Annotated in this window: 51 protein-coding genes and 7 pseudogenes (1 of these 58 running past the window's edge); 30 read left to right on the top strand and 28 right to left on the bottom strand. The window is 69.3% G+C overall.

All coding sequences use genetic code 11. From position 1 onward, the window contains the following. Positions 1-807 precede the first annotated feature (807 nt). Positions 808-1,422: a GNAT family N-acetyltransferase gene (locus ACFYX3_RS11770; RefSeq protein ID WP_389011315.1), complete on the top strand. Its 615-nt coding sequence runs from the start codon at positions 808-810 to the stop codon at positions 1,420-1,422. 164 nt (positions 1,423-1,586) lie between these two features. Next, positions 1,587-2,429 (top strand): MOSC domain-containing protein, encoded by an 843-nt coding sequence (locus ACFYX3_RS11765; RefSeq protein WP_389011312.1) that lies wholly within the window; start codon positions 1,587-1,589, stop codon positions 2,427-2,429. Positions 2,430-2,474: 45 nt separating this feature from the next. Here ACFYX3_RS11765 and ACFYX3_RS11760 read toward each other — a convergent pair. Beyond that, a pseudogene (locus ACFYX3_RS11760) lies at positions 2,475-3,709 on the bottom strand (IS701 family transposase). 166 nt (positions 3,710-3,875) lie between these two features. Between ACFYX3_RS11760 and ACFYX3_RS11755 the strand changes: the two are divergent. Both ACFYX3_RS11755 and ACFYX3_RS11750 read left to right on the top strand, forming a co-directional pair. Next, the gene (locus ACFYX3_RS11755) at positions 3,876-4,280 is read left to right on the top strand and encodes a type II toxin-antitoxin system PemK/MazF family toxin (protein ID WP_389011309.1); all 405 of its coding nucleotides are present in this window, start codon (positions 3,876-3,878) and stop codon (positions 4,278-4,280) included. A gap of 1,339 nt (positions 4,281-5,619) precedes the next feature. Continuing rightward, positions 5,620-6,596 (top strand): annotated as a pseudogene (locus tag ACFYX3_RS11750) (IS5 family transposase). A 67-nt stretch (positions 6,597-6,663) separates the two neighbouring features. Here the strand turns inward: ACFYX3_RS11750 and ACFYX3_RS11745 are convergent. Next, on the bottom strand, positions 6,664-8,934 hold the full coding sequence (locus tag ACFYX3_RS11745) for an MMPL family transporter (protein ID WP_389011306.1): 2,271 nt from the start codon (positions 8,932-8,934) through the stop codon (positions 6,664-6,666). Positions 8,935-9,109: 175 nt separating this feature from the next. Here ACFYX3_RS11745 and ACFYX3_RS11740 point away from each other — a divergent pair, with 175 nt between their 5' ends. After that, positions 9,110-10,282, top strand: a complete 1,173-nt coding sequence (locus ACFYX3_RS11740; protein WP_389011303.1) for a sensor histidine kinase — start codon at positions 9,110-9,112, stop codon at positions 10,280-10,282. Beyond that, a complete protein-coding gene (locus tag ACFYX3_RS11735) occupies positions 10,257-10,919 on the top strand; it encodes a response regulator (RefSeq protein WP_389011300.1) in 663 nt (220 codons plus the stop codon). The genes ACFYX3_RS11740 and ACFYX3_RS11735 overlap by 26 nt, the downstream gene beginning before the upstream one ends. Before the next feature lie 274 nt (positions 10,920-11,193). Here the strand turns inward: ACFYX3_RS11735 and ACFYX3_RS11730 are convergent, their stop codons facing one another. Further along, positions 11,194-11,994, bottom strand: a complete 801-nt coding sequence (locus ACFYX3_RS11730) for a HEAT repeat domain-containing protein (protein WP_389011297.1) — start codon at positions 11,992-11,994, stop codon at positions 11,194-11,196. A gap of 434 nt (positions 11,995-12,428) precedes the next feature. On the opposite strand from ACFYX3_RS11730, the pseudogene ACFYX3_RS11725 reads away from it, so the two are divergent. The 4 genes and pseudogenes from ACFYX3_RS11725 to ACFYX3_RS11710 form a co-directional block, all read left to right on the top strand. Next, a pseudogene (locus tag ACFYX3_RS11725) lies at positions 12,429-12,880 on the top strand (hydrolase); the annotation flags it as partial. Positions 12,881-13,313: 433 nt separating this feature from the next. Continuing rightward, positions 13,314-14,291 (top strand): peptidoglycan-binding protein, encoded by a 978-nt coding sequence (locus ACFYX3_RS11720; protein ID WP_389011294.1) that lies wholly within the window; start codon positions 13,314-13,316, stop codon positions 14,289-14,291. A 265-nt stretch (positions 14,292-14,556) separates the two neighbouring features. Further along, on the top strand, positions 14,557-14,904 hold the full coding sequence (locus ACFYX3_RS11715) for a hypothetical protein (RefSeq protein WP_389011291.1): 348 nt from the start codon (positions 14,557-14,559) through the stop codon (positions 14,902-14,904). Between the two features lie 119 nt (positions 14,905-15,023). Further along, entirely contained in the window at positions 15,024-15,602 is a 579-nt protein-coding gene (locus ACFYX3_RS11710) for a L,D-transpeptidase family protein (protein ID WP_389011288.1), read from the top strand. 193 nt (positions 15,603-15,795) lie between these two features. Here ACFYX3_RS11710 and ACFYX3_RS11705 read toward each other — a convergent pair whose 3' ends face one another. Continuing rightward, positions 15,796-16,017 carry a hypothetical protein gene (locus ACFYX3_RS11705; protein ID WP_389011285.1) on the bottom strand — a complete coding sequence of 74 codons (222 nt, stop codon included), beginning with the start codon at positions 16,015-16,017 and terminating at the stop codon, positions 15,796-15,798. Between the two features lie 466 nt (positions 16,018-16,483). Here ACFYX3_RS11705 and ACFYX3_RS11700 point away from each other — a divergent pair, with 466 nt between their 5' ends. Continuing rightward, the gene (locus ACFYX3_RS11700) at positions 16,484-17,290 is read left to right on the top strand and encodes a hypothetical protein (protein WP_389011283.1); all 807 of its coding nucleotides are present in this window, start codon (positions 16,484-16,486) and stop codon (positions 17,288-17,290) included. Positions 17,291-17,402: 112 nt separating this feature from the next. Here ACFYX3_RS11700 and ACFYX3_RS11695 read toward each other — a convergent pair whose 3' ends face one another. Then, entirely contained in the window at positions 17,403-18,173 is a 771-nt protein-coding gene (locus tag ACFYX3_RS11695; RefSeq protein WP_389011280.1) for an NUDIX hydrolase, read from the bottom strand. Positions 18,174-19,129: 956 nt separating this feature from the next. Between ACFYX3_RS11695 and ACFYX3_RS11690 the strand changes: the two genes are divergently transcribed. The 4 genes from ACFYX3_RS11690 (at position 19,130) to ACFYX3_RS11675 (ending at position 21,555) form a co-directional block, all read left to right on the top strand. Continuing rightward, positions 19,130-19,669, top strand: coding sequence for a hypothetical protein (locus tag ACFYX3_RS11690; RefSeq protein ID WP_389011277.1), 540 nt, complete (start codon positions 19,130-19,132; stop codon positions 19,667-19,669). Between the two features lie 85 nt (positions 19,670-19,754). Beyond that, positions 19,755-20,633 carry a MerR family transcriptional regulator gene (locus ACFYX3_RS11685; RefSeq protein WP_389011274.1) on the top strand — a complete coding sequence of 293 codons (879 nt, stop codon included), beginning with the start codon at positions 19,755-19,757 and terminating at the stop codon, positions 20,631-20,633. Between the two features lie 98 nt (positions 20,634-20,731). After that, complete coding sequence (locus tag ACFYX3_RS11680) at positions 20,732-21,001, top strand: hypothetical protein (protein WP_389011271.1); 270 nt, start codon at positions 20,732-20,734, stop codon at positions 20,999-21,001. Positions 21,002-21,270: 269 nt separating this feature from the next. After that, on the top strand, positions 21,271-21,555 hold the full coding sequence (locus ACFYX3_RS11675) for a hypothetical protein (protein ID WP_376583741.1): 285 nt from the start codon (positions 21,271-21,273) through the stop codon (positions 21,553-21,555). 264 nt (positions 21,556-21,819) lie between these two features. On the opposite strand, the gene ACFYX3_RS11670 is transcribed toward ACFYX3_RS11675, so the two are convergent. From ACFYX3_RS11670 to ACFYX3_RS11660, 3 genes are all read right to left on the bottom strand, one after another. After that, positions 21,820-22,278 (bottom strand): hypothetical protein, encoded by a 459-nt coding sequence (locus ACFYX3_RS11670; RefSeq protein ID WP_389011268.1) that lies wholly within the window; start codon positions 22,276-22,278, stop codon positions 21,820-21,822. A gap of 546 nt (positions 22,279-22,824) precedes the next feature. Continuing rightward, positions 22,825-23,382, bottom strand: a complete 558-nt coding sequence (locus tag ACFYX3_RS11665) for a TetR/AcrR family transcriptional regulator (protein ID WP_389011553.1) — start codon at positions 23,380-23,382, stop codon at positions 22,825-22,827. Between the two features lie 5 nt (positions 23,383-23,387). Beyond that, on the bottom strand, positions 23,388-23,750 hold the full coding sequence (locus ACFYX3_RS11660) for a DUF1304 domain-containing protein (protein ID WP_376583747.1): 363 nt from the start codon (positions 23,748-23,750) through the stop codon (positions 23,388-23,390). Positions 23,751-24,072: 322 nt separating this feature from the next. Between ACFYX3_RS11660 and ACFYX3_RS11655 the strand changes: the two genes are divergently transcribed. After that, positions 24,073-24,585: a GNAT family N-acetyltransferase gene (locus ACFYX3_RS11655; RefSeq protein ID WP_389011264.1), complete on the top strand. Its 513-nt coding sequence runs from the start codon at positions 24,073-24,075 to the stop codon at positions 24,583-24,585. A 52-nt stretch (positions 24,586-24,637) separates the two neighbouring features. Next, the gene (locus tag ACFYX3_RS11650) at positions 24,638-25,033 is read left to right on the top strand and encodes a hypothetical protein (protein WP_389011261.1); all 396 of its coding nucleotides are present in this window, start codon (positions 24,638-24,640) and stop codon (positions 25,031-25,033) included. 37 nt (positions 25,034-25,070) lie between these two features. Here the strand turns inward: ACFYX3_RS11650 and ACFYX3_RS11645 are convergent, their stop codons facing one another. Further along, positions 25,071-25,934, bottom strand: a complete 864-nt coding sequence (locus ACFYX3_RS11645; RefSeq protein WP_382662750.1) for a LysR family transcriptional regulator — start codon at positions 25,932-25,934, stop codon at positions 25,071-25,073. A 92-nt stretch (positions 25,935-26,026) separates the two neighbouring features. Here ACFYX3_RS11645 and ACFYX3_RS11640 point away from each other — a divergent pair, with 92 nt between their 5' ends. Continuing rightward, positions 26,027-26,764 carry an SDR family oxidoreductase gene (locus tag ACFYX3_RS11640; protein ID WP_389011258.1) on the top strand — a complete coding sequence of 246 codons (738 nt, stop codon included), beginning with the start codon at positions 26,027-26,029 and terminating at the stop codon, positions 26,762-26,764. An 829-nt stretch (positions 26,765-27,593) separates the two neighbouring features. Here ACFYX3_RS11640 and ACFYX3_RS11635 read toward each other — a convergent pair. From ACFYX3_RS11635 to ACFYX3_RS11610, 6 genes are all read right to left on the bottom strand, one after another. Beyond that, positions 27,594-28,106 carry a hypothetical protein gene (locus tag ACFYX3_RS11635; RefSeq protein WP_389011255.1) on the bottom strand — a complete coding sequence of 171 codons (513 nt, stop codon included), beginning with the start codon at positions 28,104-28,106 and terminating at the stop codon, positions 27,594-27,596. A gap of 47 nt (positions 28,107-28,153) precedes the next feature. Beyond that, complete coding sequence (locus ACFYX3_RS11630; protein ID WP_389011252.1) at positions 28,154-28,744, bottom strand: hypothetical protein; 591 nt, start codon at positions 28,742-28,744, stop codon at positions 28,154-28,156. 64 nt (positions 28,745-28,808) lie between these two features. Beyond that, entirely contained in the window at positions 28,809-29,564 is a 756-nt protein-coding gene (locus ACFYX3_RS11625; protein ID WP_389011250.1) for a hypothetical protein, read from the bottom strand. Between the two features lie 130 nt (positions 29,565-29,694). After that, the gene (locus tag ACFYX3_RS11620; RefSeq protein WP_389011247.1) at positions 29,695-30,501 is read right to left on the bottom strand and encodes an IS5 family transposase; all 807 of its coding nucleotides are present in this window, start codon (positions 30,499-30,501) and stop codon (positions 29,695-29,697) included. Between the two features lie 81 nt (positions 30,502-30,582). Further along, a complete protein-coding gene (locus ACFYX3_RS11615; RefSeq protein ID WP_389011244.1) occupies positions 30,583-30,819 on the bottom strand; it encodes a hypothetical protein in 237 nt (78 codons plus the stop codon). 135 nt (positions 30,820-30,954) lie between these two features. Then, complete coding sequence (locus ACFYX3_RS11610; protein ID WP_389011551.1) at positions 30,955-31,521, bottom strand: transposase family protein; 567 nt, start codon at positions 31,519-31,521, stop codon at positions 30,955-30,957. Positions 31,522-31,863: 342 nt separating this feature from the next. On the opposite strand from ACFYX3_RS11610, the pseudogene ACFYX3_RS11605 reads away from it, so the two are divergent. Then, positions 31,864-32,681 (top strand): annotated as a pseudogene (locus ACFYX3_RS11605) (IS5 family transposase). 319 nt (positions 32,682-33,000) lie between these two features. Here ACFYX3_RS11605 and ACFYX3_RS11600 read toward each other — a convergent pair. The 5 genes from ACFYX3_RS11600 to ACFYX3_RS11580 all read right to left on the bottom strand — a co-directional run bounded on the left by ACFYX3_RS11600 (position 33,001) and on the right by ACFYX3_RS11580 (position 35,115). Further along, on the bottom strand, positions 33,001-33,510 hold the full coding sequence (locus ACFYX3_RS11600) for a hypothetical protein (RefSeq protein ID WP_389011242.1): 510 nt from the start codon (positions 33,508-33,510) through the stop codon (positions 33,001-33,003). A gap of 361 nt (positions 33,511-33,871) precedes the next feature. Then, positions 33,872-34,030, bottom strand: a complete 159-nt coding sequence (locus ACFYX3_RS11595) for a transposase (protein WP_389011548.1) — start codon at positions 34,028-34,030, stop codon at positions 33,872-33,874. A 27-nt stretch (positions 34,031-34,057) separates the two neighbouring features. Continuing rightward, entirely contained in the window at positions 34,058-34,402 is a 345-nt protein-coding gene (locus ACFYX3_RS11590) for a hypothetical protein (protein ID WP_389011239.1), read from the bottom strand. Between the two features lie 15 nt (positions 34,403-34,417). Continuing rightward, a complete protein-coding gene (locus ACFYX3_RS11585; RefSeq protein ID WP_389011236.1) occupies positions 34,418-34,636 on the bottom strand; it encodes a hypothetical protein in 219 nt (72 codons plus the stop codon). Beyond that, entirely contained in the window at positions 34,633-35,115 is a 483-nt protein-coding gene (locus tag ACFYX3_RS11580; RefSeq protein WP_389011233.1) for a Na/Pi symporter, read from the bottom strand. The genes ACFYX3_RS11585 and ACFYX3_RS11580 overlap by 4 nt, the downstream gene beginning before the upstream one ends. 308 nt (positions 35,116-35,423) lie before the next feature. Between ACFYX3_RS11580 and ACFYX3_RS11575 the strand changes: the two genes are divergently transcribed. Beyond that, a complete protein-coding gene (locus ACFYX3_RS11575) occupies positions 35,424-36,356 on the top strand; it encodes a hypothetical protein (protein WP_389011230.1) in 933 nt (310 codons plus the stop codon). A gap of 405 nt (positions 36,357-36,761) precedes the next feature. Here the strand turns inward: ACFYX3_RS11575 and ACFYX3_RS11570 are convergent, their stop codons facing one another. The 4 genes and pseudogenes from ACFYX3_RS11570 to ACFYX3_RS11555 all read right to left on the bottom strand — a co-directional run bounded on the left by ACFYX3_RS11570 (position 36,762) and on the right by ACFYX3_RS11555 (position 39,090). Then, positions 36,762-37,181: a hypothetical protein gene (locus ACFYX3_RS11570; protein ID WP_389011227.1), complete on the bottom strand. Its 420-nt coding sequence runs from the start codon at positions 37,179-37,181 to the stop codon at positions 36,762-36,764. 149 nt (positions 37,182-37,330) lie between these two features. Further along, a pseudogene (locus tag ACFYX3_RS11565) lies at positions 37,331-37,938 on the bottom strand (IS110 family transposase); the annotation flags it as partial. A gap of 281 nt (positions 37,939-38,219) precedes the next feature. Continuing rightward, positions 38,220-38,350, bottom strand: a pseudogene (locus ACFYX3_RS11560) (transposase); the annotation flags it as partial. A gap of 425 nt (positions 38,351-38,775) precedes the next feature. Next, positions 38,776-39,090: a hypothetical protein gene (locus ACFYX3_RS11555; RefSeq protein WP_389011224.1), complete on the bottom strand. Its 315-nt coding sequence runs from the start codon at positions 39,088-39,090 to the stop codon at positions 38,776-38,778. A 924-nt stretch (positions 39,091-40,014) separates the two neighbouring features. Here ACFYX3_RS11555 and ACFYX3_RS11550 point away from each other — a divergent pair. Beyond that, positions 40,015-42,438 carry an endonuclease/exonuclease/phosphatase family protein gene (locus ACFYX3_RS11550; RefSeq protein WP_389011221.1) on the top strand — a complete coding sequence of 808 codons (2,424 nt, stop codon included), beginning with the start codon at positions 40,015-40,017 and terminating at the stop codon, positions 42,436-42,438. A gap of 1,135 nt (positions 42,439-43,573) precedes the next feature. Here the strand turns inward: ACFYX3_RS11550 and ACFYX3_RS11545 are convergent. From ACFYX3_RS11545 to ACFYX3_RS11535, 3 genes are read right to left on the bottom strand one after another with little or no spacing between them, the layout of a single operon-like run. Further along, a complete protein-coding gene (locus ACFYX3_RS11545; RefSeq protein ID WP_389011218.1) occupies positions 43,574-45,406 on the bottom strand; it encodes an alpha/beta fold hydrolase in 1,833 nt (610 codons plus the stop codon). Next, positions 45,403-45,996, bottom strand: a complete 594-nt coding sequence (locus ACFYX3_RS11540; RefSeq protein ID WP_376583795.1) for a TetR/AcrR family transcriptional regulator — start codon at positions 45,994-45,996, stop codon at positions 45,403-45,405. The genes ACFYX3_RS11545 and ACFYX3_RS11540 overlap by 4 nt, the downstream gene beginning before the upstream one ends. 59 nt (positions 45,997-46,055) lie before the next feature. Beyond that, entirely contained in the window at positions 46,056-46,280 is a 225-nt protein-coding gene (locus ACFYX3_RS11535) for a hypothetical protein (RefSeq protein WP_389011215.1), read from the bottom strand. Here ACFYX3_RS11535 and ACFYX3_RS11530 point away from each other — a divergent pair. The 3 genes and pseudogenes from ACFYX3_RS11530 to ACFYX3_RS11520 all read left to right on the top strand — a co-directional run. Next, a pseudogene (locus ACFYX3_RS11530) lies at positions 46,265-46,444 on the top strand (ABC transporter ATP-binding protein); the annotation flags it as partial. The gene ACFYX3_RS11535 and the pseudogene ACFYX3_RS11530 sit on opposite strands and share 16 nt — an antisense overlap. A 386-nt stretch (positions 46,445-46,830) precedes the next feature. Further along, positions 46,831-47,904 (top strand): pentapeptide repeat-containing protein, encoded by a 1,074-nt coding sequence (locus ACFYX3_RS11525; protein ID WP_389011212.1) that lies wholly within the window; start codon positions 46,831-46,833, stop codon positions 47,902-47,904. A 1,658-nt stretch (positions 47,905-49,562) separates the two neighbouring features. Then, complete coding sequence (locus ACFYX3_RS11520) at positions 49,563-50,531, top strand: barstar family protein (protein ID WP_389011208.1); 969 nt, start codon at positions 49,563-49,565, stop codon at positions 50,529-50,531. Between the two features lie 69 nt (positions 50,532-50,600). On the opposite strand, the gene ACFYX3_RS11515 is transcribed toward ACFYX3_RS11520, so the two are convergent. Continuing rightward, entirely contained in the window at positions 50,601-52,226 is a 1,626-nt protein-coding gene (locus ACFYX3_RS11515; protein ID WP_389011205.1) for a helix-turn-helix domain-containing protein, read from the bottom strand. 390 nt (positions 52,227-52,616) lie between these two features. On the opposite strand from ACFYX3_RS11515, the gene ACFYX3_RS11510 reads away from it, so the two are divergent. The 6 genes from ACFYX3_RS11510 to ACFYX3_RS11485 all read left to right on the top strand — a co-directional run. Further along, positions 52,617-53,639, top strand: a complete 1,023-nt coding sequence (locus ACFYX3_RS11510; protein WP_389011202.1) for a hypothetical protein — start codon at positions 52,617-52,619, stop codon at positions 53,637-53,639. 180 nt (positions 53,640-53,819) lie between these two features. After that, on the top strand, positions 53,820-54,041 hold the full coding sequence (locus ACFYX3_RS11505; RefSeq protein ID WP_376583815.1) for a hypothetical protein: 222 nt from the start codon (positions 53,820-53,822) through the stop codon (positions 54,039-54,041). A 116-nt stretch (positions 54,042-54,157) separates the two neighbouring features. Continuing rightward, positions 54,158-54,697 carry a hypothetical protein gene (locus ACFYX3_RS11500; RefSeq protein ID WP_389011199.1) on the top strand — a complete coding sequence of 180 codons (540 nt, stop codon included), beginning with the start codon at positions 54,158-54,160 and terminating at the stop codon, positions 54,695-54,697. A 453-nt stretch (positions 54,698-55,150) separates the two neighbouring features. Further along, entirely contained in the window at positions 55,151-56,029 is an 879-nt protein-coding gene (locus ACFYX3_RS11495; protein ID WP_389011196.1) for a hypothetical protein, read from the top strand. Between the two features lie 89 nt (positions 56,030-56,118). Further along, positions 56,119-56,244 (top strand): hypothetical protein, encoded by a 126-nt coding sequence (locus ACFYX3_RS11490; RefSeq protein WP_389011193.1) that lies wholly within the window; start codon positions 56,119-56,121, stop codon positions 56,242-56,244. Positions 56,245-56,331: 87 nt separating this feature from the next. Next, a protein-coding gene (locus tag ACFYX3_RS11485) for an MFS transporter (RefSeq protein ID WP_389011190.1) crosses the window boundary here: on the top strand, positions 56,332-57,237 show its 5' portion. The gene runs 372 nt beyond the window's last position; 906 of the gene's 1,278 nt are visible here — the first part of the coding sequence; the start codon lies at positions 56,332-56,334; the stop codon falls past the right edge of the window.

Genomic DNA, 57,237 nt, shown 5'->3' with positions numbered 1-57,237 from the left:
GGAGAACCGAACCACGAGCCACAGCCGCTCACACCCCAGTCCGAAACCCGCAATGCGTCAGCTCGTACCACCGGACACGGCTCATGCCCTGGAGAGCCCTCCCCATCGGACGCCCCCGTCCGTGCACGGCGCCCCCAAGCGCCCCTGCGCCGTGCTCACCACGAGGCCAGCCGACCTGCCGAACAATGCCTCCCAGATCTAGCCAACAGCCCAGACCCACGGGAGAAACCAGTGCCCCCAGCACCCGGCACGAGCGGGAAACAGATGAGCTCCTGGGTAACCCGCCACTCGAGCTCGGAACCCACCCCCACAGGTACGGGGAGCAGATCCGTTCGAGTCGGTCCCCTGGCCGAGGCGAGTGTCCTGTGACAGGGAACTTCGATCGTGTGCAACCAAACCTTGGTCGGCGGCGTTCCGGACACGCCATCGGGGCTCCGTGCAGAGGGAGCAGAGAAAGAGGCCGACGGAAAATGCCATGGGGTCGGGGCCGTCCCCATACAAGCGGGAAGCAGTCGGCCAACCGCGTTCGAACTCACCTGCGTCGAAGGACCAGTCCCACAGGAGTAGGGAACAACCGTGGTGAGTGTGGTGGTCAGCAGACTTCGCCACGGTAAGTCACGCCCACCGCTCTCTGCACAAGCGGGAGCAGCGACGGCCGAGAATGCAGGGCCCGCCTGGGCGGCGATCCCCGCACGGGCGGGCCCCGGCAGGAAGGGGACCTGCGCAGACAGCGGAACTACAGCTGCCGCGTCAGACCGGGGCAGAATTGAGTTGTTCCTGGCTCGACACCCCGATACCTTCCGGTTCATGCCTGCCCGGACTCCGCTGCCCATCACTCTCACCGGCCGCCAAGTACGCCTGGAGCCGCTCGCGGTGAGGCATCTGGGAGACCTCTTCGAGGCGGGAGGCGGTGACGAGGAGGTGTGGCGGTGGCAGGGCGGGCCGGCGCCACAGACGCAGGCGGAACTGGGTAGCCGTCTTGCCATGCTGCTCAAGGCAGCCGAGCAGGGCGTATACGTTCCCTTTGCGGTCATCCATCGTGTGACCGGGCGGGCCATCGGCTGGACCGCGTACATGGACATCAACGTGGCCGACGAATCGTTGGAGATCGGCTGGACGTGGTACGGGCGCGCGTACTGGCGCACCGCCGTCAATACCGAGTCGAAGCTGCTCTTGCTCACCCACGCCTTCGAAGACCTGGGGATGGGACGCGTGCAGTTGAAGACCGACCATCTCAATCACCGCTCACAGGCCGCGATCACACGTATCGGGGCGCGTCGCGAGGGCGTACTCCGCCGTCACCGCCGACGCCCGGACGGTAGCTGGCGGGACACGGTGTACTTTTCGATCCTCACGGACGAGTGGCCTGCGGCCAAGGAATCCCTCGCTGCTCGCCTGGGAGAACTGGGCCATGCAGGATAGCGTCGGGGCGTCGGCATGACGGAGGCGAGGGCTGCTGAGAGGCAGCTCAGTCGGCCTGGGCTTGTTCCGCTTGAAGTGCCTGCTCCTGAGACACACGTGATGGCGGGCCGGAGGGAACGGTGCAGGCTTTGGTCTGGCCTATGCGGTGGCAGGGAGAGTCATAGATGATCTCCATGGGAACTGTGGCGGCGGTACGCCGATATCCGGTGAAGTCCATGCTCGGCGAGGCTCTGGTATCCGTGATGGTGACGCGCGCAGGGCTGTCCGGGGACCGGTCACACGCCGTTCTCGATGAGACGGGCGCGATCGGGAGTGTCAAACACCCGCGTAAGTGGGGGCCGTTGCTCGGCTGCCGGAGTCGGTTGGCCGAAGGCACCGTCGCGGTCGAGCTACCCGACGGGGTGATCCGTGCGGTCGGCGATCCCGATTTGGATGCCCGATTGTCCAAGCTGTTGGGCCGCCACGTGTTCGTCTCAGCGAGCGCACCGTCTCACAGCACGCTGGAGCGTGCGGTGCCGGAGTACGAGGGTGGTGTCCCGGATGCCCTGCGGCCCACGGCATTCGTGGACGACACCGGAGAGAGGATCACCGCCGGCAAGGTCGCGTCGGGAACCTTCTTCGACTACGGCCGGGTCCACCTCGTCACCACGTCCTCGCTGACAAGGCTCCGATCCATCTACCCTGCTGGCGATTTCGATCCGCGTCGTTTCCGGCCGAACCTGGTCATCGACACCGGCGAGGGGCCCCCTTTCGTAGAGGATGGCTGGCAGGACTGGCAGTTGCGCGTGGGCGAGGCACTGTTTCGCGTGGTGGTGCCCACGCCGCGTTGCGTGGTACCCGCGCTCGGCCACGACGAGCTGGGAGCCGACCCTGGCATCATGCGTGCGATAGCCCGCGAACACCGGATCCACGTCTTCGATTTGGGGCGCCTGGCATGCCTGGGGGTGTACCTGGATGTCATCGAACCCGGCGAGGTCCGGCTTGGCGACTCGATCACAACTGGCTGAAGCGCTGAACGCTGTGGCTAGTACTCCAACCGTAGATCGTGATCTTCATCCTTGAGCGGCTTGTCGTCGGTAGTGGCTGGTCCGGGATCGGGCCTGGTGACGGCGTCGCCAGACGGACCAGCCAAGCCGGTGGACAGGGTCAAAGACGCGTTGGATGACGAGCGTGATGAACAGTCGTTGGATCTCGTTGCAGGTGAGCGGTATCAGTTCGTCGGGTGAGGGATGACGGTCGTGTTCGTTCGCGCGGACGACGGCGAGGAAGGCGTGCGCGAGCATGGCCAGGGTGACCCAGCGGGACCAGGACGAGCAGTGCCGGACCTGGTGCTCGTCCAAGGCCGCCAAGCCCTTGCCGGACTGGAGAAACTCCTCGACCCGCCGCCTTGATCCAGCGACGCGCACCAGGGTGGTCAGCGGCACTGCGGCCGGCGAGTCGCAGCGGCAGTAAGCGAGTTCGCCGGTGCTGCGGTTGCGGCGGATCAGCAACTGCCGGCTCCCGGGCCGGGGGTCGGTGAGGTCGATGACGGCCCAGTCGTAGAAGCGGTGGCCCTTGGCTCCGCTCCCTGCGGACAGCTTCTTCCAGGCCCTCTTGGGCACCTTCCTGGCCAGCGTGTCCGCGCGGAACTTCCCGGCACCTGTGGTGACTTCGTGCGAGCAGGCCACCGCGAGGACGTAGCCGGTGCCGCGTTCCTCCAGCGCGGCGCGCAGCCTCGGGTTGCCGCCGTAGACCTCGTCTCCCGCGACCCATGCGGCCCGGTGGCCGGCGTCCAGGAATCGGGTGACCATGCGGGCGGCCAGCTCTGGCTTGGTCGCGAACTCCGTATTGTCACCGAGTCCGGCGGCCCGGCAGCGGTCGGGGTCGGAGGTCCAGGAACGCGGAACATAGAGTTCCGGTCGATCGCCGCGTGCCCTCGCGGGGTCGAGTAGGCGAGGTAAACGGCTACCTGGCTGTTCTCGACGCGTCCGGCGGTGCCGGTGTACTGGCGCTGGACGCCGACGGTGTCGGTGCCTTTCTTCACGTCGCCGGTCTCGTCGACCACCAGCACCGCCTCGTCGTCGTGCAGATGCTCCACCACGTAGTCACCCACGTCGTCGCGGACCTGGTCGGCGTCCCACTTGGCCCGCCCGAGCAGGTGCTGCATGCCGTCCGGGGTCCTGTCCCCGGCCCACTCGGCGATGGTCCAGCAGTTCTTGCGCGGCAGGTCCGACAGCAGTCCGAGTACCGACTTCCGGGCTCGGCGCCGGGATTCGACCCGCGTGAACCGTCCCGCTATCCGGCTCATCAGGCCCTCGAACGCCTCCTGCCAGCGGGCAGGGTCTACGCTGTGACCTGCGGCCACCGCACGATCTCGAGTCTTCACACACCGATGATCAACGGTGGCCGCACCCGTCTCCACAGCGCGTCAGGGTCGCGCAGCGTCTGTCTGCCGTCATGTGTCTGGAGGACTTGTGCAGCGTGGCGAAGTCTGGTGGGTCCAGTTCGACGAGCGGAGGTTGGTCGTACTGCTGTCGGGAGACGACGCGTCCGGGATCCAGGTGATGCAGGTCGTCGCTCCGGCGGGCGTCGACATCAGCGGTCTGGGCATCGAAGTGGCGGTCGGCGCCGGTGAAGGACTGCCGTTCGAAGGCGTGCTGCGGCTCGCGTTCCCGCGTCCAGGCTTCACCCCTTGCACGTGGCTGACCACTGTGTCACGGGACGACCTGATAGAGCGGGCGGCCGTCCTGTCCTCGGCGAAGCTCAGCGAGATTGACGATGCCCTCCGACTCGCTGAAGAAGCGCAGGAGCAGACCCCGGCGACGACCGCGAAGCTCAGCGAGATAAGGGACGCCCTCCGTCTCGGTGAACTCGGGTAGAGGGAGAAGGAGCCGACGGCGTGGGCGGTCTCGGCCAGATGGTCGACGCGGTCCGACACCCTTCACCCGCCACCGCCATGCCGACGCTACGCGAACACGACGAGCAGGTCGGCATCTCCAACACCACAGACGTGCAGCAAGGAGCATCACCGCCCGAGCGGGGAGCAGTTGTACCTCAGACCTTGAAGGGGCCCTCGGCGGACCATCCCCACGGGCGCGGGGAGCAGTCAAGGCAAGTCATGAACTGCGCGGGGGACTTGGGCATGCCGCAAAAGCGGATCTTGGCCGTGAATGATCGCGACTTGTGCATGGGATGGGGCCTATGACCTGTTCCGGTGCTGGCAGCGGGGCGATTCCCCACAGTTCGAGCCGGTACTGGAAGCGATCCGGGTGCCCCGGCTTGGAGTAGGCAGACCTCGTACGCGCCCGGGCCGGGTCCGGGCCGACAGGGCGTACGACTGCCCGCGGACCGGGTCCGCAACCGGATCAAGCGCAGCACGCTCGGCGGGCGGCCGCCGAAGTTCGACAAGGACGACGACAAGCAGCGGCACACGGTTGAGCGCGGGATCAACCGGCTCAAGCGCCGCCGAACCGTCGCCACGCGATACGGCAAACTCGCCGTCCGCTACGAAGCGACCGTGCTGGTCGCAGCTATCAGTGAACGGCCGTGACGGTGCTTCGTCGGACGGGTGCCCATAAGCAGCGGCTCTCTGGCTACCTTCCGCTGCCGTCCCCGCGCAGCGCAGCACGGACCAGATCGGCGTCCGCAGCGGGAACGGCGAGTTCCCAGTAACGATTCAGCTGCTTGCCGGGACATCAGACGGAACAGCCGCTTGTCGACCGCCTCACTTCCCGGGCCGGCGACCGGGCCTGCCCCGTGGACGTGGAACGGGGCAATCAAAGCAACGCCTTCACCGGAACTGCCGAGCACTCGAAACCGCCGCCACACCACTGTCGACGCTGCGGCGGGATCGAGAATCAAGGACCCCTGCCGGAAGCGATGGCCGTCACGGACGAACGCGGAGACCTCGCGGGCCTCTCCCGCATTGAACGCCATGACGTCCGCTTTGGCGCGATGCCGGGCGTCTCCTGTGAACTGCTCGATGAGACGAGCCGGATGCCGGAGCAGATCCGTGAAGGCCAGCGTCCCTGCTGCCCGTCGCACTCTTCGCCCCACCGTCGCCCCCCCTGCATCGCTGTCGTACTCAGGGTGGCGACGGAGGTGTGCTGAATTGCCTGCTCAACCGCTCTCACAACAGGCGCTAGGGCGCGTATCGAGTCGTGATCAATTTGCGGGATGTGCCTTCGTGGCACGGTCCGGTCCGATAGACGGTCTTACGTGACGCGAGTGCAACTGACAGATCCGGATTGGGAGTTCATCGAGCCGTACCTGCCGGTCGGCGAGTACGGCCCGCACCCCGAGCGACTGCGGCAGCAGTTCGAGGGCGTGATCTGGCGGTTCAAGACGGGCGGGCAGCGGCGGGAGATGCCGACGGAGTTCGGCGCCTGGTCGACCGTCCACAACCGCTTCCGGCAGTGGCGTGACGCCGGCGTCTTCGAGGCCCTGCTGGAGGGCCTGATCACGGAAGCCGCGAAGCGGGGTGAGGTGGACCTGTCCCTGGTCGGCATCGACTCCACCACCGCCCGAGCCCACCACGACGCGGCCGGGATGCACCTCGACGAGGGCGTCGTCACCGCCCTGGAGAAAGCCGCGGCCGAGGAGGAGAAGGCCAGGTCAAAGGGGGCGGCCTCGAAGAGCAAAACGGGCAAGAGGCCGAAAGTGATCCCGCGCTGGAAGAACGACGACGCATCCGGCGTCGGCGGAAACTCCGGCTGAGGGCCGTCCTCCTCGGACGTTCCAGAGGCGGTCAGAGCAGCAAGGTCCGCCTCGCCGCCGACCGCAAGTGCCGCCCGCTGGCGTTCATCCTGACCACAGGCCAGGCAGCGGACAGCCCGCAGTTCATCCCCGTCCTGAAGAAGGTACGGGTACGCGGGCCCGTCGGCCGACCCCGCATCCGGCCGGACGCGGTCGCCGGGGACAAGGCGTACTCGTCCCGCGGAAACCGCGCCCACCTGCGCAAACGCCGTATCAAGGCGGTCATCCCGGAAAAGAAGGGCTCCAGAGGTGGCCGACCCGTCAGCCACGACGCCGGTCTCCACGAGGAGCGGAACACCGTCGAACGCCTGATCAACAAGCTCAAAGCATGGCGAGGCATCGCCACCCGATACGACAAGACTCCCGACAGCTACCTCGCCGGTCTCCACCTGCGCGCCTCGACGATCTGGATCAAGGACTTCGCCAGTACCACCCGATGATCATGACTCGATATGCCCCTGGGTGACGCGCTGAGGTGCCGGACGCCAAGGGCGGGCAGGAGTTGAGTCAACGGTCAACCAGCCGTGGACGCGGGGCCTCACCCGTGGATTCCGCGTCGGTGTCGTCGGTGCCGACCGGGCCGCGGGGAAGCATCCGGTCCAGCCACTTCGGCAGCCACCAGTTGGTCCGGCCGAGGAGTGTCATGGTCGCCGGTACCAGCACCATGCGTACGACCGTGGCGTCGATGAAGATCGCGGTGGCCAGGCCGAGCCCGAACATTTTGGTGGAGGGGTCCTCGGCGACGGCGAAGGACAGGAAGACCGCCACCATGATGAGGGCGGCCGAGGTGATGATCCGGGCGGTGCGCGAGACGCCCTCGACGATCGCCGTGCCGTTGTCGCCGGTGCGCAGGTACTCCTCGCGTACGCGGGAGAGGAGGAACACCTCGTAGTCCATCGACAGGCCGAACAGGATGGCGAAGAGGAACATCGGGATGAACGACACGATCGGAACCGTCGCTTCCAGCCCGATGAGTGCACCTCCCCAGCCCCACTGGAAGACCGCGACCATGATGCCGTAGGCAGCGCCGATGCTCAGCAGATTCAGCAGTACCGCCTTGAGCGGTACGAGTACCGAGCGGAAGACCAGCATCAGCAGCAGGAACGACATCGCCAGCACGGCGGCGACGAACACCGGCAGGCGTTGGCTGGTGCGTTGGCCCACATCGGACAGGCTCGCGGCGGCGCCGCCGACGTGGGCCCTGGCCGGGCCGTGCCCGATCGCCGTGGGCAGCACGTCGGTGCGCAGCCGGGCGATGGTGTCGGCCGTGGCCTTGTCCTGAGGGCTGGTGGTCGGGAACACCACGAGGGTCGCGATGCCGGTGGCCCGATCGATGTGCGTCGGCGCGACGGATGCGATGCCCGGATCCGCCGCGACCGTTGCGACGAGTCGGTCCAGCACTCCCGGATCACCGGCGGGGTCCGCGGCGATGACGAGGGGACCGTTGGTGCCCGGGCCGAACCCCTCGGCGACGAGATCGTAGGCGCGGCGCTCGGTACGGCTCTGGGGCAGTGAGCCGTCGTCGGGCAGGCCGACGCGCAGGCCGAGCACGGGCAGCGTCGCCGTCAGCAGCAGCGCCGCGGCGCCGACCGCGTACGGCACCGGGTGCCGGCTGACGTGCCCGATCCAGCGACGCCACCCGGCGGCGGGGACGGCGCCCGGCGCCGTGTCCCGCCGTCGGCCGAGGCGGCCCGACCACCCGGCCCGAAGTGCCCGGCCGATCCGGCCGGCCCGGCCCAGACGCGGGCCGGCCGCGCCGAGGAAGGCCGGCAGAAGCGTCACCGACGCGAGCACCATGGTCAGGACGACGATCGAGACGGCGAGCCCGCCCACCGTCATGAACGGCACGTTCGCGACCGCCATGCCGAGGATCGACACGACGACGGTGCCGCCGGCGAAGACCACGGGCCGCCCCGCCGTGGCCACCGCTCGTCCGGCCGCCTCGTGCGGATCGAGCCCGCGCGCGAGGTACTCCCGGTGCCTGGCGAGCACGAACAGCGCGTAGTCGATGCCCACTCCGAGCCCGACCATGCTGCCCAGGACCGGTGCGAAGGTGGGGACGTCCGTGACCCCCGCCAGTACCGTCATCGTGGCGACCCCGACGGTCAGTCCGAAGACCGCCATGCCGATCGGCAGCGCGGCGGCGACGAGCGAACCGAACGCCAGGAACAGGATCGTGGCCGCGGCGAGGAGGCCGATCAGCTCGCTCGCGCCGCCGTCGGGGTCGGAGAAGGCGTAGAAGAGGTTCCCGCCCATCTCGATGCGCAGGGGCAGTTCGGCGCGCAGCCGGTCGCCGAGTTCGACGAGGGCGTCGAGGTCTTCGGCCGACAGTCGGCTCTGGTCGGGGTACTGCACCCGGACGACCGCGATCCGCCCGTCGGCCGAGACGAGGCCGCCGCGCACGGCGGTGTCCCCGCCCGCGTCGAGCGCCCCCGCCGGGTCGCTCGTGCCGAGCACATGCGGCAGCCGCTTCACCTCGGTCTGCAGCCGCGTGAGAGCGGTGCGCGCGCTGTCGTGGTCGAAGAACGTCGCACCGTCGTCGAGAGGGGTGACGACCACTTGGGCGGTCATCCCCTCCTGGCCGGTGCCTGCCCGTTCGATCAGTTCCGCGGCCCGCTGGGAGTCCAGTCCCGGAGCGGTCATCGAGTCCGCGGTCCGCCCGCCGAAGGCGACGGCGGCGAGGACGGCGAGCGTGGCGGCGATCAGCCATGCCGCGATCACCCGCCAGGGATGGCGGGCGGCGCTTGCGCCCAGGCGCAACAGGGCTTTCGAGAGCATCGGGTCCTCCAACCACCTCGTCGGCCGTCCTTGTACGGCCGCCGATGCCGAGGCTCGTCGCCACGGCGCTCTGCGGCATCGGCTCGCGGGCCGCGGATCCGTCGGCCCCGGGACGGAGTGACGACCCGTCCTTTCGGCCGATGCGCGGCACGCCACGGCCCCTAGGCTGAGAACCGTGCTCCGAGACGACCTGCGAACCCTGTGGACCGAACCCCGGCCGCCCGACGCGCCCGCCCGGGTGCGGCGGGACTGGGCGCTGCTCGCCGCGGGCCTGGGCGGTGTGGCGCTGGAGGCCACCCTGCGCGAGAACGTCGTGTGGCGGCCGGTGGCGGTGGTGTTCGCCGTATGGCTGTGCCTGCTGCCCCTGTGGCGCCGGACCCGCCCGCTGGCGATGGTGACGCTGGCGTTCGGCTCGGTGATCCTGCTTCAGGCGGCCTCGCTCGTCGCCGCGCCGCGCGATCCCGTCGGCCTGTACACCGGGGCGGTCGTGCTCGTGCTGGTGTACGCGCTGCCCCGGTGGGGATCGGGACGCGAGGTCGTGCTGGGCGCCTCGGTGATCCTCGCGGCCGGCGCGCTGTGTTCCGTCACGGACGAGACCCCGGTCGTCGAAAACCTCGTGGGCATCGCCTTCCTGCTGCTGCCCGGCGTCGTAGGGGCTGCCGTGCGGTTCCGTGTGACCGCTCGCGAGCGGCAGGTGGAGCAGGTGCGCTCCCGCGAGCGCGAGCAGCTCGCCCGGGAACTGCACGACACGGTGGCCCACCACGTGTCGGCCATGGTGATCATCGCCCAGGCGGGCCGGGTGCTCGCGGACACCGACCCGTCCGCCGCCGTCGCGGCGCTGGAGGGGGTCGAGGAGGAAGGGGCGCGCACGCTGGAGGAAATGCGCGCCATGGTCGCCGCGCTGCGCGACCGCGGGGTCGGCGCCGAGCTGGCGCCGCCTGCCGGTGTCGCGGATCTGGAGCGCCTGGTGCGGACCCCGGGTGGCCGCCTCAGGGTCGACCTGGGGCTCGACGGCGAGCTGGACGCGCTGCCCCCGGCCGTGGACGCGGCCGTCTACCGGATCGTGCAGGAGTCGGTGACCAACGCGCTGCGCCATGCTGTCGACGCGACCGAGCTCGTCGTCCGGGTCGCCGCGGAACGGCACACGGTACGGGTGAGCGTGCGCGACAACGGCCGGCGCACCGGCCGGGGGCGCGACGGGTACGGACTCACCGGACTGCGGGAGCGCGCTACCCTGCTCGGCGGCACACTACGAGCCGGCCCGGGTGCCGACCGGGGCTGGCATGTCGAAGCCGAACTGCCGAGAGCGAGGAGCGAGAGCCGTGTCCATTCGCGTCCTCGTCGCTGACGACCAGACGATCATCCGCACCGGGTTGCGGATCATGCTGAACGCCCAGCCCGGCATCGAGGTGGTCGGCGAGGCCGCCGACGGGCGGGAGGCGGTACGCCTGGCCCGCGAACTGCGCCCCGACGTCTGCCTGTTCGACATCCGCATGCCCGCACTCGACGGGCTCGAGGCCACCCGGCTGGTCGCCGGCCCGGGCGTCGCCGACCCGCTGGCCGTGGTCGTCATCACCACGTTCGACCTCGACGAGTACGTCTACGGCGCGCTGCGTGCCGGCGCCCGCGGATTCCTCCTCAAGGACACGGGACCGGACCTTCTGGCCCAGGCCGTACGGTCGGCGTCCGGCGGTGAGGCGCTCATCGCGCCCAGCGTCACCGTCCGTCTGCTCCAGGCATTCGCGGACCTGCCCGCCGGCCGGCCCGTGGCCCAGCCGGTCTCCCCCGTCACCGCCCGCGAGGAGCAGGTGCTCCTCGCCGTCGCTCGCGGGCTGACCAACACCGAGATCGCCGATGCACTGCACATCAGCCTCAGCACGGTGAAGACGCATCTGGCCAGCCTGATGGCCAAACTCGGCGCCCGCAACCGGGTCGAGATCGCGATGTGGGCCTACGAAACGCGCCGTATCCTCCCCGGAACCTGAGCCGGGTGCGGGCCATGTCCCATGAGTCCCCGCCCGGACATCAGTGCACCGGTCGGCTCACGTCGGCTCCACGTGCCTCACCCGCCCGAGAGCGTGACGTACCAGGAGGCCGGAACTGGGACGGTGAGGCACCCGATACGACAAGACTTCCGACAGCTACCTCGCCAGTCTCCACCTGCACGCCTCGATGATCTGGATCAAAGACCTCACCAGGACCACCCGATGATCACGACTCGATACGCGCCCTAGATGCTCTCTTCCAAGGGATCGGTGGTCAGAGCGGCTCGCGGGATGCTTCCACTGCCTCCCGGACGTTCGAGTGCGGGTCGTCGGCAAGGCCGTCCAGCAGTTCGGTGACCCCTGGGGTGGACCAACGGGCGACCGCCCACACCAGATCCTCCCGCACCCCGGGGTCGGGGTGGGTGGCGAGGCGGCTCAACTGGGCGAGAGGGCCGCGCCGACGCATTCCGAACCAGTGCAGTGCCTCCCGAAGCGCGGCCGGGTCCCCGGGGTCATTGGCTGCGACCCGGGCGAGCAGCACCTTGACGGGTGGCGGCGGACCATCCAACGGATGCGGCAACCGCTCGCGCAGGCGCCGCGCCCCGTACCCGCCGCGCACACGGCACCCGAAACAGGTGCAGGGGCGCACACCGTGTGCGTCCGGCAGATACCGCCAGCCCGCCACCTGCGGCGCGGTGCGGACCCGGTGCACTTCACGCGGCCGGATCGCCCGGGGGACGAACACCTCCCACCCGCGCGGGTCCTCCAGCGCCGCGATCCGGCGCACTGCCTCTGACGCGGAGACGGTGGCCTGGGCATTCCGCGCCCGGTCGGCATAGCGCCCGACCAGCACGTCCTGGGCGTCGTCGAGTCGCACGTGGACTGCCACAAGGCCGCCCCGGCTGCCGAAACGGGCCAGCTCGCGCAGCCATTGGTGGGTGAGGGTGTACGACGGCAGGACCGGGAAGCAGTAGACCCCCCGCACACTGCCCTGCCCCTGGCTGGCCGCCCGAACCCCGGACCGCCGGATACGCGGCGCGTTCGCCGCTGAGGTCAAGTGTACGAACATCGCCATGACACGAGATGTTAGGTGACCCATTCCAGGCCATGGTCTGCGCGTACGGCACGAGGGCGTCCAACGTAAGTGTGTGAAGGCAGAGTCGGACACCCTCGCAACCGCATTCCATGTGAAGACCGACGACCTGCTGACCACGTCTCCGCATCTCGATCTCGCGCCATCGTGGCCGACCGCGGGAATCGCCCCGCGGCTCACCGACGGCTAGCTGGAGGAGTACGGAGGCCCGAGCCTGGGATCATCCTCCCGCATGCGGGGAGCACGACGCCGGAAGCCTCCTCCTGCCGCCCAGTCCTCCGTGAGAGGCTCCGCCTGACGGGCTGGGCGAGAGGGGCGAAGGGGCCCGGCAGCGCCATGAACCGGGTAGGGCGACATGCGGTACATCAAGCTGCGTAGCCCGGAGGTCTCCCGGATCGGGCTGGGCGCGACGGGCCTCCGATGCGCCGCTGTCCGGCCCGGACGGCGGCTGCGTCGTCCAGACGTTCTTCACCGTCGACAACCTCAAGGCCCCCATGGTCGACGACTCCGCCGAGTGAGACTTCGCGTATCTGCCCAACGGCGGCTGGGGCGAGCCCGCGAGCGTCCTCTGCACGACCTCGTGGGAGGCCTACGTCCCGAGCCGCGGGAGGCCGTCAACCAGCATCCGAGTCCCGCACGAGCTACGCGGGCCGCCACGACGCCCGCTACCTCCCCGAACGCTCCATGTCCATTAACTTCGGCCAGTGGCTGATCGACCTGGCAGGCCCGACGTCGACGGCCCCGCGCGCCTACGACCAGAAGATCGACTACGTCCTCACGTCAAGGGCCAGGTCCTGCCCCAGCTCAGGTATCCGCCTACCGCTCGACGCGCACGGCCGTCGAAGACACCCTCCCCGCCGCGTCGTGACCCCAGCGGCCGGCCTGCCCCCTCGAAAGCCGAGGCAGGCCTCGGCCGCACCGCACATCACTCCTGTGGGTGAATCTCCGCTCCGTGATGCGCTGCCCGCCTACTCGTCCGGGTGAACCCGGGCCGCCCGCCTCTCCCCTGCCCGAAAAGCGGGGGCGGCTTCGCCGCACGGCCACGGATCACCCGGGCGACACCGGTGCGCCGCAAGCGTCTGCTCCGGGGACCGCGACCGCGTCGTTACGATCAGCCCCGCTGAGGCCGAGGCGTCGGCGCCTGCCGTCATGCACAGACCTGACCTGCTGTTATGTCGCCATGCAGCCGAAGCGGAGGCCGGCTGTTCCGCATGACGACAGGGAGAGACACGTACATGGAACACGTACGGGGCGGCCAGGATCAGGAACAGGACCGGAGCGCGGGACCAGAGCTGGCCCGGTTGTTGCGCCGCTGGTGGGAGGAGGCAGGGAGTAGCACAGGCGGCACCCGGCCGACGCAACAGGCCCTGGCCGCGAGGCTCGGCATCGATCAGACGACGCTCTCGCGCTATCTGAACCCGAAACACCTCTCGACCGCTCCCCCGCGGGTGGTGGAGATCCTGCACACCCAGTTAGGCGCACCGGCGGCGGAACTCGAACAGGCCCGGACGCTGTGCCGGACGGCACTGCGGGAGAACGGCAGGAAGCAGGGGTCCGATTCCACGGCCGACCAGGCCGCCGATCCCGCCGATTCCGCCGATTCCGCCGACGAGCTCGGCACGAACGGCCCCGCTGGCACATCCGGTCGGCAGCGTTCCCGGTGGCTGCGGCGGGTCTTGGTATCGGCGGCCATCATGCTGGCGTTCACCGCCGGAGCGTTTGTCAACGAACGGCTCTCCGCCCCAGACCCGAAGGCCGTGGACACGGGTGCGGCCGGTGCCCTTTCCGCGAGCGAGGCACCGTACGAGTGGCCGTTGCTGCGCATGGGCGAGGAGGACCAGTTCAGCCGCGCTCGCGCCCTGCAGAACCTGCTGAACGCGCACGGGTACAAGGTGCTGGCCGACGGCTTCTTCAGACAGGACACCCGGGACGCCGTGATGGATTTCCAGCAGCGGCACGACCTCGCGGTCGACGGCAAGGTGGGCCCGCTGACCTGGCCGGAGCTGGTGAAGGTGGTCGAGCACGGATCCGGAGCCTTCGAGGTACGGGCCGTGCAGGAGCTCCTGAACAACGTGGGTCAGGGCGGTACCGCGGTCTCGGGAAAGTTCACGGCAGCGACCGTCCAGGACCTGAAGTTCTTCCAGCGCACACACGGCCTCGCCGCGACGGGACGGGTGAACGCGGACACCTGGCTGGCCCTGTTGGTGAAACAGCTCCCTCCCGTCAAGGCACCGGCCTACCAGAGGGGGACAAGCCCGCTCCCCTCCGCTCCTTTGTGAGCTCCCCTCCGAGAGGGCCGGGGCTCCGTCCGGATCGCGCAGTCCTCATGCACGGGGACATAACTCCAGGTCAGAGCCTTGCCTTGCAGGGTGCATCAATGTGCCTCGGCAAACGGCCGGGTTCGTCTTCCCGTATCCGGCCGCCCCGGTGATGCTGGTTCTGCGGCCGGCACCCCCGGGGCAGCCCGCCCCCTCGGTGGGCGAACGTCCGGGTGCTCTCGTTCCGGTCCGCCTCCTGTCAGCACTCCGCCCGAAGGGGTCCTCCATGTCCGCTGTCCGCAAGACCATCACCTCCGTCCTCACGGCCACCGTCCTCTCGGGCGGACTGGCCCTCGGCACCGCCGGCCCGGCGAGCGCGGCCGGCTGCGGGACCTCCGCGTCCCCGGTCATCGACGGGGCCTCGGCCAGCTGGAGCATCCGCTGCTCGGGCGGCCGAATGACGATCGCCGGCTGGGTGCAGGACACCCGCGCCGACGCCAAGTGCGCCCTGATCCGCATCCACGCCGGCGACAACCCTCCCGCGCGGCCCGAGGCATGCGGTTCGGGGGTCCGCAAGAACTTCTCCCACACCTTCAAGGCGAAGAACGTGGACGCACGTCTGGCCATCGCCTGACCGCGCACCCCGGGCGGGCCGCCCGGCCCGCCCCACCCACGTGTCACGAGCACCCACACGCCACACAAGCGCGGCCGGGGCACCCCCACCCAGCCGTGCGGAAAGCACAAGGGAACAACATGAGCAGCAACGGACCTCACCTGCGCGGCACTGTGATCGCCGGAGCCCTGGCGACCGCGCTGGCCCTGGCTCCGGCCGCCGCCGCACAGGGGCCCGCCCAGACGCCGCCGGCCGGAGCGACCAGGCTGGTCTTCGACAAGAACCCGAAGGACCCCACCGACTCCCGGCTCCTGGTCTACAAGGGCGACAGCAACACGCCGTGGGCCGTCTACCGGGCTGGTTCGGGCGTCGGCATCCAGGACGACTGCGCCCGCGCCAGGGGCTGGCTGCCGAACGGCAACTGGAAGATCAAGCTCAAGTCCACCACGTACAACGGCAATCTCATCAAGGGCTACGCCGTCTACCTCGAGGACATGAAGTGCTCCCAGGGCACCCTGAAGCGTACGGAGATGTTCATCCACTCCGAGATGAACCGTGACGGCAGCCAGGGCAGCACCGAATCCCGCCGCTGGGACGGCACCCGCGACTACAAGTCCAACGGCTGCGTGAAGCTGCACCCGGAGGACATCAAGAAGATGTTCCGGCTCTTCGACCGCCCCGAGTTCGGCTGGCCGACCCACCTGCGCGTCGTGTCCTGATGCCCCGCGCCGTGCCCCACCTACGTCGAGATGTACGGAGGTGGGGCACGGCGCATCACCCTCGGCGTCACCAGGAGCGCAGCGCGCTCAGCCCAGGCCGCCGACTTCCTCGGCCGCCTGGGCCGCAAGCTGCGTACCCACCTGCGACCGCACATCCTCGACCGGCTCCTCCACCGCTGCGAGGCCCTCCCGATCAAAGGATCTCTCCAAGGGCCGCGGTGCGCGCCTGCAGCATGTCTCGGTACCGTTCGTCCAAGGGGCCGTTCATGGCTGAGGAGACACAGTCGGCGAGCACCATGTCCATCATCACCATGCATTCACCCTCGGGTTCTCGCTGGTAGAAGCCCGGAGGGAAGCGCAAGGTCCTGAACTCGTCCCACAATCGCGTCAACTGGTCCAGTCTTGCTTCCGTCATGCCCGTGATGATTCCTCACGACCAGGCATCGAGAAAGCGCGTTTCCCACCCACGTGGTCCTCCGCTTCTCGTTCTCGGCGGCATCCTCTGCAGACAGCTCTGCACGTTCACTCGTACTCGCCTCTGCGCTTCAGCCGGTACGCCGACACCGCCGGCCAGGCTTGATGCACCAGCCTTCGAGACCGTGACGGCAAGCATCCGTGTTCCGCGACACGACACCGGAAGGCCGAGAACTCGACCGGAGGCAAAGCCGTTGGGGGGGCGATGGTCATGCGTCAAGGACGGCGTACGGTCCAGCCGGATGAACTGCTGTTCCGGTCGGTGAAGAACGTCGGTCGCTCGGCTTGGTGAAGGCTCATGGGCATCCCGCGTCGCTGCCGACATCCGCATGCATCGCTGCCGTGCGTAGACATGTGGCGGTGTTGTGCCCTTGTTGGCGCTGAGATGGGGGCTGCATGATTCGCCGGTGACTACTGAGGCGTTGATCGGACTCTTAGGGATCTTAGGCGGGGCATCGATCGCAGCGCTCGGAGCCGGCTTCGTGCAGCGTTCCGCTCGAAGGGCCAATGAGCAAAAGACAGCCGCGGACAGGGCCGCGCAGTCGAAAGCCCTCGGTCTTGAAACCGCAGCGTCCGCGCGTGCCGCCACCAGGTCCTGGGAGCTCTACATGGAGCTGGTGGTCCAGGACCTGGCCGCCCGACGCGCGGTAGAACTGGGCACGTACGACGCGGCGATACGAGAACTCCTCGGGCATGTCACGGATGCGCTCTACCGACTCGCTGCCAATGAGTCGATCTACACCACTGACAGAGGTTCCCGCTCCTGGGCGGCACGGGCAGGGCTCACCGAGGCCAGCACACGGATTCGCGGAGTACTCCTCCAGCAGCACGACGGAGCCGTGCCGGCACAGGAGTCTGGCGTCCTCCTGGAGATGGTGAAGGAAGCAGCTTCCAGGATGAACTCCCATCTTGTCGGGGAGAGCGAAGGCCTCCTAGGCAAGTCCATGCCTCCGTACCTCCAGGCTCAGCCAGCCCCACCCATGCCCGAACGTGCTTCCGACGCACCAGCCCCCCTCCCCTTCGAGCCTTTCTGGTTCGGCGTGCCCGCGCCCCGGGCACTCCAGGGGGAGGACGGCAGGCTGATACCACCGACCATCCTTGATCCGGGCATCTGGTATCTCGCCGTGGGGGACGACGGCGACGCGCTGGTCGTGCAGACGCAGGGCGGCGTGAGAGGGCTGCTTCGGAACACCAACGGCATCCAACGTGCCTGACGACCGTGAGTACCCCCACCGCGCTTCCCCGCCCGGCCGACGTCGCAGCGGCAATCAGTCGCGTGTGACGGCGCCGGCGGGCGGGCAGTCCGGGTGCGCGGTGCCACCCAGATCAGGCGGTGAAGTACCGGTCGAGCACCTGGGGCAGGTAGTCCGCCGTCAGACCGAGGCGACCCGCTGCGGCCCGTGACGGTACGAAGGCGATCTCGTCGAGCTCCGGCCCCGAACCGGACCCGGCTTGCACGACGGACAGATCCGCGTGCAGGCGGCGTACCTGCGCCCCGGACCGGGGTGGGCAGAGGAAGTGGAAGCCGAGGCTGCCGAACCGGTTGCCCCGGGTGAGGGCCCATGGCTGCAGCTCCTCGACAGTCACGCGTACACCGGTCTCCTCGACCAGCTCGCGGGCGGTGTGTCTGCGCAGTTCTGCCATGTTCAGGGGCTTGCCGGCCAGGGGAGGTTCGACCGCACCGCCCGGCAGGCTCCACCGGCCGGGCGCCGCTGTGACCGGAGACCCCCGTCCGACCACGAGACCGTCCTCGGTGGGCAGGAGAGCGGTGACGAACACAGACCCGGGGACCTGCTCAGGCGGCCGTAGCCGGCGCAGGGCTCGGTGGCGGTACGTCATGGGCGCCCAGCGGACGACCAGGCTGCCGTCTCCGGGCTGGTCGAGGCCGAGAGCAGCCACCAGCGGTCCGTCGAACGTGGCGGGGTTGAGGGCCGTCGTCTCCTCCCACAGCCGGTCCACTTCACGTCTCTCCCAGGAGGACAGGACGGGCGTCGGCTGCTCGCCGAAGACCAGCCCGCGGGCGTCGAGGAACTCGACCGGGGGGCCGGCGGGCCCGGGAACCTCCTCCGCCCCGGGCAGGTCGGCAGCGGTGTTCACAGGGACCGGCACCGGAGCGTGGGGCCGGGCGGGTTGGAGAAACGGGTGATACTCATCCAGGACATGGAGCTCCCTCCGTAGAAGCGGCCGAGCGGGTCGACGCCACACAGGTCGGTGAGACTTGACCCGATCACCATGATCGTGCCGGATCCATCAGCCGGTGAAACGCGTCGTCCTCGATCACCTCCGGGTCGACTGGCGCCACCGGTTCGAGACAGCGCTCACTCGCCACGCGCTGGACACGCGGACGAACCTCACGATGCGGCAGCTCGCGCCGCTGTTCCGCTGCTCGCCGGCGACGGTCTGCCGGGGCATTCAGCCGCCGCGGCCGCTGCTAGCGATCGGGCTCGGCCTCGCGTCCGGACGCTGCGCTCGAGCGGCTGTGGATCGTGGACGGCGCCCTCGTCCCGGTCCGCGACCGCGACCGCGAGTCCGAACGTCCTCGCGCCATCATCATCGATGCCGACACCAGGTCGGTGATCACCGCAGCACGGCCGATTCCCGCGTATGGGCCTGGCGGAACTCCGGCCTGGCCCAGTGCTGCGAAGGCGTGACCGTGCCGGCCGGGGGCACCCACATCGACTCTGGCCCTGCCGCCCCGCACCGCAAACGCCCCGGACGAGCCCTGCTGCCCCGCGAGGAGGCAGGCGGCACCGAACATCGACAGATCAGGGGCCGCGTCGAGCACGCCTTCGCCCACATGAAGCACTGCAAGATCCTCCACGACCGCCGCGAGTACGGCAACGGCCTCCACCTCGCAGTCCTAACCGGCGCCCGCATACACAACCTCGCCCTAGCCGCATGTCCGGACCGACCACAGAACCGGCTCCGACCTGCCCGGACATCACCTTCCGCAACACGCTTCACAGCCCGTCTCTCTGATGCGCTGGAGGTACGACCGAAGCAGTTCGGCAACTTTGGTTTACGTAAACGGCATCGGAAACTATAGTTGTCACATGGCAGTCTCTGAGATCACCCCAGAAGAGCAGGCAGACCTCGACAAGGCCCTGTACGACGCCTTGAATCCCCTGGCCTTGGCCATCCGCTCCCGGGAGACCGGGTTGCCCGCGGACCGTATGTGGGAAGCGGATCCCGTCGAAGTGGCGCTGTCCGTCCTGGCCGCCTGGAAGGCGGTGGATGTCGAGGTCAGACGGCTGACGGCGCGAGCGGCAGCAACCGCCGGCTCCTACGGCGCGAGTTACGAGCAGTTGGGGGCTGTCTGGGGCATCACCCGGCAGGGTGCCCGTAAGAAGTGGCCGGACGCCGTCAGCCGCCCGGCATCCGTGACCGCGGGCAAGAGCACGCTTGCGCTCTTCGGAGGGACCGCCGAGCTGGTGCAGTCGTCTTCCGGTGGTTGGTGCTGGACAGGCGTGGGCGCTGATGGGGCATCCGGCACGGCCGCCGGTGGGACGCTTCACGCGACCGCGGAAGAAGCGGCGGCCCACGCGGGCGCGTTCCTCAAGGAACACGCCCGCGACATCGGCGACCAGTCCTGAGGCTTCTCTCCAGGCGATGGCGGTGAAGGCCTCATCCGAGGACGGACTTGACTCTCGGGTAACGCGAGACGGCACAGTCAGAGCCGTGGACAGGAGAAACCTGCTGCCGATCGGGCAGTTCTCGCAGGCCAGCGGCCTCTCGGTCACCGCTCTTCGACACTACGACGCCAGTGGCGTGCTGGTGCCGGCGTTCGTCGATCCGGTGAGCGGCTACCGGTACTTCCGGCGTGACCAGGTGCGTACGGCGCAGTCGATCAGGGCACTGCGGCAGCTGGACATCCCGGTCGAGGAGGTGCGCCGGCTGCTCGGCGGCGGCGAGGAGGAGCTCGCCGCCGCCCTGCAGGCGCATCTGCGGGCGGCCGAGCGGCGGTTGGAGGTGCAGCGCTCCGTGGTCCACAGCCTGTTGAGCCGACTGACCGAAGGAGCAGAGATGACCCACCGCGTCACCGTCCGCCAGGGCGCCGCCGAACGGATCCTCGTCCGCGGGGCGACCCTGGACAACTCCGGGCTCGACGCCTTCCTCCGCAACGCGTACCAGGAGATGTACGAGGTCGCCGGCCGCGGCCCGCTCACCTTCACCGGGCCCGCTTTCGTCCGCTTCCACGGAGTGTGCGACGACGAGAACGAGACGCTCGTCGAGGCGTGCCTGCCGTTCTGGGAGGACGGCGCGCAGCCCACGGACCTGCCCGAGGGCATGAGCGTGCGCGAGCTGCCCGAGAGCACCCTCGCCTGCACGCAGGTCGAGGGCGCGGCCGCCGCGTTCCCGCAGATCCTCGGCGCGTACGACGCCGTCGCCGGTTGGATCACCGAGCACGGCTTCACCTTCGCGGGCCCGGCACGGATGGTCTACCGCCGGTGGACAGGGACACCGGACCACCCGGACAACCGACTGGAGATCGCCTGGCCGATCGACGAGCCTGCCGACGACGGACCGCTTCCTTCGAATCGGTTGATCGTCTCTTGACGTGTGTCGTCGAGTGATGCCCAGAGGGCGCCCTCGACGGGCTGCTGTTGCCGGACCGGACGCCTCGGCAGGATGGACGGTGGCGTGATCACCAGCAGGTGACGGACGCGATCGCGTCCGAGTACGGCACCGGAACGCCGTGGATGGCCCTGCCGGCGCACTTCGGATCAGCGAAGGGCGCCGACCGCAGGCAGCGGAAGCGGACCGCCGACGGCACCCGGGTGAAGGACCTCACCGCCTTGCCCGCCCAGGCCGGCGCCGACTGCGAACTCGGCCGGGTCGTCACGGCCGGGTCGACCGTCGTCCACGCCCATCGGCACGCCGCCGCCAAGGCCCGTCGAAGGAGCTCCGGCCGTCGAACCAGATGACCAGTCCTCGGGCGCTCACGCGGTGGCTCGAACACCAGGAGCCACCTCACCTCGGACAGCCGTCGCCGTCCGCCCGCGTACCTCATCACACCCGGCCGGGCCGGCGACACACCCGCATTCACCCAGACCGTGATCCGAATGCAGGTCCCCGGTCCGGATCACCGGTGCGTCTATCCAGGTCGTGTCCGGGCCTCCCCCGAGCGAGTCACGCTCGGTGGGGGTATGTCGTTTCGCGCAAGGTGACCTTGGGATCCATGAGGGGATCAGCTATGTACGCAGTAATCCGGCGCTACGACGGAGTGACCGACTCTGCCGAGGCAGGACGTCGAGTGGACGAGGGGTTCGTGCCTCTTCTTCGCCGAGTCCCCGGTTTCGTGGCTTACTACTGGGTGGACGCCGGGGACGGCGTGATGGTCTCCACCAGCGTCTTCGAAGACCGAACCGGGGCCGAGGAGTCGATCAGGCGGGCGGCGGACTTCGTCAGGGAGAACCTCGCGCCGCTGCTCCCGAACGCTCCTCAGGTCACAGCCGGCCCGGTTGTGGCTGCCGGGTAGCGACTGTCGATGTGGGTCGCTGGATCCCGACCACCTCCGCTCAGACGGCCTGGCCCTTCGCAGAACCCCTGTCAGAGCAGTGAAATCGGCCAGGTCCTCTCGCGTGTGAGGAGCAGTTCACCCTGAACGGCGCCGGCGCGGACAACCAGGGGCCATCCCTGCGGGCGCGGGAAGCAGACGGCCCGTCAGCGTCGTGGCGCAGCCTCGAGGTGCATCGCCTCGTGGGCGATCGCGTTCATCCCCCAGGTCCTGGGCTTGCGAGGGCTAGGCTGCGTCGGGCAGCCCCAGCGCGACCAGGAGGGCCGAGGAAAGCTCTTCCGCGAAGAGGGCCGACCCGGTCAGCGCCTGCCGGACGGCTTCCTCGTCGGGCGTCAGTCCGGCAACGGCCGACCAAGCGATTGCGCCTGCCACGGCGGACCCGACGGGAAAGTGTTCCAGAGGTATCTCGTAGCTCTTCGCCGTCTCCCGGTTCAGCAGACCCTCCCAGCTGCCGCCGTCCGGCGTGAGGGCCTCGACGAACCCCACATCGCTGTCCAGGAAGGACACCATCACGGCCGGTGCCCCCACGCTCTGCACGAGGTTCGCAAGGCTGCGGCGTCCCGCCTCGGCGAAGTCCGTGACCTGCCAGCCTTCTGCCAACACCTTCGACTCGTCGATACCCGTGAAGCCCGCTGCCCGCATCAGCCGGCCCAGCTTCCCCGTGGACGTGGACCGGGTCGTCAAAGACCCACCTGAATTCCCCATGGCCCGCAAGCTAGCCGACGCCTCTGACAAACCCACTCGCACCCCTGAGACGCCGACGGAGGAAGCCGGAACAACGGACTTCTAGGGGGTCCGGCATGTCTTGGGGCCTCAGAGTCGAAGCGTGATCCATCTCAGGTCCGCAGCGAGGCCGGCACGATCGAGGCCCGCGCCAAGCATGGTGTGTGGTCTGGGGGCCGAACCTGGTCGCTCTCGACCAGTCGCCGTCCCGATGCCCGGCCACCTGCTGCTGGTTCCTTGGAGACCGAGACAGCAGATCCACCCCGTCCCAGAGCCCGAAACCCAACTGCGGCCAACGACGCCAGCGCCGTGAAAAACGGACACGCGTTCGCCGTGACGAGCGGCGACAGCACGAGACCTGAAAGCACGAACAGCAGGCACGCCACCCGCACAGAACGGGCGGCTCGGGGGACCGATCCCGCGGCTCCGAGGAGCCGGGAAGGGACGTTGCACGATGACCGCACAGCTGAGGGCCGTACCGCGGAGACGGGGAGCAGGGGGCCTTCGTCAGGACAGGGGGGTGCGGTGCAGGTTGACGAGCAGGCGCCAGACCCACTGTGCGATCTCGGTGGGCGTGGCCTCGATGAGGCCGTGCAGCCAGTCGGCGAGAACCCCGGCGAAGGCTGCCGCCACGGCCGAGGCGACCAGGTCGGGCTCCGGCGCGCCTGCCAGGGTGCGCTCTGTGCGGCTGCGGGCGCGCAGGTCCTGGTGCAGCACGTGACCGAGGGGGCCGCTCCCGCCCGGGCGCAGCAGCTCCCGGTAGAGGCCCGCATGCGGGGCGAGACTCTCGAAGAAGGCGGGCAGGGACGGCGGCGGGCTCGCGGGATCGGGCGAACCACGCCACGCGTGGAGGGCCTCCACGGCTTCGCGGACGACGTCGGCGCAGGCATCGACGGCGAGCGCCTCCAGGTCGGCGTAGTGGAGGTAGAACGTCGCGCGGCCGACTCCCGCCCGCCGCACCAGCGCTGCGACGCTGATCTCTCCCAGGGGGCGGAGGGCGCACTCTTCCAGCAGTGCCTGGCGCAGCTTGGCACGGGTGCGTGCCGTACGGGGATCTGCCTGCATCGCGGTCACCGGGCGAGCAGGACGGCGGCCAATGCCAGTGCCCCGGGCAGCGCCTGGGCGATGAAGATGCGCCGATTGGCGGTGAAGCCGCCGTACAGCCCGGCGATGAGCACGCAGGAGAGGAAGAAGACCTGGACCCGGAACCCCGTCGGATCCCCTGCGATCAGACCCCAGACCAGCCCGGCGGCCAGGAACCCGTTGTAGAGGCCTTGGTTCGCGGCAAGCGGGGCTGTGGCGCGGGCCATGTCCGCATCGAAGCCGGAGAGACCGCGGCCCGGCTTCTTCTCCCACAGGAACATCTCGAGAACCAGGATGTACGCGTGCAGCACGGCCACCAGCGCGACCAGCACATTCGCCGTCACGTTCAAGAGGCACACTCCTTAAGATAGTGGACAGGTGTCCATGATACATGGACACCTGTCCACTATCTTTGCCGGACCGGAGCCCCCCACTCCACAGGCGCCGACGGTGGGCGCCGCCATGCCATGGGCCTGGGCCTATCTGCCTCTTCAGCACACAGGCCCGTGCCCCCTCGGCACCCCCGTGTCGACCGCCAAAGGGGCGAGCCGACCCGTCGACCACGGCATGAGAATCCGGGACGAGGCCGGAACCGGAACCAGAGCGCCTCAAGATGGTCCAGGAGCCCTGGACAGCTGCACGACAGCCGTGTCCTGGGGCAAGCTGGGCATCATGAGCGACTTGTACGGTGCTGATGTCGTCCTACGTCCTTCCGCCCTCGCGGACGTCCCCGCTCTCGCCGCCATCCGGGCCACGCCCGAGGTCCGGGCACGATGGCTCGGCGAGGACGATCTGGCCGGGGAGATCATCTCCGACCTGGAAGACCCCTCCACCCGCTGCCTGACGATCCGATACCGCGGCCGGATCGTCGGCATGATCCAGTGGTACTCCGAAGAAGACCCGGGGTACCGGCACGCCGGCATCGACCTCTTCCTCGATCCGTCGATACACGGCCGGGGCCTGGGCACCGACGCCGTCCGCACGCTCGCCCGGCACCTCGTCGACGACCGCGGCTACCACCGGCTGGTCATCGATCCGGCGGCCGACAACGCGGCCGCAATCCGCTGCTACGAGAAGGCCGGGTTCCGGACCGTCGGCGTGATGCGCCAGTACGAACGGGGCGCGGACGGCACCTGGCACGACGGCCTGCTGATGGACCTGCTGGCGGCGGAACTGGTGCGCTGAGCCCCGCCCTTGCCCATGCCTGACGCTCTCCGACTGGCTGGAGCGGGTTCAGATGGCCGATCTCAGCCGACTGGTCGACGATCCAGCTGCCTGGGCTCCGATCCACAGGCTCGCAGGAACCCTGGACAAGACGCTTCCCGGGATCTTCGCCACCGACCGCCCCGAACGCCTCGAAGCCGCACGCCGCCGCCTCACCAGCGGCAGTCTCGGGGAAGAGCAAGACAGCCGGGTTGCTTCCCCGGCACCCCCGCGCACTTCCGCCATCGCCGTGTTGTTCGAGAACGCGGCCGGCCCGGCTCTCAAACAACATGCCAGGCCACCAGCTCACGCGGCTCTCCGGCGTCATCTGCATGGAGACAGGACAACCCGGTCTGATTCGCTCGCCGTCCCAGATGATCTGGTCCGGCAGGTCCACTTCTTCGGCCCCACAGGCCCTGGTGGCGTCTGAGCCGTCCCGGGTGGTGGCCGATGAGGGCAGGACCTGGTCATAGCCGTGCGGCCGTGCGGACCAGGCCGGCCAGGGCGAGGGAGCGGCTGTGCGCGGGCCAGGCGATGTGGGTCACGACGGGAGGTGCGTCGGTCAAGGGGACGGCCGTGTGCTCGGCCCACAGCCAGGAGCGGGCGGAGTCGGGGGCGACCGCCACGGTGCGTCCGAGGGCGATCAGCTGGGCCAGTTGCGTCTGGTTGTGGATCTCGGGGCCCGGGCCGGGTGCGTAGGTGCCGTGGGTGGGCCAGCGGGCGAGCGGCAGATCGGGGACATCCCTGACATCAGCCAGGGACAAGGTCTCGCGGGCGGCGAGCGGGTGCCCGGCAGGCAGGACGGCGACCTGCCCCTCGGTCGTCAGTGCCTCGCTGTCGAACCCCGCGAGGGAGTTCCACGGCGTGTGCATGAGCGCGACATCAGCACGTCCGTCGCGCAGCAACTCTTCCTGCTCGCACACACCGCACAGCAACACCTCGATCTCGGCGCTGTCGGGCTCGGCCGCGTAGGCGTCGAGAAGCTTCCGCAGCAGTTCGTGCGACGCGGCGGCCTTCACCGCAAGGACCAGCCGACCGCGGGGGCCGCCGGGGCTGTCGGCACCGCCGGCTCGCCGGGTGCGGCGCGCAGCGGCAGCGGTCGCGTCGAGGGCCGCCCGGCCCTCGTGCAGCAGCACCTCTCCGGCATCGGTCAGGCGGACACCACGGCGGTTGCGCTGCAGCAGGCAGACCCCGAGGCGCCGTTCGAGCTGCTGGATCGCCCGCGACAGCGGCGGCTGTGCCATGCCGAGGCGCTCGGCGGCGCGTCCGAAGTGCTGTTCCTCGGCGACGGCCACGAAGTACCTCAACTCGCGGGTCTCCAGGGTGTCCACGGCCGCAGCATACGCGGTGATACCTGGCAGGTATCACAGGGCACCGTACCGGTGTTGGCCGCGCCCCTCGTCCGCGAGCCAACATCGTCAGCATGAGCGAAACGATGATCGCGCTGGTGACCGGCGCGAACAAGGGCATCGGGTACGAGATCGCGGCCGGGCTGGGCAGCCTCGGGTACCGCGTGGGCGTGGGAGCCCGCGACGGGGCCCGACGCGAAACCGCCGTCGGGAAGCTGCGCGCCGTCGGCGTGGACGCGTTCGGGGTACCGCTGGACGTGACCGACGACCAGAGCGTCACCGCTGCCGCGGAACTGATCGAGCGGCTGGCCGGGCGCCTGGACGCCCTGGTCAACAATGCCGGCATCTCTGGCGAGATGGGCCCGGGATGGGTGCAGGACCCGACCGCGCTCGACCTGGAGGTGCTCCGCACGGTCGTGGATACCAACGTCATGGGTGTCGTCCGGGTCACCAACGCGATGCTGCCGCTGCTGCGGCGCTCGGCCTCGCCACGCATCGTCAACGTCTCCAGTAGCGTCGGTTCCCTGGCCCGGCAATCGGACCCGGACATCGAGATCGGCCCGATCATGGCGGCCTACGCGCCGTCGAAGTCGTTCCTCAACGCCCTCACCGTGCAGTACGCCCGGCAGTTCGCCGGTACGAACATCCTGATCAACGCCGCCTGCCCGGGCCTGGTCGCGACCGACTTCACAGGCTTCCAAGGGCCCCGCACTCCTGAACAGGGCGCGACCACAGCGATCCGGCTCGCCACGCTGCCCGGCGGCGGCCCGACCGGTTCGTTCTTCGAGGACGACGGCGTCGTCCCCTGGTGATCACGAACCCGCCGTGGATCCCGCAGAAACCAGATGCACTGAGAATCCCGGGCCGAACGTTCTCATCGAACCTGGTAACCCCGCAGCTCAGCACAAGATCCACAGACAAGCCCAACGGAACAGGACAGGAGCGTTGCTGTCCGGCCGGACCGCGGCGAGCATGGCGCGGCCGACGGCGTCCGTGGTGGTGACGTACCGGGGGGAAGAGGCGCCTCAGCAGCGGGTGGATGACTGCGGTGGCACCGTAGAGCACGCGGTAGAGCGGGGTCCGGGAGACGGCGCCGTCGACCGGCTGCGTTCAGGGGCAGTGCCCGGAGGTCGTTCTCCGTGCGGCCCTTGACGCGGGCCCACACCTGCCGGCTCTTGCCGGCGGGGTCGGTGCCCTCGCCGGAGACGTACACAAGGGTCAGGTTCGGGCTCGCGGCGATCAGGGCGCCTGCGGAAGCCAGCGCGTAGTCATGGGTGACGCGGGTGCACTCGGCTTCGCTGCGGCCGACGGCGGAGACGCCGAGGCAGTAGAAGCAGGCATCCAGGCTGGTGAACTGGTGCTGGATCGCGGTGTAGTCGGTGAAGTCGGCATGGACGATCTGCCGGAGCTTGGGGTGTGCCACGTCCAGGGGGTCGGACGACGGCGAGGACCTCGGTAACCGCGTCGTCCCGCAGGTCCGGCGTGCAGCACATGTGCTCCAGGAACATGCACACGCGCTTGGGATCCCCGCGGGTGCGAGGTGCGAATCCGGGTCCCGGACCACCGGGCCGACCGGATGGGGTCATCGGTACATCCGGCATCTACCGCGGCAGCACCAAAGCCCCAGTGGACGTATGGAGGTCACCAGTCTCGGCTGGATTCCACGCCTTCGATCAGCGCCGCGCGAGCGGCGGACAGATCGCGTCCGGCAGCTGTCTGCGCTTCTTCCACCAAGAAGTCCAGCGCGTCGAACAGCTCCTCGCGCTCCACGGTCTCGATGAAGGACGAGCGGCTGTCCAGCGCGTTGAAGGCAGCTGCGAAGGCGCGTCCGATCTCCGCGATGTCGCCATAGTGCTCGCCGCCGGTGACCTCGGCGAGGAAGGCATCCCGGGTGGCCTCGTACTGGGCGACGGCCTTGCGGTGTCCGGCCCGCGGTATGTGCTCGCGGCCGTCCCAGTCGCGGAGCGGGTTGGCAGCGTTGACAGCGACCCATTCCGGCTTGCGTGCACCATGGACATCGAGCTGTACTCCGTGCCGCACCTGGGGACGCCAGGTCTTGCGCATCGCGGCCGCGTAGCCGGCAGGAATGCCGTACAGCGACACCTCCTCCATCTCCGGGACATGGCGCGGCAGCAGACAGTCCGCTGTGTCCATCCCGAACAGCTCCCGGATCGTGAGCCCCTGCAGCCGCGGCAACCGGTTCAGGGCTGCCGCCGAAGTGAGCGTGCCAGGTTCCCCGAAAGCGACAAACGGGTCAGGTTCGGGAAGACGGCGGCGAGGCGGGCGCAGTCGAACCGGGTGATCCGGCGCACGGTGAGGTGCTTGACGTCCGAACGCACGGCACCTCGCGCGTGTTCGGCGGCAAGTTCCTCGGCCGTGCACGTCAGCGAATGCGGAGCATTCCAGTCCCCGCGGTCGCCGTTGTCCCAGTGCCGCTGCCGGGCCAGTTGTTCACCCCGGCCCCATACCGACGCATAGGCACCGGAGGGTTCTGCCACCAGCGGAAGCAGGGAACCGATCACCGTGAAGCTTCTCGGCAGGACCCACCCGTGGTTCCAGTACGAGAGCGTGCCACCCCAGCTGTGGTGCGTGAGCCGGAGCGGCCGCACGTCGCCCAGGTCGGCCACCGCCGCAGGCTCCGGCCCGGACCAGTCCAACTCGAGGACGGCAGCGCACTCTGCCGCGGCGTCGACACCGGTGACCTGCGAAGCGGCCCAGGCACCGAGCGCATCGGAATGCACCGCGACGACATCGCCCGCAGCAAGTGGCCTCGGCGGCTGATGTCGTCCCATCCCCGGATGCTAACGACCCCCGTCCCACTCGCCGCATGCGAGGGACGGCCTCAGTGCGCTGCGGTCATGGCGTGGGCCAGGTGCCGAGTGCTCGGGCCAGCCGGTCGCTCTGCTCGCGGGTGATTCCTCGGGCGAGGCGGATTCCGCACCGTGGGCTGCCGGTCTCGTCGCAGTACAGGATGCCGGGAAAGTGCTGCTGGGTACCGGAAAGCGGCGAGGGGGAGGGCAGGGCCCACTCAGCCGGCTCCCACAGGGGGTGGTCCCGTAGCAGGGCATCTGCCAGTACAGGCGCCATGTCTTGGTCGATGCCCGCCTGGACGAGCGCGTCGCCGATCAGCGTGGCCGCGCCGGTGGGCAGGTTCCTGTCGCCGAGAGCCGGAAGCAGGAGCAGCAGGCGGGAGTGTGGCGCGTGGATCCCGGGGGCCTCGGGGTCGGGTGTGCCGGCGATGTGTGTCAGCTCCTGCCAGGACAGTCCGGGGCCGGCTTGGTGGCCGTCGATGGTGGCCAGGTAGCCGTGCCGATCCCACTCAGGGTGGGAGACGAAATACTCGGTCCCCAGGTCATCGGTGAAGTTGCGACCCACGATGACCACACTGTGGTTGTCGGCGAACGGGATGCGGAAGACCGGCCAGCGTTCCTCGTCGGTGAGCGCCTCGTACGCCGCGTCGGTGTCGGCCTCGTCAGCACCGAACCACAGTGGATCCGGGTCGTTCTCCTCGGTCTGGCACATCCACAGCAGGTATGCAGCCCAGAACCCCCGCAGAGCCAGCAGCTCCTCCGCTGCGACGAGGGGATCGTTCTCGTATCCATCGATCAGCACGAGCTCAGAGTGCCACCTGACTCTGACAGGCCCTGCAGCACTTGCTCCTTCCCATGAAGGGCGTTCCTCCTTCTCGCCGACATCACGGAAGACAGTGATGAGGAAGGGCTGATCCCTCAGTGAGCCTCTTTCATCCTGAATAGCTGCAGTTCAGCAGGGTGTGGACGGCCTGGACGATGGTGCTGATGCGGCGGGTGGAGCATCTGGCCCGGCGGAGTAGTCGCCAGGACTTCAGCAGGGCGAAGGCGCGTTCGCCGGGCGCTCTGAGGCGGGCGTGATCGCGGTTGAACTGCTGGTAGTGCTTGGGCTGTTCGCGGTGGTGGTAGTACGGGGTGCGGACGGTGGCGCCGGCGCCCTGGTAGGCGCGGTCGGCGAGGACGAGGATCTGCCGGGTGAGGCAGGCCTGGACGATGCCGTGGGCGCGGGCCGCGGTCAGGTCGTGGGTGCGGCCCGGTGTCGCGCGGGAGAACCACAGCGGTGTGCCGTCGGGCCGGGCGATGACCTGCACGTTCATCCCATGCTTGCGGTGCTTCATCGAGTAGTACGGCTCGTCCGCACCGATGCGGTCGATGGGGATCAGGGTGCCGTCGACGATGACGTGGTCGCCTTCACCGAGGCCGGTGAGGGCTTCGTGGAGGCCCGGCGCCCAGCCGGCCAGGACGTCCAGCGTCTCGTCGACGTACCGCCAGGCCGTTGCTGTCGAGACGCCGAACCCGGCCGCGAGCTGGGCGAACGTCTCGTTCTTGCGAAGGTGGACCAGCGCGAGGAGAGCCTGCTTGAAGCAGCCGAGTCGTCTCCACGGCGAGTTCAGTTCACGCCTTCGGGCGTAGATGAGCCAGGAGACATGCTCGACCAGCTCATATGGGACGTCGAGCATGGAAGGATACGGAACCAACAGAGCCCCCGGGCTGTCGGCAGTGTCGAGTGGAATTAACACCGCCAACGACCGAGGGCTCTGCCACGTCACCACCCCAGCTGACCAGGCCTTATAGTCCCTCAGAGGCGGGATGAAACCGGTTCAGTTGGTGCCGCTGGCCCGGGCCAAGCGCACGATCGCGGTGATGGCGGCGGGAGCGACCATCAGGCCGACAGCAAACATGGCGAGGACCGCGGGCGAGGTTCCGGTGTAGTCCGGGCTCTTCTCGTCCTGGTCAGCCAGGACGCCGGCACCGATGACGGCCAGGACCGACACGCTGAGGACAAATGCCCCGAGACCCTTGCGTGCGGACGGTGAGCGCAGCGGGATCAGCGCCACGAGTAGCCACACCACCGCCAGGACGACAACAATGGGTCCAGCTCCCACAACGCCCCCAAATTCAGCAAACTAAATGGCAGTTGACCATGTCATGGCGTCCGGCCGATGTCACCCCCTCTACCCAGTGAGCCGTTTTCATCCTGAACAGCTGCAGGTCAGTAGCGTGTGGACAGCCTGAACGATGGTGCCGATGCGGCGAGTGGAACACCTGGCCCGTCGGAGCAGTCGCCAGGACTTCAGCTGCGCGAAGGCCCGTTCTCCTGGAGCCCTCAGCCGGGCGTGGTCGCGGTTGAACTGCTGGTAGTGCTCGGGCTGTCCGCACTGGTGGTAGTACGGGGTGCGGAGGGTGGCACCGGCGATCACGTGGTCGCCCTCGCCCGGGCCGGTCAGGGCCTCATGCAGGCCAGGCGCCCAGGCCGCGGGGACGTCGAGGATCTCGTCGGCATAGCGCCAGGCAGTGGCTGTCGAGATGCCGAAGCCGGCCGCCAGGGCGGGCAGCGTCTCGTTCTTGCGCAGGTGTACCAGCGCGAGCAGGGCCTGCTGGAAGCAGCTCGGCTTCCGCCACCGCGAACGGCGTTCACGCCGTGGTGGGTAGATGAGCCGGGAAACGTGCTCGACCAGCTCATGCGGGACGTCGACCGCAGCACGGTACGGGACCGGGCGAGGCTCCTCGGACGATGCGTGGTGCGTAGAGAACACCATCGAAACGACCAGGAGCCTCGTCTCGTTGCGCACCCTGTTGACCTGCCCTTTCACCCCACAGAGACAGGATGAAAACGGCTCAGTGACGAATCTGGTGGCCCGTTGATGGGCAGAGCGGATGAGGACGAAGAGCAGGGCGGCCAGGTCTTCCGCCCCGGCGTCATCGTCCGCGTAGCGCGTGGTCTGCAAGGGGCCGACCTGGTCCAATCGAACTCCTTCCAGCTCCAGGACGTAGGCGAGGGTGAGCATGGCGAGGCGGGCGCTGCCGTCCGGAAAGGGTGGAAGAAGGCCACGTCCAGATAAGACCGTGTCCTATGTGGTGAGGCGGGCGTTGGGTTCGTCATGGGGCGGGGTACATGGAGTTGGATTGTTCCGGACGGGTTGTGGGAGATCGCGCGGCCGCTGATCCCGCCGTCGAAGGTGCGGCCGCAGGGCGGCGGAACGCAGGACACGCCTGATGAGACACTGTTCGCCGCGATCATCTACGCGCTGGTCTCCGGCTGCGCCTGGCGGGCCCTGCCACCCTGCTTCGGCATATCGAAGTCCACGGCCCATCGCCGGCTCCTGATCTGGTCCAGGGCCGGAGTGTGGGACCGGCTGCACGAGGAGATCCTGCACCGCCTCGACGACGCCGGCCTGCTCGACCTCTCACGCGCCGTCCTCGACTCCGCCCACGTCCGGGCGAAAAAGGGGGCGAACTCACCGGTCCGAGCCCCGTGGACCGCGGCAAGGCAGGCTCCAAGATGCACGTCCTGTCGGACGCGAACGGACTGCCCCTCCTCGTCGGCGTCTCGGCCGCCAACACCCACGACAGCCAGGCCCTGAAGCCCATGGTGCTCGGTCACCAAACGAAACACGACCCCCACCGCGGCCGTCACCTCAAACCCCAGCGCCTCCACGCCGACAAGGCCTACGACATACCTGAGCTGCGGAAATGGCTCCGCGGCAAACGCATCGGCGTCCGCATCGCCCGCAAGAGCATCGAGTCCTCAGAACGGCTCGGCCGCCGTAGGTGGGTGATCGAGCGGACCATGTCCTGACTGACCGGCTACCGCCGGCTCAACCACCGCTACGAACGACACCCCCGCAACTACCCGGCCTTCCTCGGCCTCGCCGCAGCCATCTGCTGCTACAAACGACTCCTCCGCCTCACCACATAGGACACGGTCTAAGGCCACGATGGCGTCGTGAACCCGGCCCGCCTCCTCTGGCGCCACTCCCTTGTAGTCGTACGGGCCGTGCTCACCTCGACGACGACAAGGAAGACGAACAGGCCGGGCCGCTTGCCAGGCTTCTCCTGGTACGGCTCGCCCGTTGTCACCTTCAGGACACCCTTGCGCGGCCGGCTCTCCCGCAGGGACCCGCATTCGACCCCGGCCAGCCTCTCGCGGACGATCGCAGAGCAGTACGTACGGTCGTCCTTCATCCACACGAGCTTGCCGGCGCCCGGCGCGTCCCTCGGGGGTCGGTCCGTGTGCATCAGCTGGGAATGTCCGCGGGTTCGGTGGGAGCGAGGGGGTGGGCTGCGAGACGGCGGGCTTCGGCCGTCACCTCGGCATCGACCTGGTCCGCGGTTCTGTCGCCGTATTCGAGGATGGCGTACTCGTCATCGAGCTCGGCAAGCCGTTCCGTCAGGGGCAGCTCATGTCCGTAGCGCCGATGAACACGGAAAGTGAGCTCCCAAGGTTTCAGCTCGCCGGCGAGCATGCGTCGTGCGAGCGCTCGCGCGGCGGCTTCGTGGCCGGCCCTGCTGGCGACCGGATGGAAGGTGAGGCCGAGTTCGGCGAGTGCCGGGGGAAGCAAGTCGTGGACGTCGTAGTCCGCCTCGGCGCGAGTGCGGGCGGCGAGGATTCGAAGGCCAGGGGTATCGAGTCCCGCGACGAGTGCATCACAGGCGGCATTGACGACATCACTCGCACTGATTTCCCCCGCACTCCAGAGGGCGGCATGGTCCTGTAGCGCGATTGCTGCTGCTTCGGTCGACGTCACTCGTCCATGATCGCCTTCAGGGCTCGTCCCGGTCGAACAGGTTTCACGGCCGGGGGGTGGAAGGTGGGACGGTGTTCGGAGGCGGCGGGGCTGGGCAGCTTCGTCTGGTTCATGAGCGGACCAGGCACCGGCCGTCGGCGGCAAGGTGAATCTTCATGTCCTGTCCGCAGTGGGACCACTCGATGGTGTGGTCGCCCGGTGCTCCGGTCGGGCCCCTCTTTGCAGGCGCCGGCCGCGTGCTGGTGGGCGCGGACGCTCGTGGTGGTCACCGAGACCGCCACGTACCGTTCCTCTTCGATGTCGGCCTGGGCCAGCACCGCGATGAACCCCGCTGCTCGGGTCCCTTCGACGGCACACGTGCTCAGCCGGTTCGGGGCACCCCGCCAGTGCCGTACTTCTCCGGCAGGTGGACCCACTGCGACCCGGTCTGGAACGTGAAAGCGATCGCGTCGATCACCTCGTAGTGATCACGCCATCGGCCACCGCGTTTCGGCGTCCGGTCCGGCGGCCGCGGCTCGATCCGCGACTCCGCCGTCGAACGCCGTGCTCAGAACACGCCCACCAGCACGATGACCAGGGCGGGCAGCGCGACGCAGACGGTGCCGAGGTAGACGGCGAGGACCCACCGGCGCTCGGAGGCGATGCGGGCGAGATTCCCGGCGCAGAACAGCGGTACGGGGCGCAGGAGCGGAATCACGTAGATCACGACGATCGCGAAGAGGTTGTAGATCAGATGCACGAAGGCTGCCTGCAGGCCGATCTTCGCGTCCTGTCCGACGCCTGCGAACGCCGCGAAGACCACCGTGAACGTCGTGCCGAGGTTGGAGCCGACGACGGCGGGATACACCTGTGCTGGTGTCAGGATGCCTGTTCCGGCGAAGGGCACCAGCACGGACGTGGTGATCGTCTAGGACTGGGTGACGACGGTTACTCCCATGCCTGACGCCATGGCGAGGTAGGCGTTGCGGCCGACGGCCTTGATCAGAATGTCGCGGGCCCTGCCGACCATGAGCAGTTTGAGGAGCTTTCCCAGGTAGCGGACGGCGACCAGGATCAGAGCTGCGCCGATCACGATGGTGAACAGCGGACCGAGCGTGCTGCTGACGTGTGAGGTCGCGTGGATCACTGCGTGTTCCACGGTCTGGTGGCGGCCCGGATGAAGTTCAAGTGGGCCGGGTTCGGCAGCCAGTCCGTGCCGTACAGCGCATTGGTCAACGTCCCGCTGATGTGCTTCAGCGGATGCCAGATCAGTTCGATGAGGAAGAAGATCAGCAGCGCGAGCCAGTTGTAGAAGTCATGGACGGTCGAGGCGCCCAGCGCCCTGCGGAACTCCGTGCGGTCGCCGATGAAGGTCAGTGCGACCAGGCTCGTCGTCACGGTGGTGCCGACGTTCGCGCCCAGAATGATGGGGATCGCGCCCTGGATGGGCAATGCGCCTGACCCTACGGCGGTGACGGCGATGGCCGTCGTCGTGGTCGACGACTGGATCAGGACCGTACCGAGAATGCCGACGCTCAGCCCGACCCATGGGTGCGCGGCGAAGGCGAACATGGTGTGCGCCGCGTCGCTGCCCAGCCCCGCGAAGCCGCGACTGATGATGCTCACGGCACAGATCAGCAGATAGATCAGCCCAGCGACACCGCACCAACCGAGGGCTTTGGTCCATGCGGGGAGCTGGTCGGCTCCGGCGTCGCTCTCAGCCGCGGGGGCCGAGCCGCCAGAAGGGGCTCGCCCGGAGACGTCACCCCCTTTATGGCTGTTGTCCTGCCCGCTGTCGGGTATGGCCTCCGCCGTGAACCAAGGCTACGAGCTCCTGACGAGGGGCGCACGTTGATGAGGATCTCTGCAATCGGCCAGGGCCGCTCGTCCCCTGATTCGGTCCGGAGTCCAACAGCAGCATCTACGCTCTCGGCATGCAGCGCAGCGATGTCACCAGGGACGACGGCACGTGGGTGGGCCTGTCCCTGGACGTGCAGGACCGCCACCAGCCGGGGCTGTGCGTCTTCAGTGCCGGGCCGCGACTGCTGGTCTCCCAGCTGTCGCGGCCCGTGCTGCTCGCTGTTGTCGACGAGCAACTCCAGGGCGCGGACTTCTGGCGCACCGACGAGTACCGCTCCTTCGTCCCGCCGTTGCGTGCCGATGTGGGGCGAGCCCTGGCGGGCAGCCCGGAACGGTGGGCTCATCGCTTTGCGCAGTACCTCATCGACTCTCCGGACAGCCCGTTGCACGAGGGCAGGTGGCTGCTCTCGTGCGAGAGTCCGCTCCGGCGCCGGCGTCACGCCGGCACTTCGCACGCCGAGTACTGGGGCTCGATGCTCGTCGACGGCCATCCGGACGGATACATCGACTGGTTCTTCCATTCTCACTCGTGGGAGGTCCTTCCGCTGCGGCCGATGCCCGATTCCGACGACAGCCGGGTCAAGGCGTACCGCAAGCAGGCTCGTGAAGGGACGCTTCCTCCCGTCTTGTTGTGGTGGGTAAGCGGCCTGGACTGCCATCTGATCCTGGACGGTCACGCGCGGCTCGCCGCGGCGATCGCCGAATCCGTCGAGCCGCCGCTGCTGCAGTTGCACCGCACGGTGCCGCGTGGTGACCTGGCCGCACGCATCGATCAGGCCGTGGGCTTCTACGAGGACGAACTGGCGCGCTTCGCCGAACTCCGCGCCGTCCACGGCCCCACGGTCCCAGACGGCGCTGCCACCGCCGGTCCACAGCTCGTCCGCCTCCTCCACGACCTGAACACCGCGGAACAACCGACCTGGGCCTGGCCCCTGCCCGGCGGAGAGGACCGGTGGCGTCAGATCGTACGAGAGGTGACAGCCGGCCAGGACTGGTCCCGTATCTGAGCCCTGTCGAATTCCTCCCGCTGACCGTTGCGTCCGGATGTACCGCTGTACCGCCAGAAGCGCGCACACCGCAACGAAGGGCTGTCTCCCAGGCACGAGCTCCCACGCGTAGCGGGCTCTGGCGCAAGCCGCCCTCAACAGGCTGTGCGTGGCCGAGTCGGCAACGCACAGACCCTGGAAACGGCTGGCTGCGGGCGGCATGGGGATCTCCGTCTAGCAGGTCCGGGGGCACCCCGCGCAGGGGCGATTTTCAAGGAGCCCCATCAACGTGGCTGAGCGCCGAGCGGGGCCTGTTCCAGGCCCGCCCCAGGCACCGCGCACGCAAGAAGGCGGCAGCATGAGCGAGGACCGGGACAGGCTTCTCCATGCCGCTGTCAGGCCGCGGCAGGTGCCGTCCGGACGAGATCACTCGGCTGGTGCGACGATCGCCTCGACGGACCGTCTCCGAAGGCGAATCGCCAGGATCTCCATCTCGACGAGCGTGCCGGTGAGACCGTTCTCGGCGAGTTTCCCGGTCAGTGCTCGTGCTTCGCCGGGGGATAGTTCCCGTGCATCCCGGAGGGCCTGCAGCACGGGAACTAGGCTCGGCACGTCTCCGGACAGGCGAAGTCGAGCGGGCCCGTGTGCCTGTAGCAGAGCTTGTCGAATGTTCTCGGGCGCAACGGGGCCACTGTCTTGCTCGCACCACGCATTCGGGCAGTCCACGCATTGTCCTTCGGTGCCCCAGCTGAGCATGCCGTGGTCGAAGAACTGGCCGACATCGCAGGTCGTCACGCCTCCGCAGGCATCACACCGGCCTGTGACCTGCACTCCTTGCGTGATCACAGAGGCTCCTCGGCGTCATCGGTCCATACGATGGGATCCTCCTTGAAAAGTCGGCTCTCGTCGATCAGGTTTGCGATCGGCGAAAGCCCTATGGGGCGGTTGCCACCGGTGGCGTGAGTTCGTAGTGCCGCTGATCCCGGAGAAGTGCCCACAACACGTTTCCGGAGCCACTGTTCGAGCCGGCTGGCGCCGAGCCGGCGGATGGCTGACGGTGTCTGGTAGCCGGCAAGGAGAACCGAGGGGCCGTGGTTGCCCAGGTCGAGGGCGCGCTCGAAAGCGGGGAAAATGCCGGTCAGGAGGTTACGTAGGCGGTTGACGGCTCGAGTGCGGTCGCAGACCGGGTCGGCACGGCGGCCGGTGAGCAGACGGAGCTCGATGGTGGCTTTCTCGCCGGGCCTGATCGGCTGCAGATCACGGGCATGTGGGCTTGGTCGGCGATGACGTGTGCGTCGCGGGCATCGGTCTTGTCCTCGCCGCGGTAGTCGGCCATGGCCCGGTTCACGGTCCGGCCAGGGATGCAGAGCACCTGCTGGTCGTGGTCGAGCAGGAGCGCGTTGACGAGAGCGGCCCTGTCGTCGGCGAGGTCGATGGCCCAGACCACCTCGTCGCCCAGGGGGAGAACATCGGTGATCAGCTGCAGGAGGTCGGGCTCGTCGTCGGCTACCCGCCTCGATGACAGCTTGGTGCCGCCTCCCTCGATGACGAAGCAGAGGTGGTGGCCCTTGCCGGCATCGATGCCGGCCCAGATGCGGTCAATCGTGGTCCCGGGTGAGTCGTACGGATTCTCCGCAGACGACCTCGCCGGCGTTGTCCTGCTCTGCGATCTACTCACAATGGCTCTGTTCACGAGAACCGGCTCTGGCACAACTTCTGTGGAGCCACACCACCCGGGCTTGTGTCTCCCTCAGGTCAAGCCGTTGACCTGCCGTTTCCCGGCGCGCTCCGGCCTCGGACGCCGAGTTTCGACTCGGCACCACAGAAGTTGTGCCAGAGCCGAAGTTGCTGAACATCTGCTGTCGATTTTCGTGAGCAGAACCACTCTGGCAAGTCGTGCCAGGAGTGCCGGTCCGCAGCCGCCACAGCACACCGTTGACCACCGGCAGGTGGTCAACGGTGTGGACGGCCAGGCCCGTCCATCTGCGGCAAAGTGGTTCCATCCGCTCCCACATCGCGTCTGTCGACTCACCTCGACCTGCCTCACGATCGATGGTTCAGAGTGCTGGTGGTCAGACTTGGATGCGAGGTCCGCCATGAACCGGCTCAGTCGATAGGTGGTCGGCTGCTCCAAGCGGCCGCACAGCGTGTCGATCCGGATCGTCGACCCGTCGACCCGTTCCTCCCGAAGCCGGCGCAGGTGCGCGCGCAGCTCCGACTTGTCCCGAGTCTCGAAGGTCACTTCCCACCGCCCCACGTCCGGCGCAGTGCGAGCAGCGAACTGCTGCTTCCTCTTCCTCTGTCCTGACACCGGCCCAGAATCGCTGGCCGGTGTCAGGACAGCAAGGCAATCGGACCGAGCACCACGTCGCTCCCGGTAATCGTTTGTCGTACAGGCATTCGGAAGCTCCAGCCCTCGCACGGGACGGCCCGCCCCACCTCAGAGAGGCCGCATCACCTGGGCCAGGCCCTCCGGGGTGTCCTTCACCTCCGGCGGCGGCCCCGGGTCACCCCGATACGTCACGCCATCGATGGTGACCCCGCCCGTCGCCTCGGGCAGGGGCAGATGCTCAGTTCGGCCGTCGGCCGGTCCGCCGACGAAGGTCACCAGGACAGTGATCGAGTTCGGGTCCATCGAAGCTGTCGTCTCCACGCGTTCCACTTCACTCGGGGCTGCCGCACCGTCGCCGGAACCACCGCATCCCGCGAGTGCAACCAGCAGGCCGACGCAGCCCACCATTCTCAGGATCTGCATCCACGCATCCTGCCAGGGCCAGGCCAGGCCACCCACAGCAGAGACGATCTTGTGATCTCGACACAGTCCGACCAGGACACGCCCCGCCGACTGGGGAGCTGAGGTCGTACGCCGACACCTGGGCCGTTGTCGGCTTCCCTGTCGCGCGGCGAATCCGGGGAATGCACAGAGCCAGACGCGTCGAGCAGGGACAGGGCGGGGACGACAGCACTCCCCCGACGGGGCTTGGGCCTGCGGCCGCCCGTCCGCCCGCAGTCGGCGCCAAACACCACCAGCCGGGCTGAGAGCGACAGAAGCACCAGCCACACTGTGCGCATGCGATACGAAGAGAAGGCCAAGCTCGTGGCTGTGAAGGCCCTCGTCCCGGTGACCCTTCTCGTCTGTTCGCCAGTACTGCTGACTGCGGGAGCGCCGATCCACCGCCGGTACCTCCGCTACGTCCACCGGGACGGGGCCCCGCAGATTCTGGACAAGGAGCGGGGCCGGGTCAGCGTCCACTACTTCGTGGTCACCAACCCCCTTCTCAGGTGGCTCTGTAGGCCCACCGAAACGCTCAGCCGCCTCGTCTCGCGCCGAGGCCGGGAGGCGAACCGGGCATCCCAGGGAGTCCGGGCCGTGGTCGACGCCATTGCTCTGTGCATGCCCTTTCGCCCCGGCCAAGGCCGACACGGCGGCCAGGTGGATGGCGGTCCACGGCACGAACCGGGCGGACCTGCGGGAACACCGCCCAGACAGCGTGGGCATGGTTCCGAAAAGTTCATGTCCAGAACCTTGATGCGTCAAGTTCTACGCGCGTATCTTCACCTCTGAATCTGTGTGAGACGCCCGTCGGCGTCCCTCATCAATGCTTTGACGACCTCTCACTGACCTGGCGCGCCAGCGCGGCGGCCGGGCCTTGTCCTGCCATGAAGGAGCTCCGCAACGGTGCCCAGCCCCATAGCCACTCGCCGCTCCCACTCCTTGCTGCTGCGTGCCGCCCTGCCTGCGGCGGTCACCGCGTCCCTGGTGCTCGTCCCGCTGCCCGGCGCCCTCGCCGCCCCGTCCGCGGGTGCGGTCATCGCGGAGGTGTACGGCGGTGGCGGCAACTCCGGCGCGACGCTGAAGAACGACTTCATCGAGCTCGCCAACCCGTCCGCGGCCGCCTTCGGCCTGACCGGCTACAGCGTGCAGTACCTGCCGGGCAGCCCCAGCGCCAGCAGCAAGTGGGGGGTCACCCCGCTGAGCGGCTCGGTCGCCCCCGGCGGCCGCTACCTGGTCGCCGAGGCGCCCGGCGCGGGCGGCACCGTGGACCTGCCGGCCGCCGACGCCGCCGGCAATCTGGCCCTGTCCGCCACGACGGGCACCATCGCGCTCGTCAACGGCACCGACGCGCTGACCTGCAAGACGGCCGCGGACTGCGCCGTCGACCCGCGGATCGTCGACCTGGTGGGCTTCGGCACCGCCGTGGTCCACGAGGGCTCCGCCTCCGCCCCGGGCGCCTCCAACACCGCCTCGGTGGCCCGCGCCGCGTCCCTCGCCGACACCGACGACAACGCCGCCGACCTCCAGGCGGGCGCGCCCACGCCGGTCAACAGCAAGGGCGAGTCCACCCCCGGCGGCGGCTCCGACAACGGGCCGACCGAGCCCGGCACGGTGCGGATCCACGACATCCAGGGCGCCACCCGCCTCTCGCCGCTGGCCGGCAAGACGATCGCGGGCGTCCCCGGCACCGTCACCGGCGTGCGTACGTACGGCTCCAAGGGCTTCTGGATGCAGGACCCGAACGCCGACGCCGACCCGGCCACCAGCGAGGGCGTCTTCGTCTTCACCGGCAGCGCCGTCCCCGCCGTCAAGGTCGGCGACTCGGTCCTCGTCACGGCCAAGGTCAGCGAGTACTACCCGAACAGCTCGGGCGGCTCGCAGTCCGTCACCGAGCTGACCAACCCCAAGGTCACCGTGGTCTCCTCGGGCAACCCGGTGCCCGCACCGGTCGTGCTCGACGGCTCGAACATCCCGGCGGCGTACGCCCCGGACGCGGCGGGCGGCTCGATCGAGTCCCTGCCGCTGCGGCCCGGCACCTACGCGCTCGACCTGTTCGAGTCGCTGGAGGGCATGGACGTCGAGGTCCGCGACGTGCCGGTGACGCAGGCCAGCAACGAGTACCACGAGCTGTGGGTGGACGCCCGGGAGCAGGACCCGCGTTCGTCCCGCGGCGGTGTCGTCTACCTCGGCTACGACCAGCCGAACTCCGGTCGTCTCATGGTCCAGTCGCTGGGCGCGGCCGCCGACTTCCCGGTCGCCGATGTCGGCGACCGGCTCACCGGCGCCACCGGAGGTCCGCTGGACTACACCTCGTTCGGCGGCTACACGGTGGCGGCCACCCGCGTCGGCGCCGTCCAGTCGGGCGGGCTGCAGCGGGAGGTCACCGAGTCCGGCCTGCCGAGCGAGCTGAAGATCGGCACGTACAACGTCGAGAACCTCGACCCGGGCGACCCGGACGAGAAGTTCGCCGAGCTGGCGGCCGGCGTGGTCACCAACCTGCGCTCGCCCGACATCCTGGCACTGGAGGAGATCCAGGACGACAACGGCCCGGTCAACGACGGCACGGTCTCGTCCGACGCCACCGTCGCCAAGTTCGTCGAGGCGATCAAGGCGGCCGGCGGCCCGGCGTACGACTGGCGCTCCATCGACCCGGTGGACGGCAAGGACGGCGGCGAGCCCGGCGGCAACATCCGCCAGGTCTTCCTGTTCAACCCGGCCCGTGTCTCCTTCACCGACATCCCCGGCGGCGACGCCACCACCCCGGTGGACGTGGTCGGCACCGGAAACCACACCTCGCTGACCGCCTCCCCGGGCCGGATCGACCCGCTCAACGAGGCCTGGAACAGCAGCCGCAAGCCGCTGATCGGCCAGTTCAGCTTCCACAACAAGCCGGTCTTCGTGATCGCCAACCACTTCAACAGCAAGGGCGGCGACCAGGGCCTCGACAGCCGCTTCCAGGCCCCGACCCGCAGCTCCGAGGTCCAGCGCGCCAAGCAGGCCGCGGCCGAGCAGGCCTTCGTCGCCAAGCTCCTGGCCGCCGACCCTCGCGCCCGGGTGGTGTCTCTCGGCGACTTCAACGACTACCAGTTCTCACCCGCGCTCCAGACCCTCACCCAGGACGGCGTCCTGCGTGACCTGGTCGACGAACTGCCCGAGTCCGAGCGCTACTCCTACGTCTACCAGGGCAACTCCCAGGTGCTCGACCACATCCTGGTCAGCCCCGCGCTGAAGCCGCAGCACGTCCAGTACGACGTCGTCCACATCAACAGCGAGTTCGCCGACCAGGCGTCCGACCACGACCCGCAGGTGGTCCGGATCAAGCCCTGACACAGTGAATCGCCGCAGCTCCTCCGCCCGGTTCCTCGACCGGGCGGAGGAGCTCGTCCACCAGTCACGCGGATTCCCGCCGCGGGCGGCATCGCCTACGCCGCCTCCCCCCGCCCGTACAGGGCCGCCATCGACAGGCTCGCCGGCACGCCCTCGGCCGCCTGCACGGGGTGAACACCCAGGTGTGGATACCGATACGGACCACCTCACTCACCGGGGCACCGCCCGCACCGATACTGGGGGCCGCATGTCCGGCACCATCGCCCTCCTCCACCGTCCCGACCGCCCGCGCGTGATCACGCCCCGCAACGTCTGGATGTGCAGATCCACCAGGGCGACGCACCGTGCCGTGGCCGTGTAGCACTTCCGATCGCCGTCCCACCGCATGGAAGCGGCGCAGGGACTGTCCACGGCTGCCGACCCTGCCGGTCCAACCGGGACCGTCGCCACGGCGACAGCGCTCGCCTCGTCGCTCGTCACATGAAACGGGAAGCGCGCGATCACGGCCGCGACGCATCGGTTGAAGGAGTCGACGTCACGGTTCACGTGATGGGTCTTCGCCGATTCGATCGTGGGAATCTGCACCACGCGACCACTGGCCACGTCGACTCGATACGTCCGAACAGTCCGTCCGAACAGGCCACTCGTCGCGATGGCGACCAGCCCCCGCTCGCCGATCCCCCGAAGTACACCGGCTCGCTCGACGGCCGGTACTCGTATCCGATCAACCCGCCCGGGATGCCGGCCTCCTCGAGATCGGCAGCGATAGAGGGCTGATCGGTAGGATCTGCGGCTGATGAAGGAGCCTGTGCCAGATCGGCTGATCGAGATGGTCTGGCAGGGCCTTACAGCCTGCGTACCTCCGCAAGGCATGCTGTTCGCACGGGACCGGCAACACGTCTCGTTCCGCTTCTCGCCGGCACCCCGGTCTATGGCCACGAGGCGCGGGCGGCGTACGGCCGGCAACGACGCCCCCTTGTCCGCCCACCCTCTCGGCTACGTCCACACCACACCGGCCGGCACGACCACTGCCCCCACCGGAACACCTCCCCCGCACCATCCACATCCACATCCACCTGACGAGCAGAAAGCACACCGGACGGAGAACACCACAGTCCCCGCCTCTCGGCCTTCGTCACCACGGACGTTCAGGTACCGCCGTGACGCCCCCTTCTCCCTGTGGGTGCGCGAAGGGAGTCTGGTCGCCGATGGCTTGGGCGACGTCTTGGGGGTGTGTCAGCTGGGGATGGTGCCCCGCGCCGGCGATCACGGTCACGGTGGCGTGCGGGAGGGTGTCCAGCAGGGACTGTCCGTCAACGGTGAGTGGATCGTCGGAGCCCGTGACGATGTGGATGTGCCCTGGGTAGCGCTGCAGCTTGGCCCGGAGGTCTGCGCGCCACTGTGAGTTCACGGTGGCTGCCAGGAGCAGGGCGGTGGTGGCCGCGGTGGTGCCGCGCCGAAGATCCGCGACAGCCGATGCGAGCGCGGCCGCGTGGCCCGTGGAACCGGTCAGCCGTGCGGACAGCGCCGTGGGGGTCATCCGGGTCAGGAGCCGACGGGTCGGAGGCGTCCATCGGATGGTGCGGGGCGGGTGGGCCTGGAAGAAGAACGGGGATACGAGTGTGAGTCGTTCCACCGCGTGGGGGTGGGCGGTCGCGGCCTCGACGGCGGCCGCGGCGCCGATGGAGTGGCCCACCAGGTGACGGGCACCGGTTTCGGTCACCAGTGCCGTCAGCCAGGACGGCCAGTCGTCCCGGCACCCGGTGCTCATGCCCAGGCCGGGCAGGTCGACGGCGCGGGCGTGCCCGATCGCTGCGACGACCGGCGCCCAGGTGTCGGCGTTGACGGGCAGGCCGGGCAGCACCACCGTGGGCGCGTCGGCCTCACCCAGTTCGAACGTCCGTATTCCGCCCGGCGTGGTGAAGCGTCTGTCAGCTGCGGGGGCGTCGCCGAAGCGGCGGGCTGCAAGGTGGTCGGCCCAGCGACGGATCGTCGTGGCGGTGTCCGGCATGGTCAGCCCGTGCCGGGCGGCGAAGGCATGGGCCGATGCGGTCGGGTAGCGGTCGGTCGACAGAAACGTCAGGGTCTCCGGATCGGCCTTGGTGAGCCGGCGGGGAAGCCGCTTGAGCAAGGAGACCGGAATCCGTGTCGAGGGCGCCTTGACGCCGTAGTGCTCCGCTATGAGTGTGAGCAGGTCGGGCAGCGCGGGTGTGTCGTCGTCCAGCAGCCAGTACGCGGTGCGCTCGGAGGCCGCGTCCGTCGGCAGCAGGGTCATGAACCGGGCCAGGTGGTCGGCCGCGACCACGGGGACGAACGTCTTCCCGTTGCCCGGTAGCGCTGGGAGTGCGCCATGCCAGAGGTCCTTCATGTTGGAGGCGAGCCCGAGGTACTGGTCGGACTCCCCGGTGGCGCTGTCCCCGATGACGCTGGCCGGGTTGACGATGGACCAGGGAACGCCCAACCGATCCGCCAGGCTCTGGAAGACGGCGTCCGCCTCGACTCGGGACGCCTCGTAGGCACCCAGCGCCCGGTAGGTCTCACGTCGGCGTTCCTCGCTCCACGGGTCGGGGTCCTGCCCGCCCACGCGGTACCCGGAGACCTGAATCAGACGGCGCAGGTTCGGCAGTCCTGCCGCGAACCCGACGACCGCGCGCACGCTGTCGACGTTGGCGTGACGCGCCTCGTCCACCGACATCCCGAACCGGAAGGCGCCGGCGCAGTTGTAGATCTCGGTGATGTCGTCGCACGCGCCGTCGATCAGTGACGCCTTGGTGAAGTCGACCCGGAGGTCGGCCGGGGCCTGGCCGTGCCCGCGCCCGGCAAGCCAACGAGCCAGCCGTTGGTAGGACTCGCGACTCCGACTCGCCGTACTCACTCGAACGCCGGCCCGGCCGAGCGCGAGCACCACGTGGCGCCCGATGAAGCCGCTCGCGCCCAGCACCAGTGCGTGCCGGTCCTCCAGGCTCATGCCGAGGCCTCCTCACCCTGCGCCAACAGCACGTCGAGCGCCTGGGCGGCGCAGTACAGCGGCTCGGTGGACCGCTGGGCGCGCGACACGATCACCGCCCCCTCCACCATGCTGACCACGGCGGTCGCCAGAGCGCGGGCGACGGAACGAGGACGGCCGTGCGCGATGAGCAGCTCGCTCACCGGCTCGATCCACGACTCGAAGGCATCGGCGCAGGCGTCGCGCAGCCGTTCGCTCTGCGCACCCATCTCCAGCGTCACCACCGAGACCGGGCAACCCAGCTGGAAGTCGCTGTCGTCGAGCATTCCGGCCAGTTCGTCGATCACACGGCGCAGCAGCTCACCCGGCGTGGCCGGCTCCACCGCCGAGTCGGCCACGAGAGAACCGAATCGCGCGGCCGCGAGTTCGACGGCCTTCTCTCCGAGGGCCTCCTTCCCCTGAGGGAAGTGGAAGTAGAGCGACCCCTTCGGGGCGCCCGCGTGCTCCACCACCGCGTTGAGTCCCGTACCGCTGTATCCGTGCCGCTGGATCAACTCCAGCATCGACTCCGCCAGCCGCAAGCTGGTCTCGGCTCCCTTGGTTCCAACCATGATTGAAGAATAGACCGGTCTACATATTTTGCAAGGCATCCAGCTGTGGATGCGGCTCCTCAACTTGATCGGCACCTGGTGCTCGCCGCGTGGTCGTACTCGATGGTGTGGAGTCGGCGGCCCTGGACGTCCGTCCGGCCGGTGATCGACGGCCCGAAGGGGCGGGACCTGGTGCCGGTGGCGCCGATGACCGCGCAGGCGTGCCAGGTGTCGGAGTCGGTTTCCCTGCGGAGGAGATGGGCGCGGCCGCCGGGGCGCTCGACCCGCTGCCGGCTTGTTGCCACTCGGACGGATCGCCGTCGCGCTCGCCGCGACGGCCGTCGTCGCCGTACAGACCACGCTCACCCCGCTCCCCCAGGTGATCCTCGACGGCGCCGCCCTCTTCCACACCAGCCTGTACCTGACCGACATGCAGGCCTTCCTCGACGACGCCGAGGCCCCCGCACCCACGACGACGCCACCGTCTGGGACGCCGTCGACACCGTCGGCATGCGCGAGGCCGTCCTCCGCGGGTTCGCCCGAGTGGGGGCGCGGTGAGCGGCGTGGCCGCGTTTTGTGGTGTGCCATGGCTACGTGCAGAGGAAATGGGATCTGGGCCGGCTGAGGACCCTCGCCCGGCGCCGTGCGGCCGCCGGGTCGGCGGGCGCCACTGTCGACGGGCCGGGAGCAGGTGCGGGATCAGGCAGCCGTTCGGGGCGGGAGAGCCCTACGGAGCGAGGTGAGGCCGCGGAGCGGGGCGAGAGAACGAAGCAAGGCACGGGAACCGGCAGGAACCGGTATCAGGGCTGGGGCCTGGCCGCCTCCGCGTTGCCGGGTTTCGCCGCGCTCGCCGCCGTGTTGTTCACCTGGATGCAGGTCGGCCAGGCGAGCAAGGAGCTACGCATCGCCGAGGCCGGACAGATCACCGACCGGTTCAACACCGCGGTCGACAATCTGGGGTCGGCGTCGCTGCACGTCCGGCTCGGTGGCATCTACGCCCTCGGGCGCATCGTGCAGGACTCCCCTCGCGACGACCCCGCCGTCACCTCCGTCCTGTCCGCCTACGTCCGCGACCGGGCGCCGCTCCCTTCGAAAAGGCCCGCGCCTACCGACAAGGCGCCCACCCCGCCCGCCGACGTGGCCGCGGCACTGACCGTCCTGGCCAACCGGCGGGAGCCGGCCCGGCCCCTGACGATCGACCTCAAGCAGGTCGACCTCCGCGGGCTGGAGGGCGACGCCGTTCCGCTCTTCGATGATCCCCTCACGTCCAAGCGGAACTTCCAGTACGCGAATCTGGCGGGCGCCGATCTCACCGACGCCAACATCTCCTGGTACGACTTCCGTCGATCGCTCTTCGAGGAGGCGAACCTGACCGACGCACAGCTCACCGAGTCGGACCTGCGCGAGACCGCGTTCAACCTCGCGAACATGACGCGGGCGATTCTCGTCGGCGCGGACCTCACCCAAGCGCAGCTCACCGGCGCCGACCTGTCGGGAGCCGTTCTCAGTCACGCCGACGAGAGCACCGGCAGCGCGAAGGACGCCGTCCTCGTCGAGGCGGATGTGTCGGACACGAAGCTGGTCGACGCCGATCTGCGGGGCGTGAAACTCGCCAGGGCGTTCCTGGCCGGGTCCGACCTGACCCGTGCCGACTTCGGCGGCGCCGACCTGAGCGGCGCGACGCTCAGCAAGGCCGGCGCCTCTTTCATCGACGCGGACGTGAAGCTGGCGCGGACCTCCTTCAGGTCCGCCGACCTCCGCGGCGCCGACCTCCGCGGCGTCGACTTCACCGGCGCCGATCTGCGGGGCGCGGACCTGCGCGGGGCGCGGCTGTCCGGGGCCCGCCTGGCAGGCGCGAAGGTCGACGCGAAGACGAAGGGGCTTCCCGCTCGCCCTTCGCGGCAGGGGGCTGTACGGCCCACACTCTGACCTCCACACCGACAGTGTGGGTATGGTCGGCGCTGAAGAGATCGAAGCGGCGCTCGTGCTCCCGAAGAAACACCCCCATTCGTAGTCGTCTCCGAACGGCACAGGAACCACGTTGTCGTCGGACTCCTGGAACCCGAACCCGCGGAACGCCACCTCGACGTCCAGGAGTTCTTGCCGCTCAACTGCGCTCCAACCACCGCATCACCCAGGCACTCACCCTCACCGCCACTTACGCCGACCGCTCATCAACCGCCCGCACCCCGCCCTGACCGAGGCCACTTCCGGCCCCGCCCTAGCCACGACCGGTCGCAACCTCCCAGCGGCTCTTGACCCCCAGCGCGCCCGTGTCCCCCTGCAGCCTCGGAATCGTCGGAAGCGCCGCCGCCTACCGGAGGTCGACCTCCCGTGGTTCGGCCTGGTCACGGGCCAGGGTCAGGTCGCACCGGGACGTCAGCCCGTCAGGCGAGAGAGGGACTCGCTTTTGCGCGACATCGGATGAGCGTCGGACCGAACCGGGGCTGACTACCTCGGACGCAGCACTGAGGGCAGCACCGGATCCAATGCTGCCCTCAGCACGTGACGTATCGGTCCAGCCGCGTGCAGACCGAGGGGCGCGGGTCCTTCTTGTGCACCCGTCCCGTGGTGCCTTCGGCCGGGCCGGATCCCGAACGCCGCGAGAGCGTCACCCGAGAGCAGTCGCCGGAGGCCGGTCAGCGTCCACTGTGTCTCCCCGCCGCAGCAGACCGCGGGATGCGTGCGCGCCCCGGCGCCGGACCGCAGGGTCACGCTGTCCGGCGTCACGTTGTATCCGCACGCGTCGAAGCCGCTCGGCACCCGGACCGCTGCTACTTGAGCGGGGGCAGCGAGAGTGGTGGGCGCTGCGGACGCCAGGAGCGCGGCCACGGCGGTGCTGGAGATCAGCATTAGGCACGTGATCACAGCAGCCCTGGCCGGGTCGGGCGTCACGGTCAGACGACCGCGACCACCCTGACGCGGGATGCCAATGGGGTGTCCCGCCATTCCTCGTGCTGGTGGGCCTGCGTGCGAGCCCGGCGGGCCCGTCCGGGTGGGCTGCGGGGATACGAGGTCAATCGCCCCCCTCGGAGAGTCCGAAGCAGACGCCGCCGTAGATCGTGACAGGGCTCCGGCCGGCCGTGCCGTGGTGATGGAGGGACGACCTCGCTGGTCAGCCGTTCCCGGGTGGCGTTCAGGCCCTCTGCCTCGATGTACGCGAGTTCGAGAGCCCAGTCCGGCAGTACTCCCTCAGGTGTGAGCCACCCTCCTCACAGCCCTGCCGCCCCGATGCGTCCGTTTGCGGCGGGCGGCGGAAGGTGCACGGCCGACGATGTGTCCGCCTTTGCGGGCCGTGCGTGCGCCGCTTCCCTGACGTCCGGACGCCTCGACCATGTATCGACTCCGTATCGTGGTCGAACGCAAGGTCGTTGCAGCGCTGGGGTTGGGTGCAGGTTCGAGAGCATGCGGTCTGGGAGCGGAGTCTCCCGGTCGGATACGTCCTCGTACGAGAGGACGCGGACGGCGAAAGGCACTACTGGGCACGGTGCGTAAGCGCCGAGGGGGTCTTCGCCGATCTCGTGCCGCCGCCCCGAGAGGTTCTCACCCTGCGCGGGTGTGCCCCCGCCGGACCGCTGCTGGAGGCCGTGGCATCGGCCCACAACACCCACCGCCTGCTCCCCGAGATCTGCGTCGAGGTCTGGGACGACCGGCAGCCGGTGCAGTGGTGGACTCTCGTGGACGCCGCGATCATCGCGCACCGGCCCAACGCCGCGAACCCGGACCTGACCGACATCACCGTGGGAGCCGGCACGCGTGAAGAGGACTCCTGGTCACAGTCTCTCCCGGCTTCCCCTCGGTTCGAGCTGTTCGCCGGCGGTCTCGTCACCTCCGCCTCTGCGGGCAGCTGCCAGGGCGTCGACGGCCTGTTCACCGTCCGTCGCCCGGCTCCCCCGCTTCCCCTCCAGCTCATCGGATGCGAACCGGCCGAACCCCTGCTCGCCGCGCTCCGCGAGCCCCGCACATGGGAACGGGACTGGGCCCAGCTGTGGGCGCTGGACCGCGACGGCCGGGGCATGATGCGGCTCGACGTCGGCCTCGGCATCGAAGACGCCCGGCCGTCGGTGCTCGGCGGCACTCTGCTCGACATCACCCTCAGCGACGGTGGCGAACGTCCCTCCCTGATGGCCCGCTCGATCTGGGAAACCTGGTACGGAGGCATCCCCGCCACACCGAACCAGTGGGCCGCATACCCCACACAAGGCCGCGAGGAACGGCTGGAGATGACTGCCATCGGCATGAACGACCAGCGGCCCGATCTCGCCTGCGGCGAGCACCACCTCGACGGTCGCTTCGCCACCGACGTCCCCGGCCTGCACCTGGCCATGGCGGAAGCGCTCCTCGGACCCGGCCGCTACTTCGGCCGCGAACTCAACGCATTCAAGGACTGCCTGAGCGGTGGCTTCGGTATCGCCTTACCCTTCACCTTGATCTGGCACGACGCCGACATCGCCCGCCAGGCCCTGGCCGATGACGTCTCCGCGGAGGGACTCACCTACTTCGAGGACATCGTCCGCCTCCTCGAGCGCTTCGGAGCCACTGTCGTCCTCGACTGACCGCTGCTCGTCGAGGGGACATGGGTGGGGCACCCCCGAGGCGATCGCACAGACTCATGTCTGCGCCGCTCACCGACCTCGCCGGTGCTCCTGGAACAGGCGACGTTGTCTCCAGAAGGCGGCAGCGGCGAGGGAGGTCGTCGCCACGAGCAGGGAACCCATGGCCCGTGTCGTACGGCGGGCGCGGAGGGTGCGGCGGTGGGTGGCCAGTCCGGCGGCGAGGAAGTCCGATTCGAGGGCGGTGAGTCCGCTCCCGCCTGCGCGTGAGGCGTGCGCGTCGAGCTGGGCCAGGCGGACCGGCGAGATCCGCACGCCGGGTTCCCGGCCGACCGCGTCCCAGGCGTCGGCGGCTTCGGTCAGCCACCGCTGGAAGCGCAGTTTCTCGCGGTCCCGCTCGATCCAGTCGCCCAGCCGGGGCCAAGCGCTGATCAGGGCCTCGTGTGCCAGTCCGACGGAAGCTCCGTCGGAGGTGATCAGCCGGGCTCGAGTGAGTGATTCCAGGACCTCGTGGATCTCCCGGCTCTCACCGAGGGATTCGAGTTCGGCCCGGGTGACGGAGCGGCGTGTGTCGGGGGCTCCGCCGGCCCCCGGGCTGATCATCCGCAGCAGGATCTGCCGCGTGACGTCCGCCCGTACGGTGTCGAGCCGGGCATAGACGCCCTCGGCGCTCTGGGCGATCGCCCCTTGCAGGCCACCGGCCTGCTCGTAGGAGTCCAAGGTGAGCGTACGGCCCTGTCGACGGCTCCAGGTCTCGAGGAGGGCGTGGGACAGCAGGGGCAGGGCGGACCCGTTGTCGGCGACGTCGGCGGTGAGCCGGGCCGTCAGCGCGCGTTCGACGACCAGTCCGTGCGCCCGCGCCGGCCCGACGATGGCCTCGCGCAGCTCGGCGGAAGTCATGCGGGTCACGGCCAGGCTCGCGTCGCGGACGACCGAGGCGAGGCCAGGGTGATCCAGGCAGCGCGGGGCGAAGTCCGCGCGGATCCCGAGGACGACGCGGAGTCCGTCGGACGGGCCCCGGTCCGCCAGGAGGGCCTTGACGAATCCCTCCCGTTCGACCGGGTCGTGGCACAGCGTGAACAGCTCTTCGAACTGGTCCACGATGAGGAACACGGCGGACGGACGGGCGCCCGGGGACGGCAGAAGCGGGCCGTGGGCGGAGAGCGGGCGCTCTCCGGGGGTGATGATGCGGATCGCGGAGGGGCGCCACGGGCCCTCCTGCCACCCCCGCAGCCGCGGCACGAGTCCGGCCCGGAGGAGGGAGGACTTCCCGCTTCCCGACGGGCCCGTCAACGCGGACACCCGCCGCTCGCAGGTCAGCGCCCAGAGGTCGTCGACGAGGCGGTCGCGGCCGAAGTAGAGGGCCTGGTCGGTGTGATCGAACCGGGCCAGCCCTTTGTACGGGGGGTTCCCGCGGCCCGACTGCTGTGCCGCAAGGGCCTCCGCCGCCTGGCGCCAGCGCGCTTCCCACGCCGCGGTGTCGCCGCCGCACGCCTCGACGTAGGCGAGGAGGACGGCGAGGGTGGGCAGCTGTTTACCGGACGCGGCCCGGGAAAGGGTGGCGACCGAGTAGGAGCAGAGCCGGGCCATCTGGTGGTACGGAGGGCTGCCGGCGGCGCGGCGGAGCCGGCGCAGGGCGTCGGCCAGCTCGGCTACCGGGCCCGCCGAGGCGTCGAGCGGATTCTCGTGTCGACCCATGGCACTCCTGCCTTCCCCCGTGGCGGCCTCCGAATCAACCGTCCAACCCGCGCCGTCCGCAAGGGGAATTCACGCCGTGGGGAGGTGGCGGGGATTGTTTCACCACCGGAGAAGGCCTGTGCAACAACCGTTCCGCTCCGACACTGGGACGCAACGGGGGCCACGGAGCTTCCTCCCGGCGGGCGACGTCCGGCGGGAGGAAGCAGCGGCCGAGCGGATCCGGCGTGCTCGGACGGAGCCAGGCGGATCCGGCGGGTTCGAGCGAGTTCGAGGATCCCGGCGGGGGCCGAGCGGGGTCAGGTCGGCTCAGCGGTCGTAGAGAGCCGGAAAGCCGAAGGGCCCGGAGCCGGAGAGCCGTTGGATTCACTGAACGGGGAATGGAGGACACGGTTGAACGGGGTGGATCTGGCGACGGCCGCGGTGGAGGCGGTGGCACGTGCCGCGGTCACCGCCGCGGGCGGAGCGGCGGGCGACATGGTCGTCGACCTGGTGCGCGGCCGGCTGCGGGACGTGGACCAGGGAGCGGAGGCCGTATCGGAGGTCGAGCGGACACCGGGCGACTTCGACGCGCGGTCCCGGCTGCGGGAGAAGCTGACGGCCGTGCTGGCCGAGGACCCGGCTTTCGCCGCGTACCTGGCGAGCGTCCTGGCCCCGCCCAGGCCGACCGAGCGGCCCGTCAATACGGGCAGCGTCGTCGTCGACCGGGGCGGCCGGGCCCGGGGCACGTTCGTGCTCGGCGACCAGGCCATCACCAGGATCCGAAAGGGCGATCCGACCGCGCTCGTGGCCGTCGTCGCGGTGGTCGTCGTGCTGGTCCTGGCCGTGTACGGGCTGGCCCGGCTCACGGCGGGCGGCGGCGGCTCCTCGTCGCTCGGGCCTGAGGGACGCCGGGTCACCGTGCTCAAGGACCCCGAGACGGTGAAGGCCATCGCCCCCGACCTGCACAGCATGCCGACCGGCTGGACCGTCACGTCCTCGCCGAGCGTCGAATCGGGAGGCGACGCCTGTTCCCGGTCGGTGGAGCGGAACTGCGACGGAGTCCTCTCGACGGCTTGGTCGTCCTTCCACAACCCCTTCGACCAGTCCGCCGCCTTCCTCGTGGCCGCCTGTGCCTCGACCGACGCCGCCCAGCGCTTCTACGAGGGCCTCGCGCAGCAGTCGCCGGAGGAGAGCAACGAAGCCAAGCCGCTCGCCATACCGGCACTCGGCGACCAGGCGTCCGCCCTCGAAATCTCGAAGGGGGAAGGGGAGGCGTACATACGAGTGGGCACGGTGGTCGTCGCCGTACGGGAGAGGGGCTCCAACGACGACTACGAGGTCGCCACGCTGGAGGCGCTGGCGAAAATGATCGCGGAACGCGCCCAGGAGGCCCAGGACGGACAGGCCCCCGCAGCGCGGGCCCAGACGACCTGACGAAGGCTTCGGGCCGGTCCCATCCACCACGTCGTCGACGCGTGTCGGGGGGGTATGCCTCCGGAACCCCGGGTGATGCTCTGTCCTGTCCGGACGACCTCGTAGGCAACGCCAGTATTCGCCATTCGCCGAGCGAAATGCGGATGCGGACGGTCAGCTCGGGTGCCTACTATCCCGGCCATGCCAAGACCCTTCGGATTCGCCTTTGCCCAGCGCCCTGACGGCACCGTGACGATCACCCACCAGGGGCGTCCGGCGGGCACGTTGCGCGGCGCGCGTGCTCAGAAGTTCCTTGCAGAGGTCGAGTCGGGGGATGCCCAGCTGGTGATGGCCCGCTGGACCGGTGCCTACAAGCACGGCAACGAACGCACGGCGCGTAACCACCCACGCAACAAGGCGTAGGACCTGTCCGTCGGAGCTTCGCGGTGCCCGTGTCGCCTACGTCGAGGCGGCCCCTGCCGGCCACCTCGGCCCAGTCGAGGAGAGAGCAGCTGACTCCCCATTCCCTCGCGTTCTACGTGGACGTGGTCATGTCGGGAACGGTGCTCGGCGCCAGGCCGACGGACAGTCCGGACCAGGTCAGCGCGATCATGGGTTCCGACTTCGTCGAGAACTCCCTTGACGACCACAGTACGTGGCGCGACTACGGATTGGTCGAGTTCTTCTGGGGCCGGGAATCGCCCGACCACCCGTGGGAAGGGCACCGCTTCACCCTGCAGGTGCATCGGCTCTCGTACTGGGGCAGCAGCCTCGTCAACAAGTCGATTCGCGAGCGGTACGGCCGCTTTGGCCGGCACCTCCGCTTCGACAAGCTGCAGCGGCTGCTGGCGAACCGCGGCGTACCCCTCGAGGACGTCCCCGACGCCAACGCACCGGCCTTCACCCTGCACTGGCAGCCCGCTTCCCAGGTGTCCGTCATGGCCCTCCGAGAACGCGAGTGGGGGCGGTCCCGGCGGCGCGGCAAGGACCTTGTCGGCGACGTGCACAAGATCTCGTCATCGGTGACCACCGAACACGTGGCATGGAGCAGAGCACGCTACGGCCGCCAGGACGGCTAGGACCTGATCCGCACCCGAATCGTTGGCGTAGGCCCGAGCCGGATCGGTCTGACAGGTGCCGAGCGGGAGCGGCTGCGACCGTTCCCGCCGGTCAGCAACGGTCGTCGTGGCGCTGATCGTCCTGGACGGAGACCCTTTTGGCGGATCTCAGGGCCTTGAGGACGATCAAGACCATGGCTCGCCGCCGGCGTTCCGCCCCGCCACGGCGCCCACGACCCGCCGCCCGTGGACGGTCGCCGACCCGTTCACGCTGCCGGACCGCGGCAGGGCCGCCGCGCCGACATGCCCGCGCCACCCGGCGACAGGCGGGTGGCCGCGACTGGTGACCTCACCCCCGTAGGCCCCTCATGAGATCCACTCCGAGACTCCCGGAATACCCCCAGGGGGTATATGGTTATGGCCGTCGTCCTGAAGGGACAACGCCCGAAGCCGCATCACACCAGGGGAGACGTCATGCAGAACCATGCCGGTCACGACCAGGCCGACCACTCCGGTCACGGCGGACACAGCGACCACTCCGGGCATGGCGGCCACGGCGGGGCCCAGGCCGGTGGGCTGGCGGTCTCGGCGAACGGGTACACCCTCGAACTCGACTCGACGATCCTCACCGCGGGCCTGCAGCAGGCCAGCTTCAAGGTGACCGGTCCCGACGGCCAGGCGGTGACCGAGTTCCTCCCCGAGCACGAGAAGGAACTGCACTTCATCGCCGTACGGCGGGACACCTCCGGGTTCCAGCACGTGCACCCGGTGAGGGACGAGAAGGGCACCTGGAGCACCGAACTGGCCCTGGAGCCCGGGGACTGGAGGTTCTTCACCGACATCCACCCGGCGGGCCACGACGGGACCATGACGCTGGGGATCGACGTCGCGGTCGCCGGACCGTACGACCCGCGTCCGCTTCCCGAGGCCACCCGCGTCGCACGGATCGGCGAGTACGCCGTCACGCTCGACGGCGAACTCGTGCCCGGCGAAGCGAGCGAACTGACCCTCACCGTCAGCCGGAACGACCAGCCCGTCACCGACCTGGAGCCCTACCTGGCCGCGTACGGACACCTCGTGGCGCTGCGGGTCGGCGACCTGGGCTACCTCCACGTCCACCCGGAGGGCCACCCCGGCGACGGTGTCACCGCGCCCGGACCCGGGATCGCCTTCATGGCGGTCGCGCCTTCGGCCGGCACCTACCGCCTGTACCTGGACTTCCAGCACGACGGCGTCGTCCGGACGGCCGAGTTCACGGTACGGACCACCGCTGTCGCACCCCACCCGCACGCGGCGTCCCCGACCGCACCCGAGCACGGGGACCACCACCACGGGCACCACGCACACCACTGACCGTGTACGACCGCTTGGACGGAACCGAGCGCCCGCCATGGCCGAGGGGCGCTCGCCCCGTCGAGAGCCACCATCCCGGAAGGAGCGTCATGCCCCACCTGACCCGACACACGTCCGACACGGCGGTCGGCACCTCGCACGACCCCTTCGCCGCCCAGGCACCGCAGGAATGCGGGCCGTGCCCCGACATCCCGGAGAGCGACACCCATGCCTGAGAACACCCCCGCCTGTACGCGCGGGGCACGGCCCCCACCCCGGGACCGCGCCCCGCCGCATGGATACGGATACGGAAGGAAACCGCCATGCGTCTGTTCGCCATCCGCGACTACCGCCATCTGTTCGGCGCCCAGGTCATCGCCCTGTTCGGGACCGGGCTGACCACGGTGGCCCTCGGACTTCTCGCCTACGACCTCGCCGGTCCGCGCGCCGGCGTGGTGCTCAGCACCGCCCTCACCATCAAGATGGTCATGTACGTGGTCATCGCACCCCTGACCGCCGCCTATGTCGACCGCCTGCCCAGGAGAAGGTTCCTGTTCGCCCTCGACGCGGTCCGCGGCGCTGTGGTCCTGGCACTGCCGCTGGTCACCGAGGTCTGGCACGTCTACGTGCTCATCGGCCTGCTCCAGGCCGCCTCCGCGGCGTTCACCCCGACGTTCCAGGCCGCGATCCCCGACATCGTCACCGACGAGGCCGACTACACGCGCGCCCTTTCCGCCTCGCAGGTCGCCTCCACCATGGAGAGCCTGCTCAGCCCCGTCCTTGCAGCCGTCGCCCTGACGTTCCTCGGCTTCGACCGGCTGTTCCTGGGCACCTCCGCCGGATTCCTCGTCTCCGCCCTGCTCGTCCTGTCGACCCGCATCCCCGACGCCCGCCCCAGCAGCCACACCAGGGCGTGGGACAAGGCTGCAGCCGGCATCAGGACGTTCCTCAGGACACCGCGGCTGCGCGGCATCATGGCGCTCAACCTCGTGGTCGCGTCGGCAGGGTCGATCGTCGTCGTCAACACCGTCAACTACGTCCGTGACGAGCTCGGCGGCTCACAGTCGGACGTCGCCTGGACGCTCGCCGCCTCCGGCACCGGAACCCTCCTGGCCGCGCTGGTCCTTCCCCGCGTCCTCGACCGGATCGCCGCCCGCACCGTGATGGTGACGGGTGCCCTCATCCTCGTCGGCGGCACGACCACCGCGGTGACGCTCTTCGCGACCGGC

The organism is Streptomyces sp. NPDC002463 (genome assembly GCF_042889835.1).
GTDB lineage: Bacteria > Actinomycetota > Actinomycetes > Streptomycetales > Streptomycetaceae > Streptomyces > Streptomyces nymphaeiformis.
This window is presented reverse-complemented; position numbering and strand designations above follow the sequence as displayed.

Excerpts from the sequence above, each read along its gene's own strand:
- ACFYX3_RS11770 (WP_389011315.1), top strand. The coding sequence starts at position 808 with ATGCCTGCCCGGACTCCGCTGCCCATCACTCTCACCGGCCGCCAAGTA.
- ACFYX3_RS11765 (WP_389011312.1), top strand. The coding sequence starts at position 1,587 with ATGATCTCCATGGGAACTGTGGCGGCGGTACGCCGATATCCGGTGAAG.
- ACFYX3_RS11745 (WP_389011306.1), bottom strand. The coding sequence starts at position 8,934 with ATGCTCTCGAAAGCCCTGTTGCGCCTGGGCGCAAGCGCCGCCCGCCAT.
- ACFYX3_RS11730 (WP_389011297.1), bottom strand. The coding sequence starts at position 11,994 with ATGGCGATGTTCGTACACTTGACCTCAGCGGCGAACGCGCCGCGTATC.
- ACFYX3_RS11715 (WP_389011291.1), top strand. The coding sequence starts at position 14,557 with ATGTCCGCTGTCCGCAAGACCATCACCTCCGTCCTCACGGCCACCGTC.
- ACFYX3_RS11710 (WP_389011288.1), top strand. The coding sequence starts at position 15,024 with ATGAGCAGCAACGGACCTCACCTGCGCGGCACTGTGATCGCCGGAGCC.
- ACFYX3_RS11705 (WP_389011285.1), bottom strand. The coding sequence starts at position 16,017 with ATGACGGAAGCAAGACTGGACCAGTTGACGCGATTGTGGGACGAGTTC.
- ACFYX3_RS11690 (WP_389011277.1), top strand. The coding sequence starts at position 19,130 with ATGGCAGTCTCTGAGATCACCCCAGAAGAGCAGGCAGACCTCGACAAG.
- ACFYX3_RS11675 (WP_376583741.1), top strand. The coding sequence starts at position 21,271 with ATGTACGCAGTAATCCGGCGCTACGACGGAGTGACCGACTCTGCCGAG.
- ACFYX3_RS11665 (WP_389011553.1), bottom strand. The coding sequence starts at position 23,382 with ATGCAGGCAGATCCCCGTACGGCACGCACCCGTGCCAAGCTGCGCCAG.
- ACFYX3_RS11655 (WP_389011264.1), top strand. The coding sequence starts at position 24,073 with ATGAGCGACTTGTACGGTGCTGATGTCGTCCTACGTCCTTCCGCCCTC.
- ACFYX3_RS11650 (WP_389011261.1), top strand. The coding sequence starts at position 24,638 with ATGGCCGATCTCAGCCGACTGGTCGACGATCCAGCTGCCTGGGCTCCG.
- ACFYX3_RS11640 (WP_389011258.1), top strand. The coding sequence starts at position 26,027 with ATGAGCGAAACGATGATCGCGCTGGTGACCGGCGCGAACAAGGGCATC.
- ACFYX3_RS11635 (WP_389011255.1), bottom strand. The coding sequence starts at position 28,106 with ATGGACACAGCGGACTGTCTGCTGCCGCGCCATGTCCCGGAGATGGAG.
- ACFYX3_RS11630 (WP_389011252.1), bottom strand. The coding sequence starts at position 28,744 with ATGGGACGACATCAGCCGCCGAGGCCACTTGCTGCGGGCGATGTCGTC.
- ACFYX3_RS11610 (WP_389011551.1), bottom strand. The coding sequence starts at position 31,521 with ATGGTGTTCTCTACGCACCACGCATCGTCCGAGGAGCCTCGCCCGGTC.
- ACFYX3_RS11575 (WP_389011230.1), top strand. The coding sequence starts at position 35,424 with ATGCAGCGCAGCGATGTCACCAGGGACGACGGCACGTGGGTGGGCCTG.
- ACFYX3_RS11555 (WP_389011224.1), bottom strand. The coding sequence starts at position 39,090 with ATGCAGATCCTGAGAATGGTGGGCTGCGTCGGCCTGCTGGTTGCACTC.
- ACFYX3_RS11545 (WP_389011218.1), bottom strand. The coding sequence starts at position 45,406 with ATGAGCCTGGAGGACCGGCACGCACTGGTGCTGGGCGCGAGCGGCTTC.
- ACFYX3_RS11540 (WP_376583795.1), bottom strand. The coding sequence starts at position 45,996 with ATGGTTGGAACCAAGGGAGCCGAGACCAGCTTGCGGCTGGCGGAGTCG.
- ACFYX3_RS11515 (WP_389011205.1), bottom strand. The coding sequence starts at position 52,226 with ATGGGTCGACACGAGAATCCGCTCGACGCCTCGGCGGGCCCGGTAGCC.
- ACFYX3_RS11505 (WP_376583815.1), top strand. The coding sequence starts at position 53,820 with ATGCCAAGACCCTTCGGATTCGCCTTTGCCCAGCGCCCTGACGGCACC.
- ACFYX3_RS11495 (WP_389011196.1), top strand. The coding sequence starts at position 55,151 with ATGCAGAACCATGCCGGTCACGACCAGGCCGACCACTCCGGTCACGGC.
- ACFYX3_RS11490 (WP_389011193.1), top strand. The coding sequence starts at position 56,119 with ATGCCCCACCTGACCCGACACACGTCCGACACGGCGGTCGGCACCTCG.